The organism is Lentibacillus populi (genome assembly GCA_014642895.1).
Classification (GTDB): Bacteria; Bacillota; Bacilli; order Bacillales; family Amphibacillaceae; genus Lentibacillus_C; species Lentibacillus_C populi.
Map to the genome: position 1 here is coordinate 1 of BMJD01000036.1, position 43,479 is coordinate 43,479.

General features: G+C 39.5%; 41 protein-coding genes and 4 pseudogenes. 36 read left to right on the top strand and 9 right to left on the bottom strand.

The features are described 5' to 3' along the window. Nucleotides 1-268 precede the first annotated feature (268 nt). From IEX12_RS17255 to IEX12_RS17345, 19 genes and pseudogenes are all read left to right on the top strand, one after another. A complete protein-coding gene (locus tag IEX12_RS17255) occupies nucleotides 269-937 on the top strand; it encodes a YqeB family protein (RefSeq protein WP_088051425.1) in 669 nt (222 codons plus the stop codon). Between the two features lie 473 nt (nucleotides 938-1,410). Beyond that, nucleotides 1,411-2,154 carry a type I methionyl aminopeptidase gene (map, locus tag IEX12_RS17260; RefSeq protein ID WP_088051424.1) on the top strand — a complete coding sequence of 248 codons (744 nt, stop codon included), beginning with the start codon at nucleotides 1,411-1,413 and terminating at the stop codon, nucleotides 2,152-2,154. Between the two features lie 229 nt (nucleotides 2,155-2,383). Then, nucleotides 2,384-2,689 (top strand): TetR/AcrR family transcriptional regulator, encoded by a 306-nt coding sequence (locus IEX12_RS17265; protein WP_230856134.1) that lies wholly within the window; start codon nucleotides 2,384-2,386, stop codon nucleotides 2,687-2,689. A 193-nt stretch (nucleotides 2,690-2,882) separates the two neighbouring features. Then, a complete protein-coding gene (locus IEX12_RS17270) occupies nucleotides 2,883-3,413 on the top strand; it encodes a P-loop nucleotide/nucleoside kinase family protein (RefSeq protein WP_088051423.1) in 531 nt (176 codons plus the stop codon). 789 nt (nucleotides 3,414-4,202) lie between these two features. After that, complete coding sequence (ltrA, locus tag IEX12_RS17275) at nucleotides 4,203-6,005, top strand: group II intron reverse transcriptase/maturase (RefSeq protein ID WP_188725569.1); 1,803 nt, start codon at nucleotides 4,203-4,205, stop codon at nucleotides 6,003-6,005. Nucleotides 6,006-6,383: 378 nt separating this feature from the next. Further along, on the top strand, nucleotides 6,384-6,740 hold the full coding sequence (locus IEX12_RS17280; RefSeq protein WP_088053456.1) for an MmcQ/YjbR family DNA-binding protein: 357 nt from the start codon (nucleotides 6,384-6,386) through the stop codon (nucleotides 6,738-6,740). Nucleotides 6,741-6,969: 229 nt separating this feature from the next. Further along, nucleotides 6,970-7,110: pseudogene (locus IEX12_RS23525) on the top strand (MaoC/PaaZ C-terminal domain-containing protein); the annotation flags it as partial. A gap of 66 nt (nucleotides 7,111-7,176) precedes the next feature. Beyond that, nucleotides 7,177-7,602, top strand: a complete 426-nt coding sequence (locus IEX12_RS17285; RefSeq protein WP_250889768.1) for an ester cyclase — start codon at nucleotides 7,177-7,179, stop codon at nucleotides 7,600-7,602. A gap of 330 nt (nucleotides 7,603-7,932) precedes the next feature. Continuing rightward, the gene (locus IEX12_RS17290) at nucleotides 7,933-8,256 is read left to right on the top strand and encodes a putative quinol monooxygenase (RefSeq protein ID WP_088051422.1); all 324 of its coding nucleotides are present in this window, start codon (nucleotides 7,933-7,935) and stop codon (nucleotides 8,254-8,256) included. An 881-nt stretch (nucleotides 8,257-9,137) separates the two neighbouring features. Further along, entirely contained in the window at nucleotides 9,138-11,738 is a 2,601-nt protein-coding gene (gene ppsA, locus IEX12_RS17295; RefSeq protein WP_188725570.1) for a phosphoenolpyruvate synthase, read from the top strand. 316 nt (nucleotides 11,739-12,054) lie between these two features. Continuing rightward, nucleotides 12,055-12,300, top strand: a complete 246-nt coding sequence (locus tag IEX12_RS17300) for a helix-turn-helix domain-containing protein (protein WP_123057237.1) — start codon at nucleotides 12,055-12,057, stop codon at nucleotides 12,298-12,300. Nucleotides 12,301-12,918: 618 nt separating this feature from the next. Beyond that, nucleotides 12,919-13,221: a metal-sensing transcriptional repressor gene (locus IEX12_RS17305; RefSeq protein WP_088051419.1), complete on the top strand. Its 303-nt coding sequence runs from the start codon at nucleotides 12,919-12,921 to the stop codon at nucleotides 13,219-13,221. 13 nt (nucleotides 13,222-13,234) lie between these two features. Then, complete coding sequence (locus IEX12_RS17310) at nucleotides 13,235-15,619, top strand: heavy metal translocating P-type ATPase (protein WP_188725571.1); 2,385 nt, start codon at nucleotides 13,235-13,237, stop codon at nucleotides 15,617-15,619. 35 nt (nucleotides 15,620-15,654) lie between these two features. Next, nucleotides 15,655-15,861, top strand: a complete 207-nt coding sequence (gene copZ, locus IEX12_RS17315; RefSeq protein ID WP_088051417.1) for a copper chaperone CopZ — start codon at nucleotides 15,655-15,657, stop codon at nucleotides 15,859-15,861. A gap of 210 nt (nucleotides 15,862-16,071) precedes the next feature. Continuing rightward, nucleotides 16,072-16,695, top strand: a complete 624-nt coding sequence (locus IEX12_RS17320) for a YdhK family protein (protein ID WP_102416089.1) — start codon at nucleotides 16,072-16,074, stop codon at nucleotides 16,693-16,695. 424 nt (nucleotides 16,696-17,119) lie between these two features. Then, nucleotides 17,120-17,632 (top strand): SRPBCC family protein, encoded by a 513-nt coding sequence (locus IEX12_RS17325; RefSeq protein WP_188725572.1) that lies wholly within the window; start codon nucleotides 17,120-17,122, stop codon nucleotides 17,630-17,632. Nucleotides 17,633-17,792: 160 nt separating this feature from the next. Continuing rightward, nucleotides 17,793-18,590 carry an alpha/beta fold hydrolase gene (locus IEX12_RS17330; protein WP_188725573.1) on the top strand — a complete coding sequence of 266 codons (798 nt, stop codon included), beginning with the start codon at nucleotides 17,793-17,795 and terminating at the stop codon, nucleotides 18,588-18,590. Between the two features lie 430 nt (nucleotides 18,591-19,020). Beyond that, nucleotides 19,021-19,470, top strand: a complete 450-nt coding sequence (locus tag IEX12_RS17340; RefSeq protein ID WP_102416086.1) for a YdeI/OmpD-associated family protein — start codon at nucleotides 19,021-19,023, stop codon at nucleotides 19,468-19,470. Nucleotides 19,471-19,653: 183 nt separating this feature from the next. Beyond that, nucleotides 19,654-19,986: an ArsR/SmtB family transcription factor gene (locus IEX12_RS17345; protein ID WP_088051412.1), complete on the top strand. Its 333-nt coding sequence runs from the start codon at nucleotides 19,654-19,656 to the stop codon at nucleotides 19,984-19,986. A 424-nt stretch (nucleotides 19,987-20,410) separates the two neighbouring features. Here the strand turns inward: IEX12_RS17345 and IEX12_RS17350 are convergent, their stop codons facing one another. Continuing rightward, nucleotides 20,411-20,911, bottom strand: coding sequence for a hypothetical protein (locus IEX12_RS17350; RefSeq protein WP_102416085.1), 501 nt, complete (start codon nucleotides 20,909-20,911; stop codon nucleotides 20,411-20,413). A gap of 257 nt (nucleotides 20,912-21,168) precedes the next feature. Between IEX12_RS17350 and ilvE the strand changes: the two are divergent. The 7 genes and pseudogenes from ilvE to IEX12_RS23530 all read left to right on the top strand — a co-directional run. Next, a pseudogene (gene ilvE / locus IEX12_RS17355) lies at nucleotides 21,169-21,903 on the top strand (branched-chain-amino-acid transaminase); the annotation flags it as partial. Between the two features lie 164 nt (nucleotides 21,904-22,067). Next, nucleotides 22,068-22,327 (top strand): annotated as a pseudogene (locus IEX12_RS17360) (dihydroxy-acid dehydratase domain-containing protein); the annotation flags it as partial. A gap of 97 nt (nucleotides 22,328-22,424) precedes the next feature. After that, nucleotides 22,425-22,955, top strand: coding sequence for a TetR/AcrR family transcriptional regulator (locus IEX12_RS17365; protein ID WP_088051409.1), 531 nt, complete (start codon nucleotides 22,425-22,427; stop codon nucleotides 22,953-22,955). A 60-nt stretch (nucleotides 22,956-23,015) separates the two neighbouring features. Further along, entirely contained in the window at nucleotides 23,016-23,969 is a 954-nt protein-coding gene (locus IEX12_RS17370) for an SDR family NAD(P)-dependent oxidoreductase (RefSeq protein WP_088051408.1), read from the top strand. A 664-nt stretch (nucleotides 23,970-24,633) separates the two neighbouring features. Next, on the top strand, nucleotides 24,634-25,116 hold the full coding sequence (locus tag IEX12_RS17375) for a DUF2975 domain-containing protein (RefSeq protein WP_088051407.1): 483 nt from the start codon (nucleotides 24,634-24,636) through the stop codon (nucleotides 25,114-25,116). A gap of 10 nt (nucleotides 25,117-25,126) precedes the next feature. Further along, nucleotides 25,127-25,348 carry a helix-turn-helix domain-containing protein gene (locus IEX12_RS17380; protein WP_088051406.1) on the top strand — a complete coding sequence of 74 codons (222 nt, stop codon included), beginning with the start codon at nucleotides 25,127-25,129 and terminating at the stop codon, nucleotides 25,346-25,348. 90 nt (nucleotides 25,349-25,438) lie between these two features. Continuing rightward, nucleotides 25,439-25,588 (top strand): annotated as a pseudogene (locus IEX12_RS23530) (DUF817 domain-containing protein); the annotation flags it as partial. A 74-nt stretch (nucleotides 25,589-25,662) separates the two neighbouring features. Here the strand turns inward: IEX12_RS23530 and IEX12_RS17390 are convergent. Together IEX12_RS17390 and IEX12_RS17395 are read right to left on the bottom strand one after the other, a co-directional pair. Further along, nucleotides 25,663-26,493, bottom strand: coding sequence for an undecaprenyl-diphosphate phosphatase (locus IEX12_RS17390; RefSeq protein ID WP_088051404.1), 831 nt, complete (start codon nucleotides 26,491-26,493; stop codon nucleotides 25,663-25,665). A gap of 25 nt (nucleotides 26,494-26,518) precedes the next feature. After that, complete coding sequence (locus tag IEX12_RS17395; RefSeq protein WP_088051403.1) at nucleotides 26,519-27,133, bottom strand: DedA family protein; 615 nt, start codon at nucleotides 27,131-27,133, stop codon at nucleotides 26,519-26,521. A gap of 137 nt (nucleotides 27,134-27,270) precedes the next feature. Here IEX12_RS17395 and IEX12_RS17400 point away from each other — a divergent pair, with 137 nt between their 5' ends. Further along, nucleotides 27,271-27,618: a hypothetical protein gene (locus tag IEX12_RS17400; RefSeq protein ID WP_286171237.1), complete on the top strand. Its 348-nt coding sequence runs from the start codon at nucleotides 27,271-27,273 to the stop codon at nucleotides 27,616-27,618. A 3-nt stretch (nucleotides 27,619-27,621) separates the two neighbouring features. Here IEX12_RS17400 and IEX12_RS17405 read toward each other — a convergent pair whose 3' ends face one another. Continuing rightward, on the bottom strand, nucleotides 27,622-28,617 hold the full coding sequence (locus IEX12_RS17405) for a helix-turn-helix transcriptional regulator (protein ID WP_088051402.1): 996 nt from the start codon (nucleotides 28,615-28,617) through the stop codon (nucleotides 27,622-27,624). A 241-nt stretch (nucleotides 28,618-28,858) separates the two neighbouring features. Between IEX12_RS17405 and IEX12_RS17410 the strand changes: the two genes are divergently transcribed. Beyond that, entirely contained in the window at nucleotides 28,859-30,259 is a 1,401-nt protein-coding gene (locus IEX12_RS17410; RefSeq protein WP_188725575.1) for an FAD-binding oxidoreductase, read from the top strand. A 395-nt stretch (nucleotides 30,260-30,654) separates the two neighbouring features. After that, complete coding sequence (locus IEX12_RS17415) at nucleotides 30,655-31,290, top strand: LysE family translocator (RefSeq protein WP_088051400.1); 636 nt, start codon at nucleotides 30,655-30,657, stop codon at nucleotides 31,288-31,290. 193 nt (nucleotides 31,291-31,483) lie between these two features. On the opposite strand, the gene IEX12_RS17420 is transcribed toward IEX12_RS17415, so the two are convergent. Continuing rightward, a complete protein-coding gene (locus IEX12_RS17420) occupies nucleotides 31,484-32,053 on the bottom strand; it encodes a hypothetical protein (protein WP_088051399.1) in 570 nt (189 codons plus the stop codon). 187 nt (nucleotides 32,054-32,240) lie between these two features. Here IEX12_RS17420 and IEX12_RS17425 point away from each other — a divergent pair, with 187 nt between their 5' ends. Then, on the top strand, nucleotides 32,241-32,840 hold the full coding sequence (locus tag IEX12_RS17425) for a hypothetical protein (RefSeq protein WP_088051398.1): 600 nt from the start codon (nucleotides 32,241-32,243) through the stop codon (nucleotides 32,838-32,840). 159 nt (nucleotides 32,841-32,999) lie between these two features. Here the strand turns inward: IEX12_RS17425 and IEX12_RS17430 are convergent, their stop codons facing one another. From IEX12_RS17430 to IEX12_RS17440, 3 genes are read right to left on the bottom strand one after another with little or no spacing between them, the layout of a single operon-like run. Then, nucleotides 33,000-33,431, bottom strand: coding sequence for an SRPBCC family protein (locus IEX12_RS17430; protein ID WP_102416079.1), 432 nt, complete (start codon nucleotides 33,429-33,431; stop codon nucleotides 33,000-33,002). Nucleotides 33,432-33,464: 33 nt separating this feature from the next. Beyond that, on the bottom strand, nucleotides 33,465-35,102 hold the full coding sequence (locus IEX12_RS17435; RefSeq protein ID WP_102416078.1) for an FAD-dependent monooxygenase: 1,638 nt from the start codon (nucleotides 35,100-35,102) through the stop codon (nucleotides 33,465-33,467). Nucleotides 35,103-35,128: 26 nt separating this feature from the next. After that, a complete protein-coding gene (locus IEX12_RS17440; protein ID WP_230856133.1) occupies nucleotides 35,129-35,782 on the bottom strand; it encodes a PadR family transcriptional regulator in 654 nt (217 codons plus the stop codon). 317 nt (nucleotides 35,783-36,099) lie between these two features. On the opposite strand from IEX12_RS17440, the gene IEX12_RS17445 reads away from it, so the two are divergent. After that, nucleotides 36,100-37,497, top strand: a complete 1,398-nt coding sequence (locus IEX12_RS17445) for a right-handed parallel beta-helix repeat-containing protein (RefSeq protein WP_088051395.1) — start codon at nucleotides 36,100-36,102, stop codon at nucleotides 37,495-37,497. Nucleotides 37,498-37,725: 228 nt separating this feature from the next. Here IEX12_RS17445 and IEX12_RS17450 read toward each other — a convergent pair whose 3' ends face one another. After that, the gene (locus IEX12_RS17450; RefSeq protein ID WP_188725576.1) at nucleotides 37,726-38,526 is read right to left on the bottom strand and encodes a sulfite exporter TauE/SafE family protein; all 801 of its coding nucleotides are present in this window, start codon (nucleotides 38,524-38,526) and stop codon (nucleotides 37,726-37,728) included. A 360-nt stretch (nucleotides 38,527-38,886) separates the two neighbouring features. Between IEX12_RS17450 and IEX12_RS17455 the strand changes: the two genes are divergently transcribed. From IEX12_RS17455 to IEX12_RS17475, 5 genes are all read left to right on the top strand, one after another. Beyond that, the gene (locus IEX12_RS17455; RefSeq protein ID WP_155555017.1) at nucleotides 38,887-39,381 is read left to right on the top strand and encodes a DUF2798 domain-containing protein; all 495 of its coding nucleotides are present in this window, start codon (nucleotides 38,887-38,889) and stop codon (nucleotides 39,379-39,381) included. A 516-nt stretch (nucleotides 39,382-39,897) separates the two neighbouring features. Then, nucleotides 39,898-40,602, top strand: a complete 705-nt coding sequence (locus IEX12_RS17460; RefSeq protein ID WP_088051393.1) for a response regulator transcription factor — start codon at nucleotides 39,898-39,900, stop codon at nucleotides 40,600-40,602. Beyond that, the gene (locus IEX12_RS17465; RefSeq protein ID WP_088051392.1) at nucleotides 40,603-41,598 is read left to right on the top strand and encodes a sensor histidine kinase; all 996 of its coding nucleotides are present in this window, start codon (nucleotides 40,603-40,605) and stop codon (nucleotides 41,596-41,598) included. 73 nt (nucleotides 41,599-41,671) lie between these two features. After that, complete coding sequence (locus tag IEX12_RS17470; protein WP_088051391.1) at nucleotides 41,672-42,616, top strand: ABC transporter ATP-binding protein; 945 nt, start codon at nucleotides 41,672-41,674, stop codon at nucleotides 42,614-42,616. Then, a complete protein-coding gene (locus tag IEX12_RS17475; protein ID WP_088051390.1) occupies nucleotides 42,588-43,280 on the top strand; it encodes an ABC transporter permease in 693 nt (230 codons plus the stop codon). The genes IEX12_RS17470 and IEX12_RS17475 overlap by 29 nt, the downstream gene beginning before the upstream one ends. The last annotated feature ends 199 nt before the right edge of the window (nucleotides 43,281-43,479 follow it).

The following is a 43,479-nucleotide window of genomic DNA, read 5'->3' on the forward strand; positions in this document are numbered from 1 at the left end:
ACAAAAGAAGAAGATAAACTGGAGAAAATAACGTAATTTTAAGGAAAAGCTAGTTTAAGAGTGTTATTGTCCAAAATTCGGGGGTTAATCCGGTTGATGGTTGAATAAGGCTATATATTTTAAATGCGTATTTGTTGTTTGATAATTATTATTTTCATCGAAGTATTCTAACTTACTTTGTATTGAATATTTTGTCAGAATTTCAAGATACTCCATAAATCTTAATTCAACTATCTTAAAATATAAAATCCCGGAGGTGACAATCCCAATGAAAAATACATCCACAATTGGTATGGGTTTCTTGGAAAAATTGATTGCAGTATTATTTCCTATTGTTTTAGGAACGATAGGCTGGTTTCTTCCAAAGTTGTTGGATTTCGTAAAAAGAATATCTTTCTTTTCCGATTCAAAAGTCATTCAACTTTTGGATTCATTCAACCCTTTTTGGGTGTCTATTATCTTGATGTTCGTAGGTGTAGTTATAGGTGTTCTTTTATCACTAACAGTCTATAGTGAAGCACTAAAAATGAGTATAAGCGATCAAGAAATATTGATCAATAAAGATGAAAAGGAAAAGACAATTAGAAAATCCGAGATAAAAGAAATCTTTATGGAAGATAATGAGATCGTAATTACGGGTAATAAAGGTCAAGAGCTTTTGAGTGAAAAGACGGACATTAAGAAGGAAAAAATACGAGAAATCTTCCTGCAACATCATTACCCCTGGAGTGAACAGGATCCATATGTAGATGAATTCGTTCTTTGGACCCTGGAAGATAATACATTTGGAGAGAAAATTAATGCTATCTTATATAAACGTAGAAATGCAATTAGGGAAGGAGATAAGAAAAAGGCAAAAAATTTAAAAGTGGATTTAAATGAGCTGGGGGTAGTTGTGAAAGATCAGAGTGATAATCAATATGTACGAAAGATTTAACTAAACAAGGTTATTATTATGAAGTACTACATTTAAAGTAACGCTATAGTTTAACAAGCGCAAAAGGCAGTAACATTATGGTTAGATTCCACAAAACGCGATTGCGGAAGATCAACGGTAGAAAATGATCAAACTTTTTTACAAAAACAGGCTCTTCCTTTGTAGCCAAATCAGGTTTTAATGGCACTTTTTGATTAAACTTTATTCTAAATCAACAAGTTTTGTGGCTTTAGAATAAAGTCGCACCGTTTGTAAAAAAGCTGGACCATTTATAAAAAAGTTAAACCGTTTTGAAAAGAGTTGCACCGTTTTGCTACTTTGGATATGCTTTATTAAATGATTTCCTATGGCAAAAGTAATATATAAGGTTATACTGCAAACCGGGACAGATTGTTGAAGAAAAACCGTTCTGTTTATGTTAGAAACTAAATGGAATACCAATCATAAAATACATTAAAAAGTGAGGACATATAATGGTTGCAAAGACTAAAAAGGATTTTGATGGATTAAAAGTAATTGGTGAAATCTGTGGGGCGATTCGAGATGAATTAGTCCATAGTACGAAACCTGGGATTACCACAAAAGAACTCGATGAAATTGCGGGAGAGATGTTTGAAAAAGCAGGGGCTCAATCTGCCCCAAAAGGAGAATATGATTTTCCCGGATATACGTGCATTAGCATAAATAAAGAAGTAGCGCACGGGATTCCGAAGAGGAAACGGATCATTCAAGAAGGGGATTTAGTAAATATTGATGTTTCAGGTTCAAAAAACGGGTATTTCGCAGATACTGGAATTTCCTTTGTAGTAGGGAATGGGGAGAGAATTTTACAGCAAATATGCGACGTTGCTAAAGAAGCATTTGACGCTGGACTTAAGAAGGCAAAGCCAGGTTCAAAAAAAAGCGCGCTCGGAAAAGCTGCACACAATGTTGCGAAAAAGCATGGCTTAACAGTTATAAAAAATCTTACTGGACACGGTGTTGGGCGTTCGATTCATGAAGCACCAAAACATATTTTCAATTACTTCGCCCGCTGGGATGACGAGATTTTAAAAGATGGTATGGTAATTGCTTTTGAGCCTATGATCTCTACATTTGAAGAGGAAGTTTTCCAATCTGAAGATGGATGGACCTTCCTAACCGATGAAAGCTTTGTGGCTCAATACGAACATACGGTTATTCTTACCAAGGAAGGACCGATTATTACTACATTGTAAGAGCACCCGCACTAACACCACAATATGGCGCACCTGTGGAACAACATGGGTAGAAAAATGATCAAACTTTATTCCAAACTAATATGTTGTTTCTTTTTATATTTTGCATACTAATTACTATCCTGTTTTATGCCATATGACTGTTTAAACAACTCCATGTTGCGTATAATCGAAAATAATGGGACATAAAACATAAATAATTTTCAATATAGAAGGAAGGTAAAACAGCATGGCAATAAAGGAAAGCGTTACAAAGGATAAGATAATATCTACTTCATGGAAGTTACTTCAACAAGAGGGGTTGGAGTTATTTTCTATGAGTCAGTTATCAAAAAAACTCGATTTAACGGTTTCATCCATTTACTGGCACTTTAATAGCAAGGAAGCCATATTTCAAGAATTAATTAATCAAGTAAGTGGAGAAATTGAAATTTCATTAACTAAAAATACATGGCAAGAACAATTATTGGAATATGGATATGCAATTTCCGAAGCCCTTCGTAGCAGACCCTTTTCTGCCCAACTTCTTATTTAATACAATTACGTTGCCAAGCCGGAATGTGACAATTCAATAAACGGGCCACATGATTGTGGAATATTGTAGGAACTTTTCGGAAGGATATTTAGTTTACAATTATAATCGTGTCCTCCAACTAAATGAAGCTGAATAATTAAATAAGTATTTTTTAATAAAATACTCCAAATATAGAATTTTAAGGGTGTTCAAAATGAAAGTCAATATAAATTTAAAGGATATATTAAGACAAATAACTTCAAATCCATTAATTATTATGATGTGTGGTGTAGCAGGTTCAGGGAAGACGACATTCGCACAACGCTTGGAAAAAGAAGGGTTTGTACGTCTTTCAATTGATGAAGAGATTTGGAAGGTTAATGGACGTTATGGAATAGACTATCCTGTTGAGAAATATGGCGATTATCAAGTTGAAGCTGAAACAAGGCTTCGTAATCAATTGATACGTCTAATTCAGGATAAACGAAAGGTTGTTATTGATTTTAGTTTTTGGCAAAAAGCCAAACGAGATAGATACAAACAGCTAATTGAAGAAGCTGGTGGTGAGTGGAAACTTATTTATTTGAAAGTTAGCCCTGAAATTATTCGCAAACGGTTAGATGTACGGAGTAAAAGATTTGATGCAAATGCAGCTTTTCCAATCACCGAAGATACTTTAACATCTTATCTAAACGGATTCGAAGTACCTTCATGCGAAGGGGAAGTAGTTATAGAGTCAATATAAAAAAATAATCTTTAATAGGACAAACGGGTGTATCTTAAAGATAAGGAATACAATAACCTTCAACAATCGGGCTTCGTTCGACAAGTTCTGTTATAAGCGCTCTACAGCGTGAAATACAGAGGATTTTTTTTTCATGAATTCTAACGTTACAACCGAGGATGGGAATGACGGAGCCATGTTTCCCGAAACCATCCCGTCAATACTCCTGCATGCGTTATGGCTGACAGGTCATGGGGTTTGAAGTACAGGTAGATTCGGCAGAACGAAGGCTGAAGCCATTCCTTTTAGAAAAGGTATGCCGACGGATATGCCGCACGGCTGAAAAACTGGATAAGGTGAGAATGGTTCCGATCATATAGGAACTGACGAATAACCGAACATACAGGTCTAAAGATTGAACATAGGGAAACCTATGGCCCATCTAACGATGGGGTGAGTGGTGTGGAGTAAAAATTGGCCCTCTGAAACACGCTATACCAGACAATGGTGGTATCCGGCTCACAGGCTTACAGGGGAACACCTAAGTTCAGAATGAAAAGCTAGGTTGTAAGGGACTTGGAAAATAAGGAACGTTGTAACAGGGGCTGTCACCCTAAACGGTTACTATAAGGCTTATGCCGAAAGGTATTTATCCTTTCGAGGGTAGGGGCATGACTGATGAATCTCCTGTAATGGAAGTGGAGGAATAGCCCCAAGTCTAACGGAAAAGAATGATCATTTTCCATACGTGCATTGCACCGATCAGGTAAGAACGTGGGAACATTACTCCTTAAAGGAGGGAATGCCACAGTGCAAGCTTTACGATATTGGGATTACTACGATATGACAGATACCTTTACCGATTTATACACGAGAAGCTTGGAAAAACAGTCATTTTCTCACCTTTATGATGTGATGACATCTCGGGAAAATATTCTGTTGGCTTATCGTACAATCAAATCCAATAAAGGCTCTAAGACGCCAGGAACTGATGGGAAAACCATCACAGATATGAAAAAGTTGTCGGAAGAAGAATTAGTGACAGAAATCCAAAATAAACTTAAAAACTATCGTCCGAAGAAAGTCAGACGAAAACTGATTGAAAAAGAGAATGGTAAGCTAAGACCTCTAGGGATTCCTTGCATGCTAGATCGAATCATTCAACAAAGTTTTAAGCAAGTGCTTGAACCGATTGCAGAAGCCCAATTCTATAATCATAGTTACGGGTTCAGACCGCTTCGATCTGCACACCATGCGATGGCAAGGATCCAATTCCTCATCAATCAAGCCCATTTTCATTTTGTGGTGGACATTGATGTCAAAGGTTTCTTTGATCATATTAACCATAGATTACTAATCAAACAATTATGGAACATGGGAATTCAGGACAGAAAGGTCTTAGCTTGTATTACAAAAATGCTAAAAGCTGAAATTGACGGAGAGGGTATCCCTACAGAAGGCGCGCCGCAAGGCGGGCTATTATCGACGTTATTATCAAATATCGTCCTTAACGACCTAGATCAATGGGTTAAGGGACAATGGGAGACATTTCCTCTTACCAAATCATACAGCTCAGATGATTCTGCAAGGCAGGCTAGGAAGCGAACGAACCTAAAAGAAGGATACCTCGTCCGCTATGCGGACGACTTTAAAATTCTCTGTAAAGATGGAAAGACAGCAGAGAGGTGGTATCATGCGGTACGGTTGTACTTAAAAGATCGTTTGAAACTAGACATTTCACCGGAAAAGTCACAAATTGTGAATCTGCGGAAACGAGAATCTGAGTTTCTGGGCTTTACTATTCGCGCGAATAAAAAGGGTAAAAAGAGGGTGGCGCATACAGGCGTCAAAGCCGATAAAAAGCGAAAAATCAAGAAGAAAGCGAAAGAGCTTATCCGGAGTATAAAAGCCTCGCCTACCGCTCAAAATGCCCAGCGCTTCAACAGTTTTGTGTTAGGTATTCATCACTATTTCAAAAGAGCAACACATGTCAATCCAGAGTTCGCACGTCTTGCTTACGATCTGCAGGCTTTCATATACAATCATCTCAAGCCGGTTGGGAAACATGGACATCCTGCCAATCCTCCGCCTACGTACAAGAAATTGTACAGCTTGGGTTTCAAAACGTTCAATATTTCTAATGTGTACCTATTTCCTCTCGCCAATGTAAAGACAGTAAACGCAATGGGTTTTAGTACAAAGCTTACGCCTTATACTAAGGAAGGAAGAGAAAAAATACACAAAAGACTTCGTCCAGATATCCAACGAGAGGTTGGCTTACTGATGAAATCGAAGATCCCAAACCGAAGTGTTGAGTATATGGATAATCGAATAAGCCGGTACAGTATGAAACTAGGGAAATGCGAAATCACAGGCATAGATTTAGTTGCTTCCGAAGTTCACTGTCACCACTATATCCCATTGTACCTGGGGGGAACCGATGAATTTCATAATTTACGAATCCTCCATAAAGAGGTACATCGATTAATCCATTATACGGACAAAGAGATGATTAACATACTCATGCGTAGACTTGATATGACCAAGTCTACGGTAAATAAGGTCAACAAGTACCGTGAAAAGTGCGGACTAGAATTGATTAAACGATCCTAAACACGTGAGTAACGAGAAACTTATGATCTAGTAAATTTCGTTAGATGGAACGCGAAGTGCTGGGAAACTAGCACGCTTCGTGTGGAGCAGGGGAAAAGCTGGAGATCACCTCAAAGGCTTACCTATTGCTGACTGTTTTCTTTTACCTACCCTATTCGCAATTTTCAATCGCATTTTCAGTTTGTTGTCCTTTATATTCACTGGCTGAAATATCAATTGTAATAACAACAGATTTCAAAATAAAAGCCTTAATGTTGACAGTTAGTAAAACGCGTCACCTTTACATCGATTATGAAGATGACTTCAAAAAACACCATTGTTCCATTTGGATCGGCAAATGCCGAAAATTTATTTAAATTGTTGGAGGAATTATTAAGTATGTTAACAAGAGAAGATATTTTTAAGCACGTCAAAGAAAACTTCGGTACATCGCCTGATTACCCATTTCGAAAATTTCCAAACTATGCCGCTTTAAGACATGAATCTAACGAAAAATGGTATGGTCTTGTAATGAATATTCTCCCAGAAAAATTAGGATTAGATGGAAATGACGAAATAGATATTCTGAATTTAAAATGTCCCCCCGAAATAAGTGACAGTTTAAGAAATGGAAAGAGTATTTTACCTGGATATCATATGGATAAGGAAAATTGGATATCACTTGTTTTAGAACGTATAGATTCAGAAAAAGAAGTTTATAACTTAATTGAGCAAAGCTTTAATTTAACCAAGTAAATCGTGAAATTATCTTCCGCAAAAGGAGCGCTTTTCTTTAAAAGAAAGGCGTCTTTTTCTAATCAATCATATTATGGAGCAACACATTTAACGGATTGGAGATATATTAAGGTGCAGAAGATACTGTTAAGGATTCTACTTAACTATAGGGTGCAAGAGTTGAAAATGAAATCAAACCGCAGAAAATTATAATGAGTAGTAGCGTTAACTAACAAAAAGAGGTGTTTTCTTGAAATTAGATGAGTTTACAATTGGATAAGTTTTCAAAACTAAATCATACAAATTAACAAAAGAGAATATTATGAGGTTTGCAGGTGAATTTGACCCCCAATACATGCACTTAGATGAGGCAAAAGCAAATCAGGGAAGAAGAAAAGAAGGAATCCCAAGGGAGATCTTGAATACAGTATATAATCGTACTGAGGAGGTTTTTGGATTGACTGTTCTTAATGGAAAACAAGTTTATAAGCTATGGGTAAAGGCTTGGAATGGAGATGTTTCCATTCTTAATGAGGTGACGTCACCTAACTGCACAGTTCATCAAGCAAGGCTTGATAAGAAGGATTCAGAAGCACGAAAAGGAGTAGAAGCATTAAAGGAAATGATAACGAATGGGCGTGCGATCTTTAATGACGTAAAGATGTCAATTGAAGTAGGCCCTATCGAAGAAAACGCTTATGTTTCCGCACGTTGGAAATTGACTGGAACATATAACGGGGAAATGCCGGGTGCCAAGGCAAATGCTGGAGAAGTTATCTCTTTTCATGGTATGGATATCTTCTCTCTGGAAGAGGGTAAAATCAAGGATTATTGGGTTTCTTGTGATGATGTACACTTCCTGCAACAGCTTGGCATGCTTTAGATAAATTCTGATCAAACTTAAGGTACCCAATATGTAATTTCATTGTTCCTTTAACGGGCGCAAATCTGGAATAAAGCTGTGCCCGCAAATGCTTTAAAAAAGGCCATTTAATGGCAAAATAAAGTCGCGAAGTTTGTAAAAAAAGATGCGATGTTTATAAAGTTGTTGCGATGTTTTACCTCTTTGGATGTAATTTGTCTAAAGGGGTTTCTTATGGTAAAAGTAATATAAGGTTATACCGCAAACGGTCCAGATTGTGTAAAAGAAGGATTTATAAAGGTTAGATGGAATTACTATTATATCGTACATTTTTTAAATGGAGGAATGACATTGAGTAAATTCGGGTTGTATAACAAGTTTACTGCTGTTGAAGGGAAACGCGATGCTTTGGCAGAAATGCTGTTGGAGGCTTCAAAGTCGATGGAGGAATTAAATGACTGTGAGTTGTATGTTGTTAGTTTAGATGATGACGGTTCTGACTCAATTTATGTTTATGAGGTATGGAGTGACGAGAATGCTCATCAAGCTTCTTTGTCAATGGAAGGAGCGCAGACATTAATTCAAAAAGCCAAACCGATAATTGCAGGGGTGGAGAAAATTAATACATCATTACCCGTAGGTGGAAAAGGCATTTCGACTACTTCGCAAGATTAGAGTAGAAACACTGGATGTTAGGGAAAAGAGATGAAGAAAATGAACTTCACTGACAGGGGTTGTCAGGAAAACTCCTATATAATCTAAGTATACCTCGGCGCAAATGTCAGCCTGATTTGCTTACGGCTTGTGAGAAAATGCGTGGAGAGACACGTGAAATGTGGTCCTCCGTTACGGATGAAAGACTTGCCGAGGTGAAGGAAGATCCGTTTTTTGGCGCCGGGCAGCAAAGCCACATTGAACGGCTTCAATAAGCGCTGGAAAATGAAATCCACCACCGTGGGCAGGGTTATATTATTTCGGATGCTGGGTATTGAACCACCAGCGTTTTATATCAGGTAATGTTCCCGAGATTTAATTATAGGATGATCAATCATAAAATGGTATATAGATAACCTTTGTTACGCTAACGGGCGCTTTAATGGGGTAACGAAAAAAGCCCAATTTCTTAATATTAATACTAAGAAATTGGGCTTTTCAATATCGGAATTTCTTAACGTTGTAAATCCGTATTTTCCTGACGCTACATTAAATGATTGGATATCATTTAGTGGGAGCCATTTGTCTTGTAAAATGGGGTTTTTCTTCTTTTTAATTTATAACAATTATTGTCGTGTAAATACATTGATAAAAATGAGAAACTGTGGTAAATTTATATAGATGCACTAATGATATATTTTCGTATAAATTACCCTATCTCAATTGTACATCTAAAACCCTTTTTAGTCAACCCCTATTTTTATTTTTTAAAAGGAGTGTTTGATATGAACATGGAACTTCGCCAGGAGCAAGAACGAGTGGACAGCGTAATTGGCTGATCAGATGAACAATTTTGTCATATGATTCGTCTTGGTATTAAGCGATAAATGGGAGGGAAAGAAATGAAACCGTATGTACTAGAGTTTCGGGAGATTGATAAAACGCAACTTTTACTCGTCGGAGGAAAAGGGTTGAATTTAGGGGAACTATCGAAGATTCATGGAATACAAGTGCCAGAAGGATTTTGTGTTACGACAGAAGCCTATCAAAAAGCCCTCGAACAAAACGAAGCCTTCAACAAATTGTTGGATCAACTAACACTGCTAAAAGTAGAGGATCGAGATCAAATTGGTGAAATCAGCAGGAAGATTCGGAAAACCATTATGGAAGTAGAGATTCCTTCCGATGTTTTGAAAGCTGTTGCTCACTATCTCTCCCGGTTTGGCGATGAACATGCTTATGCAGTGCGTTCCAGTGCAACTGCTGAAGATTTAGCCCATGCCTCTTTTGCCGGTCAGCAAGACACCTATTTAAATATCATCGGAAAAGAAGCGATCTTGCAGCACATCAGCAAATGTTGGGCTTCCCTATTTACGGATCGTGCCGTGATTTACCGTATGCAAAACGGATTTGACCACAGCCAAGTGTATTTATCCGTAATCGTCCAACAGATGGTGTTCCCACAGGCTTCAGGAATTTTATTTACCGCTGATCCAATTACTTCTAACCGAAAGCTGCTATCAATCGATGCCAGCTTTGGACTTGGGGAAGCACTGGTCTCCGGCTTGGTATCTGCCGATTGTTATAAAGTACAGGAAGGGGAAATCGTTGATAAGAGGATAGCAACAAAAAAGTTGGCTATCTATGGACGAAAAGAAGGCGGAACAGAGACACAACAGATCGATCCGGATCAGCAAAAGACTCAAACACTTACTGAACAACAAATTTTACAACTAGCACGCATCGGAAGACAGATCGAGGCTTATTTCGGCCAGCCGCAAGATATCGAATGGTGTTTGACCCATGATACATTTTACATTGTGCAGAGCCGGCCCATCACGACGCTATACCCGATCCCAGAAGTGAATGATCAAGAAAGTCACGTCTATATATCTGTTGGCCACCAACAAATGATGACTGATCCCATCAAACCGCTCGGATTGTCTTTTTACCTATTAATGACTCCAGCGCCGATGCGTAAAGCTGGCGGAAGGTTGTTTGTTGATGTCACACATCAATTGGCTTCGCCTAATAGCAGAGAAATGTTTTTAAATGGCATGGGACAACACGATCCACTTATAAAAGACGCACTCATGACCATAGTAGAGCGAGAAGGTTTTATAAAATCGATACAAGATGATACAAAAGCAGCGAGTCCCAGTAATAGCAATCCAGATCCGCTGGCACAATTCGATAACGATCCGACAATCGTCTCGGATTTGATCAAGCACAGTCAAGCGTTGATCGAACAGTTGAAACAAAACATTCAAACGAAGTCTGGATCGGCGTTATTCGATTTTATTCGGGAAGATATCCAGCAATTAATGAAGTTCTTGACTGACATGCAAGGTTTGAGCGCCATTATGGCCGTTATAAATGCTTCAAGATGGATCAATGAAAACATGAACGAGTGGTTAGGCGAAAAGAATGCGGCGGATACGCTTTCTCAATCTGTGCCGAACAACGTTACGTCGGAAATGGGTCTGGAGCTAATGGATGTCGCAGATGTGATTCGTCCCTATCCGGAGGTGATTGATTATTTGCAATATGTAAAAGCGGATAACTTTTTGGATGAACTCCATAAGTTTGACGGCGGACAGGAAACTCGAGACGCGATCTATGCTTTTCTTCAAAAATACGGAATGCGGTGCACTGGAGAAATCGATATAACAAGAACGCGATGGAGTGAAAAACCGAGTACGCTTGTCCCCATGATCCTGAGCAACATTAGAAACTTTGAGCCTCATGCCGGCAGCTTGAAGTTCGAACATGGGAAGCGTGTTGCTATGGACAAAGAACAAGAGCTTTTGGAACGATTGAAGCGTCTTCCGGACGGTGAGACAAAAGCCAAAGAAACCAAACGAATGATCGACATCGTTCTGAATTTCAGCGGTTACCGGGAATATCCCAAATACGCTTGGATGAATCACTACTTCGTTTATAAGCAGGCTTTGCTGAAAGAAGCCGAACGACTTGTACAAGCGGATGTGATTCATGAAAAAGAAGATATATACTATCTCAGTTTTGAAGAACTTCACGAAGTCGTACGCACAAATAAACTGGATTACCAGATCATCAGCAAACGGAAAGAAGCGTACAAATTATATGAAAAACTAACTCCCCCACGTGTTATCACGTCTGATGGTGAAATCATAGCAGGTGAATACAAACGAGAAAATCTCCCGGCCGGAGCAATTGCAGGTCTCGCGGTTTCTTCCGGTGTTATAGAGGGCAGAGCACGTGTCATCTTAAACATGGATGAAGCTGATCTGGAAGATGGAGATATATTAGTCACCGCCTTTACGGACCCTAGCTGGACACCATTGTTTGTATCTATAAAAGGTCTCATCACCGAAGTTGGTGGACTGATGACCCATGGAGCAGTTATCGCGCGTGAATATGGTTTGCCAGCAGTTGTCGGGGTGGAAAATGCTACCAAACTGATAAAAGATGGGCAACGAATTCGTGTGCATGGAACAGAAGGGTATATCGAAATATTGTAACCGCTGAATACTTTACATTAAGAAAGATGTTATATTGAAATTCTTATCTTTTGTTATAGAATAATCATTTTTATGTTTTAAGGTTTTTTGTTCAACTAACTGGCAATTGTTGAGTAACTCCAGTGGAAAATGATCAAACTTTTTTATGAAAAACAAATAGTGTCTATTAAAAAAGAATCCATTTTGATCAATCTTTGAACTGCTCCCCATCAGGTAGACAGATTAAAAAATAAAAATCTGTTTATCTAAGGGGAGTATTTTTTTATGGGTCGAATTAAATATTCAAAGACAGAAAAATTATCCATTTTACACCTTTATGAAGAATGGTCATCATTTAATAGCTGACATTACCGCTAAATTTTCTGTTGATCCCGGGACTATTAGAGATTGGAAAAGAAAATATGAAGTTCATGGAGAAGATAGTTTAGAAGAAGCAACTTCTTGGAAGCCGTATTCGAAAGAGTTAAAGTTAACAGCCGTCGTACCAGCACTTGTATTTTCTCATCCATCCCTTTTGGGGTTGGTGGGAAAACCAAAAAGCATGATAGGGCAGCTACAGTAGATGGGAATTATTGGATAAGCTTATTGCTGCCTTCGTTCATCGCATCTCTTGGTAATGCACTTGCTTATTTACCGGCTACGACGGCGTCTGTGGCAGAAGTAGAATCAGAAAAATCAGGACTTGCATCCGGTTTATATAATGTTCCAAATTGGTTCAGCGATCGGTCTTGCCATTATGGTCGCTGTTGCTGCATCGACAACGGACTCCAGTACTGCAGGAAACTCAGTTGTCGCACTGAACGAGAGCTTTCAACAAGCATTCTTTCTGGGCTGGAATTTTAGCCTTTGTAGGAGCGGTATTGGCGATTATATTTGTCCGCTCACCAAAACAAGGAAAATCGAATCATTCCCAGTGAACGCAATTTCCATTTGCTTTGTATAGTATATGAGAATTCGGTTGGATTTTAAGAATGTACGGTGAAAGAAATGAAAAAGTCCCAGGCTTTTATTGCCAAGGCTGGATCTTGGTATAGGTTATTGTTGAAGTGACAAATTAAGACTGTACTATAAATGTAGAATAAAAAATTTCCAAGACACTTTACAAAATATGAGGTTTTTTATTGACAAATATACCATGTGGGGGTATAGTATAGATATAACAGAAAAGGAAGTGATTCATTTGGATAAATTCTTACATGATCACCCAGTTAAACCAAGAACTAAAGATGAAAAGCAAAAAATCATTAACCGTTTAAAACGGATCGAAGGCCAAGTTCGTGGAATACAGAAAATGGTGGAAGATGATCGATATTGTGTAGATATTTTAGTACAAATTAGCGCAGTCCAATCCGCATTAAAAAATGTAGGTTTTTCTGTCACCGAACGACATATTAACCATTGTGTCAGTGATGCGATCAGACAAGGTGAAGGTAAAGAAACGATTGAGGAGTTAATGAGTGTATTGAAGCAGTTTTCTAAGTAAGGAGGGAGCTATTATGAGTGAAACGAATCATGCAACACTTGGAATAACAGGAATGACCTGTGCTGCATGTTCCAGTCGTATTGAAAAAACGTTAAATAAAATGGACGGTGTGGAAGCACAAGTTAATTTAACGACAGAAAAGGCAACCGTAGACTATGATTCAGAAAAAACTTCCATAGAAGATATTACGAAGAAAATTGAAAATGTCGGCTATGGAGTTTTAATGGAAAAGGCAGAATTAGATGTTTTGGGAATGACCTGTGCTGCATGTTCGAACCGTATTGAAAAAGTATTGAATAAGCAAGAAGGAGTAAAGCACGCAACTGTAAACTTAACAACAGAAACTGCATCTATAGAATATAACCCAGGACTCACAGATCTTAAAGCATTGATTGGGAAAATCAAAAATGTGGGTTATGATGCGATACCTAAAGCGGAAGCAGCGGAAAAGCAAACACATAAAGAAAAAGAACTAAAACACAAGAAGATGAAGTTAATTATTTCGGCTGTGTTAGCTGCACCGCTATTAATAACCATGGTGGTTCATTTATTTAATATGAATCTACCGGATATATTCATGAATCCGTGGTTCCAATTTGCTTTGGCAACGCCTGTGCAATTTATCATCGGATGGCAATTTTATGTTGGTGCATATAAGAACCTGAAGAGTGGTGGAGCGAACATGGATGTACTTGTTGCATTAGGTACAAGTGCTGCTTATTTCTATAGTTTATATGAAGCACTTAAGACCGTTGGAAATCCAAATTATATGCCTCATTTGTATTTTGAAACAAGTGCTGTATTAATCACGTTGATTTTATTTGGTAAGTATTTAGAGGCGAGAGCAAAAAGCCAGACAACGAATGCACTATCCTCTTTGCTTAATTTACAGGCAAAAGAAGCTCGCATTATAAGAAATGGCGAGGAAATCATGATTCCGATTGAGGAAGTTGTTGTTGGTGATCGATTAGTTGTAAAACCAGGGGAGAAAATACCTGTAGACGGTAGGCTTGTGAAGGGAAGAACATCTGTCGATGAATCGATGATTACAGGTGAATCCATTCCAATTGAAAAGGAAGTAGACTCATGTCTTATCGGCTCGACGATAAACAAAAATGGCTCAATTGAAATGGAAGCAACAAAGGTAGGTAAAGATACTGCCCTTGCTTCGATTGTCAAAGTTGTGGAAGAAGCACAAGGATCGAAAGCACCCATTCAACGCCTAGCTGATGTGATATCCGGCTATTTCGTACCGATCGTTGTTGGTATTGCAATTCTAACATTTATTGTCTGGATTTCATTTTTCCAGCCTGGTCAATTTGAACCTGCCCTAGTTGCAGCAATTGCTGTCCTTGTTATTGCATGTCCATGTGCGTTAGGGCTTGCAACACCAACATCCATTATGGTTGGTACAGGAAAGGCTGCAGAGAACGGAATTCTTTTTAAAGGTGGAGAACACCTGGAAAGAACGCATCAGTTAGATGCAATTGTTCTTGATAAAACAGGAACCATCACAAAAGGAAAACCGGAAGTAACGGATTTTTCTGGTGATGAAGAAACATTACAATTGTTAGCTAGTGCAGAAAAAGGATCGGAACATCCACTTGCAGGAGCTATTGTGGCATACGCAACAGAGAAAGCTATTGATTTTGTGGAAGTGGATGAATTTGATGCTATACATGGTCATGGTATTGAAGCTAAGATTTCTGGAAAACAAGTTCTTGTTGGAAATCGAAAATTAATGAATGATCATCAAATTGATATTGGGACTAACGAAGAAAAATTGGTTGAATTTGAAAACAATGGCAAAACAGCGATGTTGATTGCTATTGATGGAAAATATAGTGGAATTGTTGCGGTTGCAGATACCATTAAAGAAACAGCACCGCAAGCAATTAAAGAGTTACAAGAACAAGGCTTGGAAGTAATCATGTTAACAGGGGATAACGAAAGAACAGCTCAAGCTATTGCAAAACAAGTAGGAATCGACTATGTGATTGCTCAAGTGTTACCTGAAGAAAAAGCGGATAAAGTCAAAGAAATTCAGGTCAAGGGTAAAAAGGTAGCGATGGTTGGTGACGGTGTGAACGATGCACCTGCATTAGTTACTGCAGATATTGGAATTGCTATTGGAACTGGTACAGAAGTGGCCATTGAAGCTGCTGACCTTACGATTCTTGGTGGAGAGCTATTACTCATACCGAAAGCCATCAAAATCAGTCATGCAACGATTAAAAATATCCGTCAAAACCTCTTCTGGGCTTTCGGCTACAATACAGCAGGAATTCCAGTTGCAGCAGTCGGATTACTTGCGCCATGGGTTGCTGGTGCAGCAATGGCACTAAGTTCGGTAAGTGTTGTTTCCAACTCCCTTCGCTTAAAGAGAGTTAAGATATAATTTTTTTCTATAACTTTAAAGGAGGTGAAAAGGTCATGGAGAAAACGTTAAATGTACAAGGCATGTCATGCGGTCATTGCAAAATGTCAGTTGAAGGTGCATTAAAAAAATTAGATGGTGTATCAGCAGCTGAAGTTAATTTAGAAGAGGGTATTGTAGATGTTACTTTTGATGAAACAAAAGTAAATGTTGATGCCATGAAAGAAGCTATTGAAGAACAAGGCTATGATGTTAATGCCTAAATATAAGAATAAAAAGCTGGTTTTCTGTTGCGAAAATCAGCTTTTCAATTTGAAAGAATTAAGCAAGATGGGAAAAAAGTAGTCATGATAGATGATGCCTAGCCATTGGAGCGGTCATTATGTCGCTAAGTACCATCATTTGTGCTATTAATGCTCAATTATGGAAGATTGATTACTATTTAAAATTTACTCGGGTGGAGGCAAGGGATAATGAAAATTAAAAAATTACTGATTGGATTAGTTCCTCTAATGATAGCTCTTGTTTTAACGGCTTGTGCAGGAAATGATGAAACAGCACCCAAAGATAATACAGATAAAGAGAATGAGTCAAATGAAAACATGGATATGAATGAAGAAGAGTCTGATTCCATGGAAGAAGGAATGGATCATTCAGGGATGAATCATTCAAGTTCAGGTGAGGTTCCGGAGGATTTAACAGTTGCAGAAAACCCAACTTATCCAGTTGGAAGTCAAGCAGTTATGCATGCGAATCACATGAAAGGAATGGATGGTGCCACAGCAACCGTTACAGGTGCATTTGAGACAACTGTTTATGCCGTTTCCTATACCCCAACGACTGGTGGAGAGCCTGTAGAAGATCATAAATGGGTTATTCATGAAGAAATTGAAGATCCCGGAGAAGAGCCATTTCAAGCAGGAGATGAAGTAGTATTAAATACGGATCATATGGAAGGAATGGATGGCGCTACAGCCACGATTGATTCAACAGAACAAACAACCATTTATATGGTGAGCTACACGGATACGGAGACTGGTGAGGAAGTGAAAAATCATAAATGGGTGACGGAAACAGAACTTTCACCGGTGGAATAAATTAATAGGAAAACTTTATCCGTTATTTCACAATAATCCCCTAACTTTATGACTTTATGAAGTGGGGGATTTTTGTGGTTCGATATAAATAAACATTCCCCCACAAATGGGTGCTTTTTCGGAGCAACAATCAAATTTTATTTTAAACCAACACCAAATAATTGAATAAAGCTTTTTGAGCTGATGGGGTGAACTTAGGTTGTTGAAGAAATAGATTGTATGATATGGTTTCCTTATCACATAACCATACAATTGTTTTGATTGACAAGTAAGTGTTTTTTATGTAAAGCTACAAAATTCTTTTGAATATTCCTTTGAAGGAATATTCCTTATGTGGTATACTATAAATACAAATTCGAATTTGAGTATTTTCCAAATTTACAGGCTGTAGTTGAGTGGAAAATTTGAAAAGGAGGGATTTGTAATGGCAAAAAGCAATGCATTGGAAAACATCACTTCAAACGTAGGAGAGCGGGAATTTACGTTGGTGCGTGTCTTTGATGCGCCACGTAAGCTTGTATTTAAGGCATTCACTGAACCCAAGCATATTTCTCGCTGGTGGGCGCCGGAGCCGTTTACGATTCCAGTTTGCAACATTGACCTTCGTCCCGGTGGAATCTGGCACTATTGTATGGAATCGCCCGAAGGTGACAGAAATTGGGCCAGAGCGGTTTACCGCGAAATTGTTGAGCCGGAGAAGATTGTTTATACCGGCGGCTTCTCGGATGAGGGCGCCAACCCGGTTGAAGGCATCCCAGAGCATCAGGTAACAGTCACCTTTGCCGAACAGGAAGGAAAGACGAAACTTACTGTTCGTATTCAGTTAGAGTCGGCTAAAGAACTTGAGTCAACACTGAAAATGGGCATGAAGGAAGGACTCACCGAGTGTATCAACGACAAATTGGCGAAGGTTTTGGAAGAACTTCAGATCGCGTGAAAGAGGTTCATTATAAAGGTCAAGAGCAAGATAAAAATGAAATGGTGAAAGGATATTGAAATCGCAAAACTTACGACTTATATATGTCCAATGATGCAGACATCATAATAATTAAGGGGCGTGAATGGTATTTAAATCATTAAGAAAGAAGGAGAATCTCATGAATAAGGTCATTTCGAAAGACGGTACTTCTATCGCGTACGATAAAACAGGCAATGGCCCGGTATTGATTTTGGTAGATGGGGCACTTTGTTACCGGGCATCAGGTCCAAATGGCCCGCTGGCGGAACAGTTAAAAGAGGATTTCACCGTATATACTTACGATCGCCGTGGTCGTGGGGACAGTGATGAAAAGAAACCATATGCCGTCGAGCGAGAGGTTGAAGATATTGATGCTCTTATTCAGGAAGCCGGGGGATCAGCCTACGTGTTTGGTAGCTCTTCCGGTGCAGCGCTTGCTCTTGAAGCGGCCCGGTGCCTCCCAGCCATTAAGAAATTGGCTTTGTATGAGGCACCGTTCGTTGTTGACGACAGCCGGGCTGGGGTACCGGAAGATTATTTGGACCAACTTACCGAACATGTGGCATCGGATCGCCGGGGCAAAGCCATTAAACTCTTCATGGGAAAAGGAGTAGGTGTTCCTGCCATATTTATCACGATGATGCCGTTCATGCCCGCCTGGAAAAAAATGAAGGCCATTGCGCACACACTGCCTTACGACACTATTCTTACCGTTGACCATCAGAAAGGGAAGTCGTTATCGGCAGAAGAATGGTCTTCTGTAACGATTCCTACGCTCGTTGGGGTCGGCGGGAAAAGTCCGGCGTGGATGAATAACGCTATGCAGGAACTTGCGAACGTGCTTCCAAATGCGAAACACCGAACGTTGGAACGCCAGACACACATTGTCAAACCGGACGCACTGGCGCCGGTGTTGACCGAGTTTTTTATGGAATGAAATATTGTTCAAATTTATAAAAAATAGGAGATGGATATGATGGATAGCGTATCTTTAAAAAAAGATGTGAGAATCAAAACAGCTTAGTAACCACAACAAGGATCAGAAAATTACTTACTTTCGGCGTGATTGCCGGTTCTCTGTACATTTTAGTCGGTTTTTTTTCCGTTGATGTGAGCATGTTTTGTGTTTGCCCGCCGATTTTTCTCTCTTTGGACAGGCTGGGCCGTCTATTCCATCATCACTGGTGTGCTCTTTTTTGCAGGTTTTGCCGGGATCGCCTCAGGTACCGACTATGAATGGATCAACATCGCTTTTTCCATCGCGGTTGTGCTCCTCGCATGGGCTGGATATCAATAATGGCCGTACAGTTAAAGTTTGAGCTTTTCAAATAAAAAATATCAATTAAAAAACAGGAGGTAGATTTTAGATGAAGTTTCGTGCCGTCATTCAGCTTAACGGTAAGACCGCAACAGGCATACAGGTTCCGGAGGAAATCATGGAGAGCCTGAATTCAGGGAAAAAACCGAGGGTGAAAGTGATGATTAAAGATTATACCTACCGTAGTACCGTGGGAACCATGGGAGGGAAGTTCATGATTCCCGTTAGTGCAGAGCATCGTAAAGGCGCTGATGTGGAAGCCGGGGATGAGGTAGATGTCGACATTGTACTTGATACCGAGCCTCGTGCGGTGACCGTACCGCCCGATTTCGCCGAAGCGCTTGACCGGGAACCCGGGGCGAAGAAGTTTTTCGATGGGCTGTCTTACAGTAACAAGCGACGGTTTGTACTAACGATTGAAGGTGCCAAGAAAGCGGAAACCCGGCAACGACGTATCGACAAATCAGTTACCTTGTTAAAAGAGGGACGAATCCAGTAAACTCATTGTAGGGGAATACGTACATGTGTTTAGCAACGGTTGTTCAGCAGATACTATGGATAGGTGCTATGAACTTATGTACGGTATAATATACAAGGGAGTGTTTCCAATGAGAAGGGCAATTCATATCATCCAGGGGCAGACAGCAATGGAAATTCAAATGGTTGGAATGTAGAGGAAACAGTGGATACGACGAAATGGAGTGCACTTGCCGAACCCAATCGGTTACACATCGTTGAACTTTTACGTGAAGGCCCTCTCACCGTAGGAGAGATCGCCGATCGACTTCAGCTTCGCCAGCCCCAAGCGTCAAAACATCTTCGCGTGCTAAGCGAGGCGGGAATTGTTGGGGTTCAGGCGGTTGCCAATCGACGAATCTATAAGCTTCGGCCGGAGCCATTTAAAGAATTGGATTCCTGGCTGGAGTCTTTCCGACAAATCTGGGAGGAAAGACTCGATCGCCTGGACGATTATTTGCACGGGTTAAAGGAAAAGAACCAAGGTGACAAGGAATAAGTGGGGCGCTTTTCTGGAATGAGGAAGCGCCCATTTTTCATTGACGATAGGTATGATTGTTTTTAGGATATTCTGAAATAAACCTTTTCAAGGGGTTGTGCAAAAATACCCTACTTGATAAAAAAGCTGTTTACTTTGACAAAGTGTTCTTTACTATAAGTAGGTTGAAGATCTTCCCTAAGATTATTTAATAGTTATGATAAAATTAATGGAGATTGTGAAGGAATGTAATTAAACTAAAGCAGCAGGTTAGTTTAAGAAGATAATAGTTAATATACCTTTTATGTTCAAGCTCCAGGGGTTTACTGTTGAAATTATATCAGAGTAAAATTATTAAAAAAAGAGCAGCACAGGTAGAAAATGATCAAATTATTTTTATAAGAATTCTCTAGCTAGAACAAAATATTTTAAGAGCCTGTTTTAATTAATCTTTTTTTAAAAAGCAGGCTCTGTTCTTATCTAAATTCGCGCACGATTCGATTTTACAGATCCATCTATAATAACTTAAGACAGCGATAAGCAAAAATGGATTAACCAGTAATGAATACCATATACTCCACCAGCTATGGTGAAAATAACCCCATGGTTCAGGTAACAATGCGGCGGCTTCATATAATGTGATAGCTATTGTCCAACAAAGTATATAAAGCATTTGTTTGTAAAAGGTTTTCTTAAATGGATACCAATTTAAAAAAATGATATTTACAGGAGGAATCAATATAGTAAAAGCAGGAAGCACCCACCAATTAATTTCTTTACTAAAGTACCAATAGCCATGGTATTTAAAGTCAATAAATGTCTCTGTAACCGCCTGGAGAGCGATTGTAAACGTCCATATATGTACAAATTGATTTTTGGTTAGTCGCTTATTGGTTGTAAAACATACCAAATTAAAAAGAATTATTGCGATAATAAACCCTATCATTGCAAAAAGCTCCCTTTTTTACAATAGATTTTTCATCCACACTTCTAATTATTACCTTATTTTCACTCAAAAAAATACTATGTTGAAGTTATTATTAATTATTCGTTGTGGAAGGGGCTAAAATAATGGTTAAAAACAAATGGTTAGAACAGCTTCCTATGGCTCCTGATAGGAATGAGTGAGCTAAGAAAAATAATGAGCGAGGCTTTATCCCTATTTCCAAGGGATAATATAACAGCTAAAACAAAATTATTTAAGACTCGGCGAAGTCCATCATGTTAACCATTCCGTATTCAAAAGAGGAAATGACTAACATTGTTGTAAAAACACTCCGCCAAAATGAGCTGAAAGATGGCTATATTCGCATCGTAGTCTCACGTGGTGCAGGTGATTTAGGATTAAATCCCTATACATGCGAGAACCCGACAGTAATGGTCATTGCAGAACCGTTACGCATTTATCCGAAAGAGTTATATGAGACTGGGCTTGAGATCATTTCAGTTGCTACAAGACGTAATCGTTCGGATGCATTAAGCCCGATGGTGAAATCTCTAAACTATTTAAATAATGTATTGGTAAAAATAGAAGCCACATTAGCAGGAGTATCGGAAGCTTTAATGTTAAATGATCAAGGGTATGTGGCAGAGGGATCTGCTGATAATATATTCATAGTGAAAGATAATAAACTGAAAACACCACCTGGCTATGTAGGAGCGCTTGTCGGAATTACTAGAAATGCGATAATGGAGTTAGCAGAAACAAAAGGGTATGAAATGACAGAAGGTATTTTTACTAGACATGAAGTTTATACGGCAGATGAAGTGTTTTTAACAGGGACCGCTGCAGAAGTCATTCCTGTAACAAAGATTGATGGACGTATTATTGGTGAGGGAAGACCGGGACCAGTCACAAAGGATTTATCAGAAGGTTTCAGCAAATTAACCGTTACGGATGGAGTTAAAATTTATGACGAACCGTTAAAGGTCGGTTAATTCCACTTGTGATGAGTGTTCAAAGGACCTTTGCCTATTTGTTAAATTTCGTCTAAGGATCTGACATAAAAGGAGATGTAAGCAATGAGAAGTGATAACCGCGCCCGCATCGAAGTCTATTATATGCAACAGGTCTTAAAACAAAAGATTTAGAAAAACCTTTTATCGGTGTTTGTAATTCATATATTGCTATTATTCCAGACATAAGCATTTGAATCACTTTGCAGAAGTGGTAAAAGAAGCGATTTAAGAAGCCGGTGGAGTTCCATTTGAATTTAATACCATCGGGGTTAATGATGGGATTGCTATGGGACATATTGGGATGCGTTATTCCCTACCAAGTCGAGAGATTATTACGGATGCTGCAGAAACAGTTATTAATGCTCATTGGTTTGATGGAGTTTTCTATATTCCCAATTGCGATATAACATCCATTTCTCATATTTCCTTGCATAAAATATCAAAGTCGGTTATTATGTAATTAATCAATCAATAACTAAACGCAATAAGGGGGTTGAACAATGGTTAGATCAAAAAGTGACACTCGTAAAGAAGATATTCTTGAGGCGGGTTTAGAAATATTTGCGGAAAGAGGTTATTATAATACAACCACCGCACTTATTGCTGAAAAAGCAGGCATATCTCAACCTTATGTGTTTAGATTCTTTAAAACTAAAGAGGAATTGTTTGTAGCAGCTTTGGATCGGGCATATGAAAGGATCCTTCAAACTTTTAAAAATGTGGAGGCCAACCCAGATCAACTTGTTACCAAAATGATTGAAGCATATGAGGAGATGTCTGTATCAAACCCCAATGAGATCGCCTTGCAGGTTATAGGGCTTTCGGTGACAGAAGAATCAATAAGAAAATCTACGCAGAAGGGTTTGTCACGTATTAGAAGTTATACATTGGAAAGGTTTCGAGCTGTAGGAATCGCAAATGCCGATAGAGCAGTCACGACCTTTCTGGCTAGGGGAATACTCTGCAATATTTCCTATTTTATAGATTTACCGGAACTAATTGATGATGGAGCAAAACCCATGACCGATTAGCGTCGGTTTTTTATTTCAATATTAGTTATTGATCAATCACTAATTAAAGGAGAATGGACAATGAAAACTGCGATTGTATTAGGAGCGACTGGTGGGACGGGCCGGGTTATTGTATCGGAATTACTGACCAGAGGTGTCAAGGTGATTGCCTTCGGACGTTCCGAAAATAAATTGAAAGCATTAATAGAACAGCACCATTTTAATCAACGGTTGTCGTATAAGCTGGGTAATATATTTGACTACCAAACGATTGTAGAGGCGGCAAAAGATGTTGAGGTTATATTCCAGTGTGCTAATGTTAAATATCAAGAAATGGCTGATCGACTTCTTTTGCTTGGAGAAAATGTGATGAAAGCAGCGAATATTCTAGGAAAGAAGATTGTCATTGTTGATGGGATCTATGTTTACGGGCATCAAGTTGCGAAGGGTGTTGAAAATCATCCAAAACAGCCACATACGAAGAAAGGGAAATTAAGGGTAGAATTCGAGAACTTAATATTCAGTAACAAATGGGAGAATGCAAAGGCATTAATTGTCAGGCTACCGGATTATTATGGCGCGACCTCACAGAATTCCTATTTACAGCCTACATTGGAAGGGATGGCTGCTCGTAAAAATTCAATCTTTATTGGAAATTTGAAAACACCACGGGAATATGTCTATTTACCGGATGCAGCCAAGATGGTTGTGAATATAGCGGAAAAAGACGATGCTTATGGAGAGAACTGGAATATACCTGGAGCGGGATTGATTTCAGGAAAAGAAATCATTCGGATAGCTCGGGAAGTAACTGGAAATCGAAAGAGGGTCATTCCTTTAAATAAAAATGCGATTCGCTTCATTGGCTTGTTTGATCCATTTATTAGAGAAGTTGTTGAGATCATGTATCTTACGAAAGAAGGGTTTGTTTTGAATGGTGAAAAATATGAGAGACGAATCGGCCCAATTCCAGCAACTCCCTTCAGAAAAGGACTTGAAGAAACGTTACAACTTTTAATGCGTAAGGAGAATTAGGCTATGGTCGTTTCATCAAAATGATTTTCATTCGGGAATAGGGGGTTGAACTCCACTTCATTGGTTAAAGCTCGACCCTTTAAAATAAAGATTGATCAAAATGAGGCAATTGTACCCGGTTTTGATCAATCTTTTTTATAAATGGAACTTAGCACGGATGTAATATCAAGGGTTACAGCATATTTTTTGATCGAACTTATCACCCTGCCCCCGTTCATAAAACAAAAAGATTCTTGGCCTTCAATTGTCAAGTTACAGGACAAAATGAGCCTCGCAGCCTTCGTAGTAACTCTTTCTCGGTTTGGAAAGTGAAAAATAATAACAGCGTCTTCATATGTAAAGTTCGGTCTACCAAAGATAGCTTTGAATTCATCCTTACTCAGAATGCTTAACCGTCTTTGTTGGGTTCCGGTTTTTTAATATCGATAATTTACCCTTTCTTTGCCGGAAATTTTATTTGTTCCAAACAACTCTTTTCAAAAGTACGCTTTTTGAAGAGACTGTTTATGTATTTTGTGTGATCCTAACATTTAGGTATTTGGCCATTTTCAGTTTAGTGAATTGAATTTCAACAATAAAATATCTAATAGTGATAATTATTTATTGTAAAACGATAAATTATGTGTTAAAATCAAAATCACAATAAATAAGTGAGGTGTTTTTTATGAAACGAGGATCAACACTTTTTTTAAAGATAGCTGTTGTTCTTATTGGAATCCCAGTTCTTGCTTTGTGTATATTTTTGGTGCCTGAGATAGCGAATTATGCAGCAGATCTGTATCCAGATGTTGCTTATATGAAATATCTCGTTTTTATCGTCATGTATGCAGCAGCGATACCTTTTTACTTTGCTCTGTATCAAGCTTTTAAACTTTTAAGCTATATTGACAAAACACAAGCTTTCTCGCAAATTTCTGTAAAAGCTTTAAAGAATATAAAATACTGTGCAGTCACAATCAGTATCGTGTATGTGGCAGGCATGCCGCTTTTATATCTCATCGCGGAGATAGACGACGCCCCAGGTATCATAGTAATCGGATTGATCATTATTTTTGCTTCAATGGTAATCGCAGTCTTTGCTGCTGTTCTCCAAAGACTTTTAAAAGAAGCTATTACTATAAAATCAGAAAATGATTTAACGGTCTGAGGTGAAAACAATGGCAATTATAATCAATATTGATGTGATGCTGGCTAAAAGGAAAATGAGCGTAACAGAACTTTCGGATAGGGTTGGAATAACAATGGCTAACCTTTCTATATTGAAAAACGGAAAGGCAAAAGCGATTCGATTATCAACTTTAGAGGCGATTTGTAAGGCTTTAGAATGTCAGCCCGGAGATATTTTAGAATACCGAAGTGATGAAGACACCAAAGGTTAAAAGCGAGGAATATTTAACATTGAAAGGAAAAGGGAGATTTATTTTTCCATAATTTCAATAAATCAAATTTATAAAAGAGGAGTTACTCTCATGAATTTAACCATCCAAAATGATTCTCGAAAAAAACCTTTGAAGGCACAAATCATGAGATCACTTAAGCAACTCACTTGTTTTGGTTGGGAGCAGGCTCTATCATGTCTGTTTCCTGTCGCTATTTTTGCCTCTTTGGCTATTACACAATTCCAGCTACATTTTTCATCAAACGCTTATAAATGATCACACTTTATTTCAAATCCACATAATTAACAACTATTCTAAAAATAAATCAGCCAAACGACCACAACTAAAACAATCCGATATATCGCAAATGGAACGAGTCTAATTCGGTCAATCAGCTTCAAGAAAAATTTGATAGATACTAGTGCGAATACAAATGCACTAATAAAACCAACGATGAAGAATGGTAGTGCATCAATGGTAAAATACTGCAAGTTTTTTAATAAAGATAACCCACTAGCCCCCGCCATGATCGGAACGGCCATAATAAAGGTAAAATCGGCAGCAGTCTTATGGCTCATCCCAGTCAATACACCACCAGAAATGGTTGCACCAGATCTCGAAAATCCTGGCCATAAGGAAAAACATTGAATAAGCCCAACCGTAAACGCTTGTCTATACGTAATTTGGTCTACTGTTTTGGCTACAGGATCTTTTAGAGCAAATTTATCAGCAATAATCATCAATATAGCTCCTAAAAGTAAACCTATCAAAACTGTTTCCGTTGAAAATAAATGTTCATCAATATAATCTTCAAATAAAACACCTAAAACACCAGCTGGGATCAAACCTACGATAACTTGACTTAATTTTAAGCGGTGATTTCTCATTGCTTCATTATTATTATGTTTTGTTAAGCCCAATAGGTCATAAAATCTTTTTCTAAAAACAACCACTACTGCTAAAATCGAACCAAGTTGGATAACTATTTTAAATGTGTTCGCAACATACTCTGTTAAAAACGCTTCAGATTTCAACCACATGTCATCAACGATTATCATATGACCTGTTGAAGAAACTGGAGCAAATTCTGTTAATCCTTCTACCAGACCTAAAATAATTGCTTTTAAAATTTCAATTAAATCCATCGAATATGCACATCCCTTTGGTAAACTACCCTTTATTATTTCTTTTCTTCGAGATAAATAGAATGATAAAAACAACTATTCCAGTACCGATAAGGACATAAGCTATAGTTGAATATATATCCATAAACTGAAGAATGTTTGTCCATGATTCACCTAATGCGGCACCAATTAAAATGAGAATGACATTCCATGCAACGGTACCGATCATCGTAAACAGTAAAAATAACCAAAATTTCATATTTGACATACCCGCTGGAATCGAAATCAGACTTCGTATTAGCGGGATCATCCTGCAAAATAGCACAGTCCAATAGCCATACCTGTCAAACCACTCGTCCGCTTTATGAATATCCTCTTTCTTAACTCGAATGATATGTCCCCATCTACTGACTATTTTCTCCATCCGTTTTACATCGAGTAGCTTACCAATTCTATAAAGAATGATTGCGCCGAGTACCGAGCCCGTTGTCGATGTTACGACAACTCCCATAACGGTCAATTGAGTTGTTGTTGTCATAAATCCCGCGAAAGGGAGAATAACCTCAGATGGTATCGGTGGAAATACATTTTCCAACGCCATCATAAAAAAAACCCCGATATAACCGAATTGCTCCATTATATCTGTTACCCATGTTTGCATGATAAACCTCCGTAATTATGGATTGTCCATTATTAGTTATAATCAAATAGTGTAGTAGATATGTTTATTTTTTAACGTTATGCTGGTCTTGGTGGGACCAGCTAACGGCAGCTGGTTTCGACGCGAGCCTGCCAGCTGTGGTGGCCTCCACCGGTGTCACCTCGTACCTCACCAAGAACGCGATCACGGCCACACTGCGCCAGGTTGCAATGTTTTCCCCCGGCTCCATGCTGGCCATTACGTTCTTGTTACCGCTTGAGCTCGCCGAACCCGAGGAGCGTCCTGAGGTTGAGGCGGCGGAGAAGGGAGCGCGAGTAAGCGGCACGCCTTTCATTAGCTTCTTCAGACCGCCGGAGATACTGGCATTGGCCCGCAAGGCAGGTTCCGAACAGTCCGGCATGTATCCTCGGCCGATCTTAACCAACGATATTTTACCGGACGAACCGATGGTCTTAGACTGCCGAGCAGAGAGGAGTTTCTGGTAGCGACTACTTAAAGTCGCTACTTTCATACTTTGCCATGATCTCTAAAAGCATACATCTCATACAATCTATCAGTTCAGGTGGTTTTACTACTGTTGCATCATTTCCCAAGCCGATAAAAAACTTTGCCAAAAACGAAATATGGCTTTTCGGAACGTCATTGTCCAGCCAACCAGTGCCGTCCTCCCGAATATGAACTTTAGGAGGCGATCCTATCTCAGCTTTCCGAATATTAATTTTCGGCTGCCATAATTCAGCTTCGCATCTCTGGACACCCACTTTTGTCAGCTCCACATAGAGCTTGACGTACTTTCGCTCCTCCTTAAGAAAAGACTCCCAATTTCCTATATCAACATGTCGTAAATCCAAAGGTCTTGTTGTGGGAGAATCATCAACCGACAGAACTCTGTCACAGCGGAACAAGCGAAAATCCTCACGAAGAAAACAATAAGCAGGACAGTACCATAAACCGTTGCTTGCATAGATACCAATTGGTTGTATTTCACGACTTAATTTTCCTTTTCGTGATTCGTAATCAATGAGAAGCACTTTTTGATGAATAGCCGCATCAAGAAAAGTGGATAGAAAGGGAGTTTTCAATTGTCTCATCGGTGTGACAAAATCAAAACGGTCCTTCATTTGATCGATACGATCCCGTATATCGTCAGGCATGAAAGAATAAAATTTTTTTAGTGCCGAAGAGGATTCCTTTTTAAAAGGAAGATATGAATAGTAACGTAACGCATAACTCGAAAAAAAGATGGCGACAGCCTCTTCCTCGGTAAAAGCGATAGGAGGCAAGACTCTATCGTTCAACACCTGATAACCACCGTGAGGACCCACTTCCGAATACAAAGGGACCCCTAACTCACTCAGCTCTTGTAAATCTCTTAATATCGTCCTCGATGACACGTCAAATTCCTCGGCAAGTTCCTTGACTGTAAATTTTCTCTTTCGATTGACAGTCATCATCAATTCCATTAGCCGTTTCGATTTGTACATTGTTTTTCTCCATTTTTTTAAAAGTTTATGACATCCGTTGTCACTATCATAAACTACAATTAAAACCAAGTACAGGGTTACTTACAAAAATGGATCAGAGAAAGGATGATAGTATCGTATAGCCAATAACTTGAATATTTTTAATTGGGTTTAGAAAAAATTATCTCTAACGTGTCTTTTCCCAAGAGTGCAAATGCACCTTATAAAACTCTTGGCAATTATTTTGAAAAGGAGCAGACCAATGAAACAAAGTTTTTCTCAATTAAAACCACAGATTACTGAACTAAAGCAGCAAATTCAAGGGTCTATTTTATTCTCATCAGACTCTCAGGTAAAAAAGTATTGGAATATGGCTGTAAGGACTGCTACATGCTTAATTGTAAGGGTTAAAAATGTACAAGACATTATAAAAGTTCTTAACTTCGCCAGGAGACATCGGCTTCCTTTAGCGGTACGAAGTGGTTGGCATAATAGTTATGTTGGGTATTACACAGAAAATCAGTCAGTCTTAATTGATTTGTCTGATGTAAACCATATTGATGTAAATGTTCAATTACGGAATGCCCATCTCGGTCCGGGTAATACCTGGGGGGATGTGAGTGATGCGCTTCAACCCTACAAACTGGCGATTCCGTCAGGTGATGCGGCTTCCGTAGGGGTTGGAGGGCTTACACAAGGAAGTGGTATTGGGTTTTTATCACGCAAGTATGGACTTACCATTGACGCTTTACGTTCAATTGAGATGGTCACAGCAGATGGTGAAGTTTGCCGAGCAAGCAGGAAAGAGAATCCAGAATTATTTTGGGGCGTTCGTGGAGGCGCTGGTAATTTCGGTATCATCACTGATTTCGAATTCGATCTCTTCGAAGTTGAAGAGGTACTTGGAGGTACATTATATTATAAAGGAATAAAAGCTGAAGATTTGCTGAAAATAGTGAATCTTGCTTATGAAGCCCCAGATGAACTCACGGTAATTATTGATATGATGGCTGCACATCCGGTACCGTTTCTTCCAGCAAAATATCACTTTCAACCTGTAATATCCGTATCATTTTGTTACGCTGGCGATCTAGAGACGGGCAAAAATGTCATAGCACCTTTTCGTAAAATTGGAAACATCATTTCAGATCAAGTTACACAACAACCGTACAAAAATTTACTAACGAATCTTCCTGAAGATCTAACATTTGGGTCATATGGGCGAAATATGTATATGGAAACATTTGACGAGCAAAAGGCAAAGACTTTTGTTGAAGTAGTAAATAAGAATCTATCGTCGAACATCAGTATTCAATTACGTGTGCTTGGGGGAGCAATAAGTCGAGTACCAGAGAATCATACGGCATTTGCTCACAGGAATAAACCCTACTTGGTTCACATATCAAATGTTTTCACATCGATGGAAGAAGCAGATCGTTATTACACTTGTATGGAGAATGTGTGGGATAAATTAAAACCTTATGCTGCTGGAGCCGACGTGAACTTTATTGAGATTGGTGATACGGACAGATTGGAGGAGTTTTATTCAGAAGAAATACTACATCGTTTAATTAGCTTAAAGAAACATTATGATCTAGAAAACATTTTTCGTAATAACTTGAATTTGAAGCCAGATATCACAAATTATCCATGGAAAGATTAGATTATATACGAAACACCATAACGAAGTCATCACAAAATTTAAGGAACTCATTATATAGATATTTTGGATGCAGCCATTCTTGATGGAGAAATAATTGTTACTGATAAGGATGAAAACCAGACTCGGGAGCTCATGGTGGGAAGACTCAGATCTTCAAAATCTACTCTTAGTATACAATACTGCGTCTTCGATATCTCTGTGTGCGAGTTGTTCACGAATAATAAAGTTATTTAAAAAGACGGTATGAAATCGGATTTTCATACCATCATTTTCAGTTTTTCTGTATAATAAAAGAGAATATTTCGATATTCATTTAGTTTAGACTAGGTAAAAAATTAGCAGATCATGATAATGAAATGTTATGATTTTTTATGGAAGAAAGGTGTAGTGATAGCATGTTTTCATTTATTGTCGTTGTATTTCTTTTATTTCTAATCCCGGGTCCTGCGGTCATTATTACAATTTCGCAAACGATAAAAAGCGGGAGAAAAAACGGTATTATGACCGCTTTAGGAATTGGCTTAGGCGATAGTATCCATGCGTTGTTCGCTGTTTTAGGGCTATCAGCGATATTATTAAGTTCAGCTTTAGCATTTGAAATCGTAAAATATATCGGGGTTATTTATTTATGCTACTTAGGGATTCAAATGTTACTTACAAAGACTAAACAAGAAGAAAAATCACACCTTGAACAAACGTCTGTGAGTATAGATAAAAGCTCGAGTTGGACACCAATTAAACAAGGCTTTTTAGCGGAAGTATTGAATCCTAAAACAGCATTATTCTTTTTAGCATTTTTACCTCAATTTATCCAAAATGACGGAAGCAGTGTGACATTACAACTTCTTATTTTAGGTATTGTATTTGTGCTAATGAGCATTGCATTCACTACCTTTTTGGCTTATTGTACAAGTTTCATTGGAGCAAAGATGTTCAAAACATCAGGTATTTTTGCTAATAAAGTCGAGAAAATTGTTGGTTTAATTTATATTGGATTAGGCATACGTTTAGCCCTTCAAACTCAAGAATAGATGGCGAATATGGATTAGTAACAAGCTTTTATCAAACATAAAGGACAAAAACGCTGTCACATTTCTTTTTGCCTTAAGGTACTGTTCGGAATCGCCAAATAAATACAAGAATAAAGGTCCGGGGAAAATGCTCTGCTCATGTGATAAGAATAAGGATTTGTTCAGCTTGACCAGCTCGATTATTCTAGGCGATTTATGCTTCTTTACCGGTGTTATGCTTTGCTTTGCCATAATGATCGACGGAGAAGCTAAACAATACTTTCATTAAAAACAGTATGCCAATGATCAGCATATAAGGCGTTATTCCTGGCAGCATGGGCATGCAGCCTAGACCAACAGACAAAAGCAAGCCCGCTACGAATAATTGCGAATGTTTCCCGATAAAGCTATTTACGATAAATGCCCCGATGATCGTATAAGCCCATATCCCCAGTGAATACCAAATATCGGTATTGAGGAGAAAGGCAACAAGCACGATATGGACATGGATCGCAATGAATACGATCCGATTTGTTTTTCGCACCGCATAAAAGTTGCTGGTTGAAGCCGTAAAATTTGCTATGCAGCCGGCAAAAACATCGAATATCAATAATAATGCCAGGGAGCTGCGCCACGCCGGCAAATGGTCGGTCAATTCCGGGAATCTGTAATATAGCGCAGCCGTCAGAATCCCCCCAAAAAGCAGTATCGTCAGAATGGATCCAACAGACTGTTTTTCACCAAATACATCATGCAAAAAAGAAGGAATTCGAAGTTTTCTCATTTCATTCATCTCCCATCATCAGTGGATAATCCTAGATACCATTTCATATTTATAAAGTTATGTACTATATATAGTGATAAACCCTAAAATCATTATATCTAAACCTATATGAAGCTGCGTATTTCAGAGACAACATGGCCATTTATTCGTTATACTGTAATAATAACAAAAAAGGGGGGAGCGGAAAATGTTAGAACAGGAAGATCTGCTTGCTCGCCAACTGCAGTTACAAGCTGAAGCAGATGCGATTGCGGAAGAGATGCACCTTAAGCAATTGCTGGCAACAGCCGGTACGCCAGTAAAAGTAGGGAGTTCGGCGCTTGGTTTAATGGTTTGGAGAGACCTCGATATTACGGTCGCTTGTTCCAAGTTGAACATCGCTGCAATTTCCGGAATTGCAGCGCAATTAATGTCCAATCCTCAAGTCCGGGATTTGAAATTCATCAACGATACTGGCAACTGGAACACCGATCCGACCTATCCCGACGGTTATTTTCTCGGTATGACGTACGAGTCAAAAAACGGCAATAAATGGGAACTGGATATTTGGTTCGTAGACGAGCCTGATAAGCAGCCTGATCTACAGCATATTCGCACGATGCCCGACCGTCTTACTCCGGCAACGATTGTCTCTATTTTAAGCATTAAAACCGTTTGGGCTGCACGAGCCGAGTATGGGAAGCAAGTGAAAAGCTTCGATATCTATACCGCTGTATTAGACAATAATGTGCGCACACCTGCCGAATTCAATCAATGGCTGCAAAGCCGCAATAACAATTTTTATTAATAAAGAAGCCGCGAACACATGCCCGTGGCTTCTTTTTAACCTCTAACGGCAAAAAGTCACTTCACTGGTTCATGCAGTCCATAAGAAGCCAAACAAAAATTTCTCAAACACACCAAGAAATGCCGTAATTGCACTCGTGCGTAACAAACAATATGGAGGTCATCCCGTAAGGACAGCCTTCAAGCGGGCAGCTGTTTGTGGTTGTTCTTTTTTCATAGATTGACCCATGAAAAATTCAGCTACCTTTGGGACGTTGCCAACTTGAATGGTGAAATGAACACGGCAAGATTTTTCTGATATCGGCTCAATACGATAGCTTTCGCGAAACGATTGTTTTTCATCGGGCGTTGTCTCCATTGTCAACAAATGATCCTTGATACACTCGGTTACGATCATTGTTTTTTCGCTTTTAAAACCTGAATATTTTCCACTCTCAAAATATTTGGTTCCCAACTGGGCCGGTCCTTCAGGAGTGACTTGAATCTCTGTAATGCCTTTAATCCAGGAATCTCGTCCCTTTAGATCAATGAGACGTGAAAAAACAATAGATGCAGGGTAGTCATAAGTCTCAGTATATTCAAATGTGAGCATGATTATTTTCCTTTCCTTTTTGAAGTAGTTGATTTAGCGAAAAAGGATTGTCAGCAGGGCATTGGTTAAGACTTTTTCCATTTCTTCCTTATTCTCCTCGGCAACCGGTTTTCGCCATCCGATATACCCGTCTGGCCGCACGATGATAGCCCCTGTAGAAGTGATTCCGTATGTGTCAAGAAAATCGTTCCCGGGATCGCTGAAATCACCTTTATGACCACCAATCTGATAAATATCCATCGGGAGACGGAGCTCATCTTTAACATGTTGAGCAGCCTCCAACCCGCTTTGTCCATCGGGGCCAACGAGCAAGACGAATCGAGAACCAAATAGATCTAATGAGGAGATGGTACGACCGTCCCGTTCGAGAACAATGTGCGCCGCACGGGTTCCCGGCTGTCCCGTCCATAACTCGGGCGACTGTACAATTGGGAGGTTCTGCACGCCTGCTTCAGGTACGAATGCGCCGTCTTGATAACGATAACCCATATTGACATCCAGGGTACTTACTGTAATCCCATCCGATCCCTCGTGTTCACGCTGCTGGGACAGCATGACGACTTGTTCTGCCGTGTAATCCGCTATGGGCCGCCGTTCAACATCGTATGTCGTAAGCAAATCCGAACCGGCTTCACCGCGCAAGACGGCGGCCAGTTTCCAAGCAAGGTTCTGCGCCTCGGCGATGCCGGTGTTGCCTCCCAAACCGCCGCTTGGAGGTTGAACCCGTGCGGAATCACCAACTAAAAAAATGCGGCCTTGTTGGAAGCGATCAGCTACGCGGGCAGCCATTTCCCAAGTCAATACCTTTTTGATCGTAACGGGGATGTCAGGAATTCCGATTGCTGCCCTAACTAATGCAGCACAGCGTTCCTCCGGATAATCGGCAATCGTTTCCTCTTCGGGATCATATATAACGTCCAACCGGTATATATGGGGTCGCCTGGAAGTTCCAGGATACAGTACAAGACTTCCGCTTACGGTATCATTGGCGAAAAAACACATATGCGCGTTTTGGCTTCTAAACAGCTCATGAATTTCTGCATCAAAAACGACGCTGATCAGATGGAAGAGCGTACCTTCTCCATGTTGGCCAATACCTAATTGTGTGCGGGTTCCACTCTTACTCCCATCCGCTCCTACTAAAAAGTTGGTTCGAACACGGCGCGTTTCGCCGCTGATTCGATCACAAATCACGGCCGAGATGCTATCCTCGTCAGCTTCGAACTCGATCAACTCCGTGTTGTAGCGCAAATCGACACCGGCTTGTTCGGCCTGTGCCCGGAGAACCGGCTCAAGCAGATCTTGTGCGATGCCGTTTCCTTCAACTGGGCTGGCATCCGTAAAGTAAGCACTCATATCTTCCATCAGGTTATCAAATACTTGCCCAGCCAAACTCTCTACAAACATGATGCCAAAATCTCGAGGGAAAGGGGGCTCTTCATGGCGAATCACCTCCTCGATCCCGGCCGAACGGAATATTTCCATCGTTCGGGCGGTTAGGCTCGAAACACGCGGGTGAATGGCCGTTCCTGGATGGCGCTCTACGACTAATGGCTTAATTCCTTGGCGAGACAGAAAAAGGGAGAATGACAGGCCTACCAGACTTCCTCCAACAACGAGGACAGGAACTGTTTCATCAAATGATAAGGATTTATTTAATCGTTTATTCATTAAAAATACAACCTTTCATATATAAATTAGTTTTCTTTCTCGCGCAGCTCTTCCATGCTCCATTTCAGCCGTTTTGCGTTAATATCCGCGATGATTGATTGAATCCATTCTATTTCAGCCGTAAGTACTGCTCGTTGATATTCGGCCTCAAGTAAAAATAAGCGCGGCAGACTCATTGATGCTCCTTTCTGAAACTGATCTTCTTCAAGTCGAGCAAGTGTATTTTCAAGAACACTTACTCTTTGCTTGAAGAGCAATGCAACATCTTCAGGCGTTAACAATGCCAGAAAAGATACAGCAGCAGGGAACTCTAAAAACTCCTGAGCCGGTGTAGAAATCATTTCCCGGATCCATGAATATGCAGTGTTTCGTCCTAGATCCGTGATTTCATAAACAATTAAATCCGGTCTCCCTTCATTTTTTTTCTTTTCCTGGATGGTAATGGCCTTGTCTCGATGTAAACGATCAATCGTTTGGTAAATACTCGTGCGATGGCGAACGTTAATAACTTCATCTTTCCCCCTCTCTTTAATAAGCTGTTGCATACGATACGGATGCATAGGCTCCTCAATAAGAAAACAAAGAACGGCTAAAGCGACAGGTGATTTTTTAATTGTGTTTTTCATATTCATAATATTACTATTAATAATATGACGTGTCAAGATATAATAAGCCGTCAAATTTACTCCATCCCCTGTTTTGGTTAATAAGCCAATGTATTGATTTATTAGTAGCGAATAGAATAAATGCCCTCCTTTACGAAAGCAAACGGATCTATGCGGCTCACGAATAGGCCGGCTGCTGACTTTTATCCTTGTCCAAGGCGGAAGATGTGATTTGGACTCGAACTGATTACACGATGACAACCGCATTTCATGCAGGCAAGATTTTTGTGGTAAAATTGAATGGATTATCTATTATGTGTTGTCGATACGATGCTTTTTTTATCATCAGCAGGAAGCGAACTACACAAATTATATTTAAGAAGGAATGTTAAATGAAAATTACTATGTTTATCCTCTTGGCTGCGGCAGCTATCATGGTTGTTTTTGCCATAAATAATACGGATGCTAAAAAGGATAATGCTATCTACGTATCTGTAAATGGCGATGATCAAAATGATGGCACAAAATCAAAGCCATTTCGCACACTAAAAAAAGCCTCCTCAGAAGCTAAAGCGGGGACTACTGTCTACATACGGAAAGGGACCTATAATGAAAAGCTTGTCGTGAAACATAGTGGTACAAAAGCAAAACCAATTATTTTTAAAGCCTACAATAAGGAACAGGTCGTTCTCAGTGGAAAGAGCCTAAAGGATACTGAGGGGGATACATCCTTAGTTACGATAAACAATAAAAATTATATTACGATTAGTGGATTAACGATACAAGATTTAACGACTGATTTACCAAATGAAACGGTAATGGGGATTTATGTAACGGGCTCTAGCAGTCATATTACATTAGAGAATAACCATGTGCAGCGAATGGAGACCCATGCAGATGATGGGAATGGCCATGGGATTGCAGTATACGGAACTGGCCCGATGGAAGACATCCATATTTTAAATAATACGGTGGAAGATTTAAAACTGGGTTCTAGTGAATCGCTTGTACTTAATGGAAATATTGATGGTTTTAAGGTGGAAAATAATCTAGTTCGCCGAAACGATAATATCGGAATTGATCTAATCGGGTACGAAGGTACTTCTAATGATAAAAGAGCTGACTATGTGAGAAATGGTGTTGTTAAACACAATAAAGTTTATGAAATATCCTCGTATGGCAATCCGGCCTATGGGGAAGATTATTCCGCTGGCGGAATTTACGTAGATGGTGGGAAAAACATAACCATTGAAAAGAATACCATTTATAAATGCGATATCGGAATTGAAGCAACCTCTGAACATGCAAAAAAATATGCTGATCATATTAACATTATAGACAATATTATTTATCACAACTTTTACACTGGGATATCGATTGGCGGATATGGCGAAAATCGGGGAGGCACGATCCATTCTACCATCTCTCAAAACATCATGTATCGAAATGATACGAAGGGACTGGATGGGGGACAGCTTTTATTACAGCACGATGTAAAAAACAACGTGGTCGAAAAAAATATTATGACCGCTGGACCATCTCGTTTATTTATTGCCAACTATTTTACAACCAATCAAGCAAATAAACTACAAAGGAATGTATTTCATAAAGAAAAGGGTAAAACTGGTATTTGGGTATGGAAGGATGAAGAATATACTTCTTTTCCGGAATTCAAAATTGATTCAAAAAGTGATGCGAAATCCAGCTATTTAGATCCAAAATATGAAAATGAAAATAAATATGATTTTAGATTGAGAGAGGATTCACCTGCGAAAAAAATTGTGGAGTAATTTTCATTTGGTATCCTTGAAAACTGTACTGAAAAATTGATTTAGTTCTACATTGTTCTCAATTCGCGGTCTTCTTATCTCAAGGGACTTATTCGACTTTAACGGGCAGTAAGAACCCCACTTCAAGCATTTAAGGGAATCTAGAATGATAAGTGGGGATCCAAGTCCGATTCGGTTCAACTAACAATCAGTGGGGATGAAGGATTTCCCCCTGATTGAAGTTTCACTTTATTCGAAGATCATCGTGATGACGACAACAACAAGTAACACAATATAAATCCTGGAAAATAGACGATCGGGCATGTGGTGTGCAACACGGGAGCCTATGGGGACCCCGATAAATCCCCCTATAACCATACCTATAAAAGCCGGAATATAAACAAAACCGAAACACCATGAAGGCAGATCGGGCTGTTGCATGCCTGTAAATACAGAAGTAATTGTTCCCACAATCGCTATAGGCAGACTTAGCGGAGTTGCCAATGATACAGCATTGACCATTTTTAATTTGCAGCTTCGTAAAAAAGGAATGGTTAATACACTTCCACCGATTCCTAACAACGTAGCAATGAAACCAATGCCAGTCCCAAGAAAGGAGGTCTTTACACGGTTAGGAATCTTGATATCATGGTCTCCTATATCTATAAACGTTTTCTTTACAAGGGAAGAAATGATTGTATAAACCACAAAAAGAATAAATAAATATCTGAGAATGTTTCCTCCAATAAAGGGAGAAACAAGCCCTCCAATTAAAGAGCCGACAGCAATTGCCGGCGCCATTCGAAAAAAGATAAACCATAATATATGGTGTTGCCGATGATGGGAGATCGTGGAATTCAACGCATTGACAATCATAATCGCAAGCGATGTCCCAACCGCCACATGCATAACCAAAAAGTGAGGAACATGCAGATGCGGAAGCAGTAAATACAGAACAGGGATGACCACAAACCCGCCACCGAAACCAAACATACTTGATAAAAATCCGGTTAAAACACCCATTCCTAAAAATACAGCAATCGAATACACAAAGATCAACTCCATGACTTACCGGGAATACTTGTAAGCGAATCCTAGTACTTTTCATTTTCCTTTGCCATTATACAGTAACCGTAACAGTTGGTACAGGAATTCTCTTAGCGTGGGTATAATCACAAACAATTAAATTAATCTTGGATAAGCCGAAATATGATCGGTAGTTTTTCAGTATGTTTCGGCTTTGTCATCTGTTGAGTGGAGAAAAATGCGGGTGGGAAGTCTGTATCTTTTCCGACTATTTTTAGAAAACCTAAGGATCAAATTAATGAAACTTAGTTCACAAAATGTTCACTTACGAGGGGGTTTTTAAATCTTTATAATACAAAGGTATAAAAAGAAAGGATGATGAAATTGCCAACAACTAAAAAAGAAAGTATACAATTTGGTTTCATGATGTGTTTGGGAATGGTGACAGTGATGACCCTATATAATTATTACTTAAACGGAACGATTGGAAAAATGACTTTCATAGAAGGAATATCGGATTTTTTTATTGGGTTTATCATTGCATTTATACTTGACCTAGTTATTGTTGGACCTAATGCTAAAAAAATAGCATTGAAAATAACGGCTAATACAACAAACAGGTTATATACAGTCCTAGCAATTTCAACATGTATGGTTATTGGAATGGCGTTTTTCATGTCAATTTACGGTATAGTTACAACCAATTTACACAATGATTATACGAGCTCAATTATGACAGATTATTTATCAGTGTTTGGTAAAAACTTTATTATGGCACTACCTTTACAACTTATTATTATGGGACCGCTAGTGCGTTTTATATTTACTAAGTATATTAAATCCAATAAAAATGAATATGAAAATTTAGAAGAAATGTAACGTTTCAGTAAAAAGTTGGTTTATAACCTTCCTATTATCTTTTTCGTTATCTCTGCTGAAAGAGTTGGTACCTGCTGTAATTAAGTAGGAGAGAGGAAAGGGAGGGATAAAGGCTGGGGAGCGTTTTATAGCAAGTGAGGTTTTCGAAATTATTTCCAAATGAAAAATGAATCCGAAATCAATTCAAATTCGGGCTGGATCCATGAGGGTTCAGTCTTTTCTTGGTGCCCGGAATAGGTGCCGTATAAGGACCGGTACGTGCGGCCTAGGGAACTAAGAAAAATCATCTCCCCTCTATCTCGATTCTTTCCCAACATGCTCATTCTTACCCAAAATTCATGGCAACCCATTCCAAGTATCCTTTAAAAGGCATTTTGACTGAGGTGAAAAATAACGGTAAAGTGATTAAAGTAGAAGATTGATGATAGCGGGTGTATCTATGAGTTCCATACTTATATCAGCGCCAGCCATTCCATTAATAAAGATAGATACCATAGAATAAGGAGGAACATTGCAATGGAAGGAAACTTACTGATTATTGAAGATGATCCTGAAATCAGCAACATGGTAGCAAATTATCTGGAAAAGGAAGGGTACCAAACCACAGTTGTCCATGATGGAGAACAAGCTCTTCGGGAGTTCGTGCTAGACCGTTTTGACCTGGTTCTGTTGGATTTAATGCTCCCCAAGCTGAATGGACTGGAAGTTTTGCGACAAATTAGGGAACAAAGCCGGGTACCCATTCTGATTTTGTCGGCAAAGGATGGAGAAGCGGATAAGGCACTTGGTCTGCGAATCGGCGCTGATGATTATATTGCTAAACCGTTCTCGCCGCTTGAGTTAGCTGCACGTGTTGAGGCATCGATTCGCAGGGCAACGCAATATTCCAACGCTGATAACGGAAATGAGCCGAAACCGCAGTTATTGTCTGTTGGCGAATTAATCATAGATCCTGATAATTTCAAAGTCTTGAAAAAAAACAAAGAGATTAAGTTGACTGCCAAGGAATTTCAGATCCTGAAGCTGTTTGTTCAACATCCGACGCGGGTTTATACGAAGGCAATGCTTTATAAACTTGTATGGAATGAGGAATACTATCATGACGATAATGTCATTAATGTACATATGAGACGCTTGCGGGAGAAGATTGAAGACGATCCGTCAAATCCACGCTATATCTGCACGCTGTGGGGAATTGGTTATCGGCTGGGGGAACAGTAAATGGCAATGTTCTGGTGGATTTGGCTGATTACTGCTGTGGGATTTTTCCTATTGTATTTACGTGAGCGGGCATCGAGAAGGGCGATTCGAAACGATCTAGCTTACATCAACCGAAAAATGGTGGAATTTACAGATGACACTAAACCCCTGACACAGGAAAGTCTTCTTGTGGTGACTAATGAACCCGAGCTGCGAGAGCTGCTTCGTGTGGTCAATGCAATAGTTGATCGTGCGCGTCAATCGGCCTCAGATTATGTGCGAATGGAGCGGGAGATGCGCAGGATGCTGTCGAATGTATCGCACGATTTAAAAACACCGCTCACTGTTATTATGGGCTACGCCGAGGTGCTTGACCGGAATTTTGACTTGTCTGAGGACGAACGAAGAAGAATGCTTAGCCAGGTTTACAAAAAGACGACCCAGGTGCAGGAACTGATTAATGCTTTTTTTGATTTGTCCAAACTCGAGTCGGATGAGTATGACATTCCATTCTCCATGGTGGACGCTTGTGAAGTGTGCCGTCAGCGAATATTGGTTTATTTCGATCTTCTTTCTGAACGGGATATCAAGGTGGATATCCGTGTTCCCGAAGAGGCGGTATTGGTGTACGCGAATGAGGAGGCTCTGTCAAGAATTCTTGATAACTTGCTGTCCAATGCCATACGTTATGGTTCAGATGGGGGATATTTGGGATTGTCGCTTATATCGGACAAAGAAAAGGTTCAGATCAATGTGATTGATCGCGGGCGTGGTATCGAAAAGGTAGATCAAGCCAGAGTCTTTGAAAGAATGTACACAATGGATGATTCAAGAAACCGCAATATACAGGGCAGCGGACTGGGGCTCGCCATTGCAAAAAGGCTGACGGAGCGATTGGGCGGCCGCATTGATCTGGCCAGCATCCCCAATCAGCGCACTTGTTTCACTGTAACCCTTCCCAAGTCCGAATTCGGATCCTCTCAAAAAGGAGAAACGGACGAATTAAGAAATAAGTAAGATTTCCGTCATTTAAAAGAAAGAATCCTGCGATATTCTAAAAGAGAATTAAAAATAAATGGGAGTGAAGAAAATGACAAGTGTCATCCGAACACGGTTACTTAATAAAAGTTACGGAACGGAGGAGGTTGTGTCTAGCGTCAATATGAACGTTCAGCGCGGCGAAATATACGGATTTCTCGGACCGAATGGCGCAGGGAAATCGACTTTAATGAAGCTGTTGCTTGGACTGGTGAAGCCCACTGGCGGCGAAATCGAACTATTCGGAGAGCGGTTGCTCATCAATTCTACGGAACATCTTAAACGGATCGGGCATTTGATTGAGACACCGGTCTTCTATGAGAAGTTAACTGCGAAGCAAAATCTGGAGCTTCACGGCGAGTACATGGGATATTACAATACACAGATGGTTCGTGAAGCATTGGAGCTGGTACAGCTGTCCGGTGTTGATAACAAGCCTGTAAAACAATTCTCACTTGGCATGAGACAACGGCTCGGTATTGCGCGGGCGATCTCTACCCGGCCTGAATTGCTATTACTGGATGAACCCGTGAATGGCTTAGACCCGGAAGGCATTCAAGTCATGCGAAATTTATTCCGCAGGCTGCGCGATGAATGGGGCCTATCACTTCTGATTTCCAGTCATTTGCTTTCTGAGATTGAGCAGGTAGCCGATACGATCGGCGTTATCAATGGTGGACAATTGATTCGTCAGGTATCTATGGAAGATGTTCGGGCGTCCACAACCGATTATGTGGAGATTGTTACGTCAAATATCACCCTTGCAGCCTTTGTGCTGGAGGAGAAACTAGACTTGAAAAATCTCAAGCAAATCAGCGACTGTAAGATACGAGTCTATGACTTGGGAATTTCGCAGGATACGTTATCCAAAGAACTTGTATTGAACGATGTGCCGATTGAATCGATTAATCGCCACCATCATTCATTAGAGGAATACTTTTTCGGTATGATTAAAGGAGGTACTAACCATGATACACCTTATCAAGCTGGAGTTTAAGAAAGGTGGCCTTAACGGTTACCTTTGGGGATCCCTGCTAGCTTATGCGGGCATCGCCGGTCTTACGATGATGATTTATTTTACCAGCCATAACTTGTCGGAGGATGGATTTCAGAACTATGAGGATGCGCTAAATGTTATCAATACATTCGTGCTGGCGACATTTATTATTTACGCGTCGGTTCTCCTATCGAAGCTTATTATTAACGAATTCAGGGATAAGACCATCACCCTCTTATTTGCCTATCCAATAAATCGTAAGAAACTTATTTTTGCCAAGCTGTCGATTGTATTCTGCTGGACATTCGTCAATGTCGTTTTAGCCAATCTGCTCGTTGACGCCTTGTTTATCGTAATGAATCATAACATTGGTTTTGTATCCGGTACTTTAACGACTACGTTGCTGGTTCATCAAGCAATATATGTGCTGCTACAGGCCTTCGGAGCAGCAGGAATGAGCTTGTTGGCACTGGTGTTGGGCTTGCGAAAGAAATCAGCGGCGGCCACTGTCGCCTCATCCATTTTTATCGTAATTATCATGTGCTCGAACACGGGGAGTTTCAATCTAAGTTCCATTATTGCGGTTCCTTTGTCCCTTGCAGCACTTGGCATACTCATTACTTATCTAAGTTTTCGGAACCTCGATCGGGTGGATGTGAGTTAAACTGATTCAATTACAGAAGTTGACTTCAAAGGGAATACGACAACCTCTATCCGATTAAATAGATTATACCTTGGAAAGGTTTAAAAGAGTAACAAATACTAGTTAATAACTCAAGTATCGGACATGATAAATAAACCTCAACCTATGGTATAAATAGAACAGAGGTGATTTTATATCATGCTGCACCTGGATTAAGTAA

Bases quoted from the DNA above. Each gene is read 5' to 3' on its own strand.
- IEX12_RS17255 (WP_088051425.1), top strand. From the start codon at position 269: ATGAAAAATACATCCACAATTGGTATGGGTTTCTTGGAAAAATTGATT.
- map (WP_088051424.1), top strand. From the start codon at position 1,411: ATGGTTGCAAAGACTAAAAAGGATTTTGATGGATTAAAAGTAATTGGT.
- IEX12_RS17265 (WP_230856134.1), top strand. From the start codon at position 2,384: ATGGCAATAAAGGAAAGCGTTACAAAGGATAAGATAATATCTACTTCA.
- IEX12_RS17270 (WP_088051423.1), top strand. From the start codon at position 2,883: ATGAAAGTCAATATAAATTTAAAGGATATATTAAGACAAATAACTTCA.
- IEX12_RS17280 (WP_088053456.1), top strand. From the start codon at position 6,384: ATGTTAACAAGAGAAGATATTTTTAAGCACGTCAAAGAAAACTTCGGT.
- ppsA (WP_188725570.1), top strand. From the start codon at position 9,138: ATGAAACCGTATGTACTAGAGTTTCGGGAGATTGATAAAACGCAACTT.
- IEX12_RS17300 (WP_123057237.1), top strand. From the start codon at position 12,055: ATGAAGAATGGTCATCATTTAATAGCTGACATTACCGCTAAATTTTCT.
- IEX12_RS17310 (WP_188725571.1), top strand. From the start codon at position 13,235: ATGAGTGAAACGAATCATGCAACACTTGGAATAACAGGAATGACCTGT.
- copZ (WP_088051417.1), top strand. From the start codon at position 15,655: ATGGAGAAAACGTTAAATGTACAAGGCATGTCATGCGGTCATTGCAAA.
- IEX12_RS17320 (WP_102416089.1), top strand. From the start codon at position 16,072: ATGAAAATTAAAAAATTACTGATTGGATTAGTTCCTCTAATGATAGCT.
- IEX12_RS17325 (WP_188725572.1), top strand. From the start codon at position 17,120: ATGGCAAAAAGCAATGCATTGGAAAACATCACTTCAAACGTAGGAGAG.
- IEX12_RS17330 (WP_188725573.1), top strand. From the start codon at position 17,793: ATGAATAAGGTCATTTCGAAAGACGGTACTTCTATCGCGTACGATAAA.
- IEX12_RS17340 (WP_102416086.1), top strand. From the start codon at position 19,021: ATGAAGTTTCGTGCCGTCATTCAGCTTAACGGTAAGACCGCAACAGGC.
- IEX12_RS17350 (WP_102416085.1), bottom strand. From the start codon at position 20,911: ATGATAGGGTTTATTATCGCAATAATTCTTTTTAATTTGGTATGTTTT.
- IEX12_RS17365 (WP_088051409.1), top strand. From the start codon at position 22,425: ATGGTTAGATCAAAAAGTGACACTCGTAAAGAAGATATTCTTGAGGCG.
- IEX12_RS17370 (WP_088051408.1), top strand. From the start codon at position 23,016: ATGAAAACTGCGATTGTATTAGGAGCGACTGGTGGGACGGGCCGGGTT.
- IEX12_RS17375 (WP_088051407.1), top strand. From the start codon at position 24,634: ATGAAACGAGGATCAACACTTTTTTTAAAGATAGCTGTTGTTCTTATT.
- IEX12_RS17380 (WP_088051406.1), top strand. From the start codon at position 25,127: ATGGCAATTATAATCAATATTGATGTGATGCTGGCTAAAAGGAAAATG.
- IEX12_RS17390 (WP_088051404.1), bottom strand. From the start codon at position 26,493: ATGGATTTAATTGAAATTTTAAAAGCAATTATTTTAGGTCTGGTAGAA.
- IEX12_RS17395 (WP_088051403.1), bottom strand. From the start codon at position 27,133: ATGCAAACATGGGTAACAGATATAATGGAGCAATTCGGTTATATCGGG.
- IEX12_RS17405 (WP_088051402.1), bottom strand. From the start codon at position 28,617: ATGTACAAATCGAAACGGCTAATGGAATTGATGATGACTGTCAATCGA.
- IEX12_RS17410 (WP_188725575.1), top strand. From the start codon at position 28,859: ATGAAACAAAGTTTTTCTCAATTAAAACCACAGATTACTGAACTAAAG.
- IEX12_RS17415 (WP_088051400.1), top strand. From the start codon at position 30,655: ATGTTTTCATTTATTGTCGTTGTATTTCTTTTATTTCTAATCCCGGGT.
- IEX12_RS17420 (WP_088051399.1), bottom strand. From the start codon at position 32,053: ATGAGAAAACTTCGAATTCCTTCTTTTTTGCATGATGTATTTGGTGAA.
- IEX12_RS17425 (WP_088051398.1), top strand. From the start codon at position 32,241: ATGTTAGAACAGGAAGATCTGCTTGCTCGCCAACTGCAGTTACAAGCT.
- IEX12_RS17430 (WP_102416079.1), bottom strand. From the start codon at position 33,431: ATGCTCACATTTGAATATACTGAGACTTATGACTACCCTGCATCTATT.
- IEX12_RS17435 (WP_102416078.1), bottom strand. From the start codon at position 35,102: ATGAATAAACGATTAAATAAATCCTTATCATTTGATGAAACAGTTCCT.
- IEX12_RS17445 (WP_088051395.1), top strand. From the start codon at position 36,100: ATGAAAATTACTATGTTTATCCTCTTGGCTGCGGCAGCTATCATGGTT.
- IEX12_RS17460 (WP_088051393.1), top strand. From the start codon at position 39,898: ATGGAAGGAAACTTACTGATTATTGAAGATGATCCTGAAATCAGCAAC.
- IEX12_RS17465 (WP_088051392.1), top strand. From the start codon at position 40,603: ATGGCAATGTTCTGGTGGATTTGGCTGATTACTGCTGTGGGATTTTTC.
- IEX12_RS17470 (WP_088051391.1), top strand. From the start codon at position 41,672: ATGACAAGTGTCATCCGAACACGGTTACTTAATAAAAGTTACGGAACG.
- IEX12_RS17475 (WP_088051390.1), top strand. From the start codon at position 42,588: ATGATACACCTTATCAAGCTGGAGTTTAAGAAAGGTGGCCTTAACGGT.